The organism is Gemmatimonas sp. (assembly GCF_044344655.1).
GTDB lineage: Bacteria > Gemmatimonadota > Gemmatimonadetes > Gemmatimonadales > Gemmatimonadaceae > Gemmatimonas.
Window position 1 is genome coordinate 1 of record NZ_JBIJCN010000018.1, and the last position, 53,553, is coordinate 53,553.

Genomic DNA, 53,553 nt, shown 5'->3' on the forward strand with positions numbered 1-53,553 from the left:
CCACGACCACACCCCCGACGCGCCAGCGCAGCGCCGCGCCCGACCCAAGCAGAGACTGCGACCGTAGGAAGACCCCGACCGTGGTTGCAGTACCCAAACTGTTGTGGCAGTGCCCAGACCGTGGTGGCAGTGCCCCGACCTCAGCTTCGACCCCGACCCCGACCCCTGCGTGCTAGTCCGCCAGCACGACGCGCGGCATGAGCACCGCCCACAGCACAGCATGCACCGGGGTCTCCACGCCGTACTGCGCGCCAAGCCGCACGACCGCTCCGGTCTGTGCCTCGAACTCGGTAGGACGCCGCGCCAGCAGGTCGCGCGCCATGCTCGTGCGTTCGTCCGGAGGCAGGCCGTCGTATCGCTGCCACACCACGTCTTTTGCACGTTCTGGCCACTCAACACCCACGGCTCGGCCCACCGCAATCACCTCATCGAGCGCGTGATCGATCAGCGCCCGGGTGGCCGGAACAGTGCGTACGGTACCGAACGACTCGCCGGTCGCCGCCCCGACCACCCCGATCGGTTCGATGAACAGAAACTTCTCCCAAAGCGCCACCGCCATGTTGGCGGGCAGCAGCGCCTGCAGGCCGGCGGCATTGAGGCACGCCGCAATGGCGGGGATCTGCGCGGCCACCGCCTGATGCGGCGGGTGCCCGGAGCGGAAGCCGAATTCCAGCAGCGGCACCACGGCCATGTGGCGGATGCGCCCCGGCGCTGCCTGTTCGGCAATCACCCGGCAGACCCCTTCGAGCACATGCCCGGGCCCGAGGGCGGCGGCGAGGTGCACGCTGGCCTCGACGCCGTTTTGCAGAGGAATCACCGCCGTGTGGGCCGCGAGCAGCGGCGCCAGTGAGGGTGCCACGGCGGCCACCTGCGTGGCCTTTACACCCACCAGGACCACGTCGACGGGGCCAATCGTGGCCGGATCGTCGGTAGCGTGGACCGGGCAGAGATGGAGGTCGCCGTGCACGCTCTCGAGCTGGAGCCCGTCGGTGCGCAGGACCTCGAGCGTGCGTCCTCGGGCGAGGAAATGCACCTCGTGGCCAGCGGCGGCGAGGCGGGCGCCGAACACGCCACCCACCGCGCCGGCGCCAACCACGGCGAAGCGCACTAGTTCTTGCTCATGGTGAAGCCGGCAATGTGCGCATCCGTGTTGTGCCCCATGCGGAAGCCCACCATGCCGTCAGTCGTCTTGAGCTTGCCCGCACCGGTCACATCGGCCTTGGTGTAGCTCGCCACTTCCTGGCCGTTGATGGTGCACGAGACCTTGTCACCCTTCACGCTCATCGCGATCTCCTGCGACACCGGCTTGCCCTTGGCTTCGGCCTTGTTGACCGCCGGGTGCGCGCCGCCACGCGGGCCGTTCATCTGGAACGGCGCGGGACCGAAGCCGCGCACAATGAAGTTCCCGTTCCCGTAGGCCGCGCAGTACAGGTAGCTCGCGTTGTCAGTGCCGAGCTCGTTGCCGGCGATCACGATGCCGTACGGGTGGGGGTGGTTGTTCAGCGCCGAGTACGCGCGCTCGGAGAAGGTCGCCTTCACCGTGTAGTCACCCGACGCCTTCATGCCGGGGTTCCAGTACGTGCTGGAGGGACCCGTCGTCGCGTGCATGCCCGGCCCCATGGTGACGAACTTGGCGCTGTCGATCGTCATGCCAGCCTTCGCTTCCTTCGCGTCGACGGCGCCCATCCAGCCCTTCACCTGGATGCCACCCTTCACCGAAATGGACTGGTCCTGCGCATGAACGAGCTGGGGCACGAGGGCGAGCGCGAGGGCCGCGGCGGCCCCGTGCATGAAACGCTTCATCGATGACTCCTGAGCTTCGGGAATGGCTTCGGTCGGACAAGCCGGTGGGAAGCGGAAAACTGCGTCGTTCCCGCCGGAGTGCAACTATACGGCGGGTGCGCGGGGTGACCCCCCCCCCGCGCCCCGCACCCACGAGCGCTTACTCGCCGCTCGGTAACTGCGGCACCCCGTTCACCGCACTGCTCTGCAACAGCCCCGTGCTCGAGTAGATCGCCAGCTTGTCGCGCGTGTCGATGATGTCGAGGTTGCGCATCGTAAGCTGCCCGATGCGATCGAGCGGGGAGAAGTACTCCTGCCCCTTCTCCATCGTGAGGCGTTCGGGCTTGTACGTGAGGTTGGGGCTCGACGTATCCATGATGCTATAGTCGTTGCCACGACGCAGTTCGATGGTCACCTCACCCGACACGGCGCGCGCCACCCAGCGCTGGGCGCTTTCGCGCAACATGAGCGACTGCGGGTCGAGCCAGCGCCCCTGATACAGCAACCGGCCGAGCTTGCGCCCGTTGATGCGGTACTGCTCGATCGTATCTTCGTTGTGAATGCCCGTCACGAGGCGCTCGTACGCGATGAACAGCAGCGCGAGCCCCGGCGCCTCGTAGATGCCGCGGCTCTTCGCCTCGATAATGCGATTCTCGATCTGATCGGTCATCCCGAGGCCGTGACGGCCACCAATCACGTTGGCTTCGGTGAACAGTTCGAGCGCGCTGCCGAACTCCTGACCGTTGATCGCCACCGGATAGCCTTCCTCGAAGCGGATCGTCACGGTTTCACGCGCGATCGTGACCTCGTCCTTCCAGAACGCCGCCCCCATGATGGGCTGCACGATGTGCATGCCCTTGTTCAGGAACTCGAGGTCCTTCGCCTCGTGCGTCGCACCGAGGATGTTCGAGTCGGTGGAGTACGCCTTCTCGACGGACATCTTGTACTCGAAGCCGCTCTTGATCAGGTACTCCGCCATCTCCGTGCGGCCGCCCAGCTCATCGATGAACTGCTGATCGAGCCACGGCTTGTACACGCGCAGGTTGGGGTTCGTGAGCAGGCCATAGCGGTAGAACCGCTCGATGTCGTTGCCCTTGAACGTGCTGCCGTCACCCCAGATGTTCACGTCATCTTCGCGCATCGCCGCCACGAGCATCGTGCCCGTCACCGCGCGCCCGAGCGGCGTGGTGTTGAAGTAGGTCTGCCCGGCGGTGCTGATGTGGAACGCGCCGCACTGCAGCGCCGCCAGCCCCTCCGCCACCAGCTGGGCGCGGCACTCGATCAACCGCGCCTTTTCGGCACCATAGGCCATCGCCTTGCGCGGAATTTCCTCGTAGTCCGTCTCGTCGGGTTGCCCGAGGTTGGCGGTATAGGCGTAGGGCACGGCGCCCTTTTCGCGCATCCAGTGAAGGGCTGCGCTGGTATCGAGACCGCCGGAGAAGGCAATGCCGACCTTCTCGCCGATGGGAAGACGCTGGAGGATGTTGGCCACGGGTGTCCTGGGTGTCCTAGAGGTGAGACAACCCCGTAAACTAATCAGGCGGGCCCGGCGGCCCTACCATCCGGTCAGTGCCGCCGAGATGCTGGCCGCTGGCCGCTCGCCCCCCACGGCCGACATGCTGGACGCGCGGGGTGGCTCCATGATTTCCAATGAATGAGGTGCAATGTGACGCGCGACGAACGTCCGTATTTCCCGATCATCTATGTCCGCGGCTACGCCATGACCGATGGTGAGGTGGAGCAAACCGTGGCTGACCCCTACATGGGGTTCAACATCGGCTCCACCAAACTCCGCCAGCAGTATCCCCGGTCCGTGGTGCGGCATGTCTTCGAATCGCCGCTCGTACGCCTCATGAAGGACGAAGGCTATCGCGACACCTTCGTCGACGGCGCAGAGCTGCCGAACGACCTCGAACCGTCGCCACGCTCGGTCTGGATCTACCGCTACTACGACGAGGCGTCGCGAGAGCTGGGCGCCGGGAGACGCCACGAGATCGAGCACTATGCGCAGGGGCTGCTCGATCTGGTGAACACAGTGCACGACCGGTATGTGCCCGGGGACCGCGCGCGCCACGGCAGCGCCACCGACGCGTTCCGTGTGTATCTCGTCGCGCATTCCATGGGCGGCCTCATCTGCCGGTCCATGCTGCAGCGGCTCTCGCCCAACGACCGGCGCATCGACAAGGTGTTCACCTACGCCACACCACACGGCGGGATCGATCTGCGCGGGATCGGCAACGTGCCGGGGTTCGGCCTGAAGCAGTCGGAGACCTTCAACGAGCAGCGTATGCGGGAATACCTCGCGCTGCCCACCAACGCGACCGTCAACTCGCTCAATGGCTGCTTTCCCGAAGAGCGTTTCTTCTGTCTCGTCGGCACCAATCACGATGATTACGGCCTGGCGAAATACGCGGTGGGCCCCATGAGCGACGGCCTAGTGCGGATCGTGAACGCCACCGTGGCCGACACCCCACGCGCCTTCGTGCACCGCTCGCACTCGGGGCACTATGGCATCGTCAATTCTGAAGACGGGTACCAGAACCTTCGGCGCTTCCTCTTCGGTACCATGCGAGTGGACGCCTTCCTCGACGTGGAGGAGATCATGCTGCCGTCGTCGGTGCAGGACGAGAAGGACGCGGGGCACGCCATTCGCGCCGACTATCTGGTAGACGTGATCGCGCGTGTGCGTGGCGCCCGATGGGATCTCCACCGGCGCACGGGCGACGAAGGCTCGGCGGTGCTCATCGAGTATGACCGTCATGTGCGCGCGCGGCAGCCGGTCCATCTCGCCAGTGTCTTCCTCTCCAACCGCGCGCGCGTGGATGCGTCGCGCCCCACGCTTGGCTTCAGCCTCGACGTGGGCGTGCAGGTGCCCGAGTACCAGATCGACGGCAAAGCGTTCTGGCAACGCGATCATTACGACGGTGGGTACCTCTTCCGCGACAAGGTGAACCTCGAGGCATATTTCGTGGAGGGTACGGGCTGGTCGTTGCGCTACGGGTGGGACACCGAAGCACCGAATGCGGTGAAACACACGGCGCACGCCCACCAACCCGTGCCCGACAACTGGGTCTTCGAGTTGCCCGCCCTGCAGAACACCCGTCCGGGACTGCGTGCGGTGCTACGCCTCGAGACCCGTCCGTGGAACGAAAGCTGACCGCGAGAAACGATCATGTCCCTCCTGTCGCGTCGTGATGCCCTGGCTCGCCTGAGCGCTATGCTGGCGCTGCCACTCGTTGAGTGGCCACAACTGGCCGACGATCCGCTGCACGGCACCATCGCGCAGTATCAGGCCGGGCGCCTGCGCGGCGAGTACACCGCCCTCGACATCACGCGGCGGGCCCTCGAGCGGTGCCGAACTGGTGGCGTCGCGACACGGGCGATCGACCTGCTCGCCGAGACGGCGCTCGCCGAAGCGCGTGCGTCGGACGCGCGCGTGCGGCAGCGGGCCCTGCGCGGGCCGCTCGATGGTGTTCCGCTCTTCGCCAAGTCGATCTACGATCTCGAAGGGACCGCCACGTCGGCGTCGAGTGCGGAATGGGCGCGGCTCTTTCCCACGCCGGTGAAGCGCGATGCGATCGAGGTGGAACGCCTGCGCGCCGCGGGTGCGGTCCTGCTGGGCAAGACGGCAGCCGACGACTTCGCCTATCGCGGCAATGGGACATCGAGCCATACCGGTCAGGTGCTGAACCCGTATGATCCGGCCGGCCGCAAGACGCCCGGTGGCTCGAGCGCCGGCAGTGCCGTGGCCGTGGCGTCCGGCCTTGCCTTTTGCGCCTTGGGCACCGACGACGGTGGGTCGAACCGGATTCCCGCGCAGTTCACGGGGGTGGTCGGGATGAAGCCCACCTTTGGGCGTGTTCCCCGCAGCGGCGTGATCCCCACGTGGCCCGTGCTGGACACCCACGGTCCCCTCGCCCGCACGGTGGCCGACGCCGCCCTCATGCTCGATGCAATCGCCGGGTACGACAGTGATGATGCGCTCTCGTTGCCCGGTGCATGGCAACGCGGACAACTCGGAGCACTCGATGCACACGCGCTGCGGGATGCGCGCCTGGGGTTCGTGGAAGTGCACGCGCCCCGCGCACAGATGACGACAGAATGCCTCGCCCTGCTCGATGCCGCGCTGGTGGATTGCACCAAGGCAGGGGCGATCGTCGAAGCCTTCACCCCGTCGGTGGATCGCACCAACTATCGCGAACAGTTCGCGGCGGCGGCCACGGCCCGCGGGGATGTGGCACCGAACGCAAACTCGCCGGCCAGCACCGCCAACGCTCTCAGACGCTACTTCGAGCGGCAGGGAGTGAACGCGAACGAGGCGATCCGGCATGGTCTCGCGGCGTATCGGGCCTTCTACGACGTGCTTCCGGCCGACTGGGACACCATGGAGCCGCTCACGCGCGTGGCCTACGAGCGGGACCCGGCGGCGGTGAGCTTCCTGCAATCGCGTGCGTCGGTCGTCGCCGCACTGGCGTCGAGCATGAAGACGCGCCGGATCGATGTCATGATTTATCCCACCATGCCCTTCGCGGCGCCCGACGCCACATCGCCATGGCCCGACGTGCGCACCCCTCTCGGCTACGGCAATTGGCTGGGGCTACCCGAGGTCTCGGTACCCGCCGGCTACGGCAGCGACGGCCTGCCGGCCTGCAATCTCAGTTTCGTGGGGCTCCCAGGCAGCGACGCGCGCGTGCTGGCGTATGCCCACGCGTACGAACAGGCAAGCCGCCGGTTCCGCATGCCCGCGGCGCGGTGACCAACAGACGCAATCAGAACACCGCGTGCTCACCGCGATCGTCCGCCAGTTCGCCGCGCAACAATTTCGCGTAGTGGTCCGCTAGGGTGTCCGATCCGAACGACGGCGTGGCCGCGGCATCGTACCGCTTCTCCACCGGATCCCACACCAGCATCGACTCGGTGGCATAGTAGCGACCAATGCGCGCAAACTCGGCCCTGTTTCGGAGCGGCGGGACCACCGTGCCGAGCACACCGAGCACCGCGATGATCACATCGAAGAAGCCCACCGGCACACTCGTGAACTTCGGCGGCGTCCCCGCGAGCGAGAACAGCAGTTCGCCCTGCTGCCTCAGCGTAAGCGCGGGCCCGGGACCACCGATCGGCAGGATACGATTAGCGCGTGCAGGATCGGTGAGGCATCCGGCAAGAAACTCGGCAAGATCATCGTCGCTGATGGGCTTGCAGGCGGTGAGACCACCGTCGCCAAAGAGCAAAAAGGGCTTGCCCTGCTGCACCCGCTTCACCTGTCCCGAGATGCTCTTGAAGAACGCCGTGGGGCGCACGATCGACCACGTAAGCCCCGAAGCCATGAGCGCCTGTTCGAAGGCGAGCTTGGCATGTTGAAACGCGAGCAGCGGCTTCTGCACGCAGATGGCCGACAGCAGCACGAAGTGCGACACGCCGGCCTCTCTGGCTCCCTGCAGCACGTTGAGGTGTGCGTGATGATCGATGGCCCACGCGTCGCGCCGACCGCCGGTACGCGAGGCCATGCAGCTCACCACGGCATCGAACTGTTCGCCCCTGAAGCCATCGCGCGCCACGCTGGCGGGATCGGTCACATTCCCGGTGCGCACGGTGGCGCCGCCGATCTTCGGCGCCGTGCCGTCTCTGGCGCGCACGAAACAGACGACGTCGTGCCCGTGGCGTACCAGCGCCCGCACGGTGGCACGGCCGATGGTGCCGGTCGCACCCACCATGAACACCCGCAGACGGTTTGGAGCAGCGCTGGTGGAAGAATCAGTCATCGACGTCGAGTGGTGAAGGCACGGCCCATCGCACATCCCACATGGTATCCCACGCCGTAAATTTGACGGAGCGCGCAAGCCCCGCGCGGCGTGTTGCACCGCATTGGCCATCCCCGCAGACCGACAGACGATGTCACTCGACCTCCCCACCCCGCTCGTGAGTACTACGTGGCTCGCCGCGCACCTGCACGATCCATCGCTCCGTCTGTTCGATGCGAGCTGGTATCTGCCGACGGCGGGACGCAGCGGTCACGCCGAGTACGAGGCCGCCCACATTCCCGGCGCAGTCTTCGCGGATCTGGATGCGCTGGCCGATGAGCGTGCACCGTACCCCCACACCATGCCCTCGCCGGAGCGGCTGGCCGAACGCCTCGGCGCCCTCGGCATCGGTAACGGGCATGTCGTTGTGGTCTACGACGGGTCTGGCCAGAATTTCAGCGCGCCGCGCCTGTGGTGGATGTTGCGCACCATGGGCGCCACGGTAGCGGTGCTCGATGGAGGCCTTCCACGCTGGCGTGCCGAGGGGCACGCCGTGACCACTGACGTCACAACGTATCCCGCGACGACGTTCTCACCCAACGTCGATCCCTCGCGCTGGCGCGATCTGGCTGACATGCGCCGCAACGCGTCCGACGGGGGCGAGCAGGTGGTGGATGCCCGCTCGCCCGGACGCTTCAGCGCCGAAGAGGCCGAACCGCGCGCCGGTGTGCGCGGTGGGCACATTCCGGGGGCCCGCAACGTGCACTACGCCACGCTGGTAGACGGCGACGGACTCCTGCTCCCGGCCGAGGCGCTGCAGGCACGCTTCGCCGCCGCCGGCATGCAGCTCGATGGCCCCATTACGGCGAGTTGCGGGACCGGCATCACGGCCTGTGCGGTGCTGCTGGCGCTGGACGTGGCTGGGGCGCGACAGACCGCGCTCTATGACGGCAGCTGGACCGAGTGGGGGAGCCAGGCCGATACACCGGTGGCCACGGGGCACTGACCGTTCGATTCCGGCGGCGATCCTCCCTCGAACTTGCGGGGCGCGCGAACACGCGTTGATTCGCTGGGATGATCCCATTCCTCACCCAGCGTCTCGCACGACCCACGGCGGTCGCCCTGTTCTCGTTCGGCCTCACCGCCGGCGTCATCGCTGCGCCGGCGCAGGCGCAGGCGCCGGCCCGCGCCAGCGCCAGCGCGCTCACCCTCTGGAAGCAGGGCGGCTCGGCGTTCGGCATCTTCGTACCGAGCGAGCGGGCACCGGGAGCCACGGATGCGAACGGCAAGCGTCTCCCACCGCTGTATACCGACGCTGGGGCGAAGGCGCTCGCTGCCAATCCACTGCTCGACTACCTGTTCCTCAATCTCGAGGGGCAGTACGACGCGGGCGCCGTGAAGGCCATGGTGGCGGGACTGGCGTCGCAGCCGGCGACGTCGCGCCCGACACTGCTGGTGCGCATCCCCACCATCGAGGCGGCGGGCGTGGACAGCACGCGTGCACGGGTAAAGGAGGTACTCGCATCCGGTGCCGACGGCGTGGTCATTCCGCACGTGCGCAGTGCCGCCGAGGCGCGCATTGCTGCGGGCTTCTTCAGGGACGCCAACGTGTGGTCGCGCACGAACCCCACAGGCACCGTGGTCGCCATGCTGATGATCGAGGACAAGGGCGCGGTGGATGAGATGTCCGACATCGCGGCCATTCCCGGCTACAGCCTGCTCTCGTGCGGTATCGGCAGCCTCACGCAGGCGCTCGGTGGGCGCGAGAAGGCCGGCGATGCCGAGGCAGCCTGCCAGCAAGTGCGCGACGTGAGCGAGAAGGCGGGCATGCCCAGCATGATGACCGCGAATGACAAGACGCTCGGTGATCGCATCACGCGCGGCTATCGCGGGCTGCTGCTCATGGGCAACAACACGCAGACCGATGACCTCATTCGCAGCGGGCGCGCGCTGGTGAAGCGCTGAGCGGGTCGCCGCGTACTACGGTTCGACCGTCGCCGACGTGATGTAGTCGAGCGCCGGAAACCACTTCTGCAGATAGCTGTTCCCCTGGCGCACGATGCGTGAGGGGTTGGGCTCCTCACCGTACTCCGCATTGAGGGCGCGCACCACGCGCATCCCCTCCACGACGGTGCCGAAGGGGGAGAAGAGCTTCTGGCCATCCAGCTTGCGCGCGTTGTTGGCCGTGCTGATGAACAGCTGGGCCGCGCGGGAGCCCGGGCCGTTGGCAGCGAATGCGATGGTGCCGTCGGCATTGCTCGAGCGAATGGGATCGTCGGCAATCGCCGCCGTATCCCACATGGCGTTCACTCTGGGATCACCGTGAATGCCGAACTGCACGATGAAGCCCGGGACCATGCGGAAGAACCGCACATCGGTGAAGTAGCCGATCGTGACCAGCTCGTGGAAGCGATCCGACCCGCGGGGCGCGAGTGCACGCTTCACCTGCACCACGAATGGTCCTTTGGAGGTCTCGAAACGCACGCGATAGCTGTCGGGGCTGCGGCGTGGCGTGGTCGACGGAGCGGGCACCACCGGAGCCGCCGCCACCGCACTGTCGGTTCGCACGGGGGGCGGTGTCTTGTCACTGTCGCATGCCATCAACAACAAACTGGCGGTGAACACCACACCCATTCGCGCACGATGCATGAGCATGATCAGCGTCCGCGCCGTTCCAACTCCTTCTTCACGGCCGTGAGGCGCGTGATGAAGGGGACCAGCACGATGCCGGGCATCACTAGGAGCGGCACAAACAGCACAGGATTGATCGTCGGCCTGAGCACCAGCACGAGCACGAAGGCGAGAATCACCACCGCATCGATGATCGCGATCGTGATGAACCAGCGCAGCAGCTTCGCCTTCATCGCCTCGAGCATGTCAACGGGCAACGCAGTGAGGTCACGCATGGAGTCTCCGGGCGGTTGCTCGTAAGCAACAGTAGAATTGGAATCTGCACAGATTAGCTCCCGCGTCGCCGTTGTTCACCCCCTCGTCCCTGACCCGCCCGCCCATGCCGCGCCTTCGCTCCGCCGCCCTGCTCGTTCTGGGGACCCTATTCGCGCTCCCCGCATCGGCACAGGCTCCCGATGCCATCCCGGCGAGATACCGTGAGGTGGCCAACCGCATCATCGCGGCGGCGCAGGCGGACTCCATGGGCGCGTGGCATCGTATCGCCGAACTGTCCGATCGCTTCGGTCACCGCCTGTCGGGGTCGGCGGCGCTGGAGGAGGCGATCGACTGGACGGCGGCGACCATGACGCGCGATGGCCTGAGCAACGTGCACAAGGAAAGGGTCATGGTCCCCCACTGGGTGCGCGGCGAGGAGTCGCTCGAACTGGTGGCCCCCCGGAGGCAGCGGCTTCCCATGCTGGGGCTGGGTGGGAGCATCGGCACCCCTGCTGAGGGGATCACCGCCGAGGTGATGGTGGTGGCGAGCTTCGACGAGCTCAAGGCGCGCGCATCCGAGGCGAAGGGCAAGATCGTGCTCTACGATGCAGAGTGGCGCGATTACGGCTACAACGGGGCATTTCGCCGTGTTGGGGCCATCGAGGCGGCAAAAGCCGGTGCGGTGGCCAGCCTGGCCCGCAGCGCCGGCCCGTACAGCATGCGCACGCCGCACACGGGCAGCATGAGCTACGACAGCACGGTCACGCGCATTCCGCACGCAAGTGTCACGGCAGAAGACGCCATGATGATGCGCCGCATGATCAATCGCGGCGACACGGTGCGGGTCACGCTGCGCATGGGCGCGACAACACGGCCCGATGCACAGAGCCACAACGTGATGGGGGAGCTGCGCGGCAGCGCGAAGCCCGACGAGGTCGTGGTCATGGGTGGGCACATCGACTCATGGGATGTCGGCCAAGGCGCCATGGACGATGCCGGCGGTGTGGTGGTGGCGTGGGAAGCCATCCGGCTGCTCAAGCGGCTGGGCCTCACCCCGCGCCGCACGATTCGTGTGGTGGGATGGACCAACGAGGAGAACGGCATGCGCGGCGGCAACGCCTACCGAGACGTGCATCGCAACGAAGTGCATCAGCTCGCGATTGAAAGCGACGGCGGCGTGTTCGCGCCGCTCGGCTTCGGTTTCACTGGCACCCCCGAGGCGCGAAAAGCCGTGGAGGCAATTGGCTCACTGCTGATGCCCATTGGCGCGGGCAAGATCGGCCCCAGCGGCGGCGGCGCTGACATCGGCCCGATCATGGCCACCGGGGTGCCGGGCATGGGGCTCGAAGTGGACGGCACGCGGTACTTCTGGTTCCACCACACCGATGCCGATACGCCCGACAAGCTGGATCCGAAGGAGGTGCAGCGGTGCGTGGCGGCGATGGCCGTGATGGCGTTCATTGCCGCCGATCTGGAGCAGTCGCTGCGATAAGCGGTCCAGCCGGTGTAGTTTGTGGGGATGAACATTCCTAGGCTCTACCGCCTCGTGGCGGCCGACGGCAGCACCGTCTCGAGCACCACACCGGGCACGCTCGGTGGGCACCGCAAACAGCGCATCTACGGGCGCCTCGACTGCAAACAGGCCCGGCGAGCGCTCGCCACGGGGCGGAGCTACGAGCAACAGCGCGTCTTCTTCGCCGACGAGGCCACCGCCATTGCAGCGGGTTATCGCCCGTGCGCGGTGTGCCTGCCGGAGGAGTACCAGGCGTGGAAGGCCAAGCAGTAGCCTGAACTCGGCGCCGCGGACTCCAGCATCCGACCGCGCCGCCGCGTACAGTCGGATATGACGCCTGCCATCCCGCCGTCCCGCCGTCTCGTTCTGCTGTACACGGCCCTGTCACTCAGCGCGTGCTCCCTTCTGGGTACGCCCACGGCAGCGCGGGCTCAGGACGGCTCCGGCACCGATCGCACCGCAGCGCCCGTGAATCCTGAAATGGTGCCGCGCCCGTCGTTCCGCGCCACGCGCACCGCCGCACCTATCGCGATCGACGGGAAACTCGATGAGGCGGCATGGGCGACGGCGCCGGTCCTCACGGACTTCGTGCAGCAGCTACCCAACACGGGATTCCCGTCGCGCTTCCGTACCGAAGTGCGTCTGCTCTACGACACGAAGCACCTCTATGTGTCGGCGCGAAACTTCGATCCCGAACCAGACAAGGCCATCACGGTGGGGCTCGAGCGCGACTTCGTGTCGAGCAACAGTGACATCTTCGGTCTGGTGCTCGACACCTTTCACGATCGGCGCAATTCGTTCCTGTTCCTCGTGAACCCCAAGGGGGCCGTGCGCGACGAACAGACCTTCAACGATTCCCGCACCATCGTGGACGCCTGGGACGGCATTCACACCGTGCGCACCACGCAGCAGGACAGCAGCTGGACCGTAGAGATGGTCATCCCGCTCAAGACGCTGCGCTTCGATGCATCCCGGGACCCGCAGGCGTGGGGGATCAACTTCATTCGTCGGGTGCGGCGTGTGAATGAGACGAGCTACTGGGCGCCACTCGAACGGCAGTATCGCCTCCATCGCATGTCGAAGGCGGGGACCATCGAGGGGATCTCAGGGCTGCAGCAGGGACGCAACCTGCAGATCAAACCGTATGCCCTCGCCGGCAATTCGCGCGGCGCGCAGGTGCCCTCCGCCTCGCTCGGCAGCAAGGCCGACGTCGGTGGCGACATCAAGTACGGAGTGACCCCGTCGCTCACGCTCGACCTCACCTACAACACCGACTTCTCGCAGGTCGAGGTCGATCAGCAGGTGGTCAACCTTACCCGCTTCGGCATTCTCTTCCCGGAACGCCGCGAGTTCTTCATCGAGAACAGCGGCTCGTTCACCTTTGGCGATGTGGCCGAGCGCAACTACCGCATGGGTGCAGAGCTCCGTGACTTCACGCTCTTCAACTCTCGGCAGATCGGTCTCACCGGCGATGGTCTCCCCATCCCCATTACCGGTGGCGGTCGCCTCACCGGTCGCGTAGCGGGATGGGAGGTGGGCATGCTCGACATGCAGACGCAGCGGGCCGGGGCGAGTGCCGCCGAAAACTTTGGCGTGGTGCGCCTCCGCCGAAACGTATGGGGCAATTCGGATATCGGCGTGCTAGCCGCCAACCGCCAGGCGACCGACGGCAGCGAGGCCTTCAATCGAAGCTACGGCGTCGACGCCAACATCCGGTTACTCGGCAATCTCATCATCAACACGTATCTGGCTGGCAGCCGCGCCGACACGGCCACCTCCAATGGCAGTGCCGGGCGCGTATCGGTCGCCTATCGCGGACGCCTCTGGAATAGCTCGGCGATGTACAAGCGCGTCACCGATCATTTCGATCCGGGGATCGGCTTCGTGAACCGCCGCGGCTTCGAGCAGTGGTACGCCACCACCGGCATTCATGCCCGCCCCAAGGTGCCGCTGCTGCAGGAGGTGAACCCCTACCTCGAGGCCGAACGCTTCGTGGGCATGGATGGCGCACTGCAGTCACGACGCGTGGTAGGGGGCCTGGATCTGAATTTCCAGCCCGACGGCGAACTCAAGCTCGAGGTGAACGACTGGTTCGATCGCCTCGATCAGCCGTTCACGCCATTCGCCGGGCGCACCATTCCCGTGGGGAGCTACGCGTTCCGCAACGCGAGGGCCACCTATACCTCGACGCAGCGCTATCCATTCTACGGGAACGCCAGTGTGCAGGTGGGTGAGTTCTACAATGGCACCAATCAGACGGTGAGCGGTGGGCTCACCTGGCGCCCCCGCTACGACGTCAGCCTCGAAGGCACGTACCAGCACAACGACGTGACGCTGCCCAGCGGCGCCTTCAACGCAGACCTCGCAGGCGTGCGGCTCAAGTACGCCCGCTCCACCACGCTCTTCGGCAGCGCCTTCGTACAATACAACACGCAATCACGCAGCTTCGTCACCAATGCCCGCATCGCGTGGCGCTACGCCCCACTGAGCGACGTATTCCTCGTGTATACCGAACGACAGAATACGCTGACCAACGTGCGCAACGAGCGCTCGGTCGCGCTCAAGGTCACCCGCATGGTGGCGTGGTGACCCGCTGACTGGCCTTTCGACCCGGCTTGGCGATGTACAGCGTGTGGAACGGACCACTGGTCGCGTGGGCGCGCACCTTCATGTCGGTCACCACGCACCCGGCCCGCTGCAAGGCGCCGGCAAAACCGGGGTCGTCACCCACCGACCAGTACGCGATCACACCACCCGGGCGGAGCGCCTCCATGGTGGCCACGATGCCGCCGGCCGAATAGAGACGCGAATTCTCGGCCATGATCATCCCTTCGGGGCCGTTATCGGTGTCGAGCATGATCGCGTCGAAGCCGTCAGGATTGGCGCGCAACACCTTCACCACATCCTCGTGCACGATGCGCACACGAGGATCCTGCATCGCCTCAGCCGACAGCGCGTACTCGGGGTTGGCGTTCCAGGCGATCACCTCCGCCATGAGCTCGGCCACCACCACTTCAGCGGTGGGCCCCACGTGGCGCAGCGCTTCGCGCAGCGTGAACCCCAGGCCCAACCCACCAATCAGGACCCGCGCGCCCTCTCGGTCGGCGAGGCCGGCGCACGCCACCTCAGCCAAGGTGTCTTCGCTGAGGTGGCGCCGTGTGGACATCAGTTCCACACCATCGGCGCGAATGAGGTACGCGCCGTCGTGACGATAGAACTGCAGGAGGGTGCCGTCAGGCGTGCGGGCTTCGCCCAGGCGTTCGAGTGGCTTCATGCCACCAAGCATAATGGATGGAGGTGTCCCGTGGTCAGTTCCACCCAACGACGATCGGGCAGAATCAGCGCCCTCCCGCCGCACGTTGCAGGAGGGCGCGCCATACCGTGAGTCGTTCGTTGGCAGCACGGACCGCGGAATCCGTCGGCACGCCGTCGGCATCCTGCAACGCCTCAATCACACTGCTGTGCGACGCTGCCGCGCGCTCGATCTCTGCGGCCAGAGCAGCATCGCCACGCTGGCGGGCCGCAACGGCGAGTGGCGCTCCGTCACGCATGGCATCGTAGAGTGCCACGGAGAGATCGTGCTGCTGCCGGAGTGCGACGAGTGGGGTCGTGACGCGGGGGTCCATGCGCACACGGAACGTTTGCGTAACGACGGCACCATCCACGGTGAGTCGCGCCGTGTACACGCCCGGCATGACCCATGGACCCTCGGGCTCGCACTTCGTGTTGAACGGCGTGGCCGAGATGGGCAGCGAGCACTCCGTGGTGGGGCGCGCGTAGTGCAGATCCCACACGAATCGCTGCAGCCCCGCCTTGCGCGATGGTGCCGCGGCCGGCCGGAACCAGTACCACGGCACATTGCCGGCGTCAGCTGGCGCCGGCGTGGGATCGTCGCTGCGGTACGTGCGGATCACACGCCCGCGCGTATCGACGATGTCAATCATCACCACCTGTGCGTCAGCGGGCAGGTAGTAGTCGATCATCGCGCCGTCGGGCGGATTCTCGGCGCGCGGCTCGTCGGGCGGGATGGGCGTATCGGTATACATCGAGTAGCGGACCCGCGTAGCCGTTGCCGGCTTGAAGAGCGTCGCCGCGCTGCGGGCGCTCGCGCCGTTCCATTGGCGCATCGAGGTGACATTGTCGAGGATCCAGAAGCCACGACCGTGGGTGCCCACCGCCACGTCATCGTCCTTGACGATGAGGTCCCGGATGGAGATGGGGGGCATGTTGAGCGTGAGCGGCTGCCACGTATCACCGTCGTTCATGGACACCCATACGTGTGTTTCCGTGCCGGCGTACAAGAGCCCGCGGCGCACTGGATCCTCACGAATCACATTGGTCGGGGCATCGTCGGCCATGCCGTTCACGATCTCCGTCCAGGTCTTGCCGCCATCCCGGGTGCGATAGAGATGCGGACGCAGGTCATCGAGGCGGAAGGTGTTGACGGCGGCGTAGGCAGTGTTGGCGTCAAAGTGGGAGGCGTCCATGATCGAGACCTTCCACCACGGGCCAAGTTGCGGCGGCGTCACATCAGTCCAGGTGCGGCCGCCGTTGCGCGTCACATGAATGAGTCCATCATCGGTGCCGGCCCAAATGGTGTTGGAGTCCACCGGGCTCGGCGCGATGGTGTAGACCACACCACGCCGCGTGGGTTTGGCCGCAGGAGTGGTAGCGTAGATGCCCACGCTCGGCGGCACTGCCCAGGTGGAGCGCGACAGATCGTCGCTCAACCGCTTCCAATCCTTGCCACCGTTCACAGTCTCCCATACCACATTGGTGCCGTAGTACAGCTTCCGTTTGTTGATGGGGGAGAAGAGGATCGGCATGGTGCGGATGCCACGGAAGTAATCCGGCCCGCTGCCCGCAGTGCCGCGTCCACGCCCGGCATTGGGGCTGACGTTCTGCACCTGTCCGGTGCGACGATCAAAGCGCGTGACCGTGCCGCCGTAGTAGATGTTGGGATCGAGTGGATCGGGAGCCACGTAGCTGTATTCACTCGCCCCCACCGGACGCCAATCGCGATAGGTAATGCTGCCGTCGTTGCCACGGCTCGACACGCACGCGGAGCCCGACTCCTGCTGACCGCCGCAGAGCATGTAGGGCCAGTTGTAGTCGGCAGTCACGTGGTAGAACTGCGCCGTGCCCTGGTTGTACCACGAGCCCCACGTCTCACCGCCGTTCACGGTGATCACTGCCCCCTGATCGGCGGCAAGCAGCATGACCTGCGGGTTGGTGGGGTTGATCCACAACCGCTGGTAGTCGTCGCCACCCGGTGCGCCGCGCAGACTTTTCCAGGTGTATCCGCCATCGGTGCTTTTCCACGCCACGATGTTCATCGTGTAGAGCGTGTTGGGATCCCGCGGATCGACGGTGATGGAGGCGAAGTCGTCACCACGCCCGTAGAAGCGGGAGTCATCCGTGGTACGCACCCACGTGGTACCCGCATCGTCGCTGCGATAGATGCCGCTCTTCGCCCCCGCCGTGGCCGTGATATAGAGGCGTTTCGGATCGCTCGGGCTGATCCCGATGCCAATGCGACCGAGGCCATCCGCGGTGGTGGGAAGACCGCCGGCGAGTTGTGTCCAGGTGGCGCCACCATCGGTGCTCTTGAACAGCCCGGAGTTCTTTCCGCTCCACGCCGCGTTCTCCCATGGCCCCTGACGAGCCTCCCAGAGGACGGCATATACGGTATTGGGATCGTTCGGCGAGAGGAGCACGTCGGCGCCGCCGGTGTTCTCGTCCTTGTACAGCACGCGCTCCACGGTTCGTCCGCCATCTACGGAGCGATAGATGCCGCGCTCGGTGTTGGGACCGTACGGATGACCGAGGACCGCCACGAAGATGCGGTCGGGGTTGGCCGGATCGATCGCAATACGAGGGATTTGCTGTCCATCTCGCAGGCCAAGATGCTGCCAGGTGCGCCCGGCATCATTGGAGCGATAGAGGCCGTTACCGGTGGACAGATCGGGGCGCTGCAGTCCTTCGCCGCTGCCCACGTAGATGATGTCGGGGTTTGACGGTGCCACCTCGATCGCCCCGATCGATCCGCTCGACATCGCGTCGAAGATCGGCTGCCAGGTACGACCGTAATCGTTCGACTTCCACACACCCCCGTTGGTGGGGCCGATGTAGAACACATTGGGCTGCTGTACCACGCCCACCGCACTCTTGGTACGCCCGGCGCGGAAAGGTCCAATGTGACGCCAGCGAAGGCCATGCATGGCCTCGCTGGCGAGCGCCCCCACCACGGCCTGGGCGGAGAGCGGTTCGACGGCGGCCGCGAGCGCCAGAAGCGCACCGGCGATGAGAGCAGGAGTGCGGAGCATTTGGGGAGGGCTGGAGAAGTCGTGCTTCCCGAATCTTCCGCCGCCTCGGCGAATGTCCAGCTATCGACCGGTTCCACCAAACGTTACTGTCCCACCGATGCTTACACGACGACGCTTCCTGACCCAGCTCACCCTCGCGCCGGTGGCGGCACGGCCGCTGGCATCGCTATCCGCGCTGACCGTGCTGTCCGGTGCGGAGGCGGCGGCCGACCTGGTGATCGTGGGTGGCGGCGCGGGTGGCTGTGCGGCAGCGCTCGCTGCCTGCCAGCGTGGCTTGCGCGTGATCATGACCGAGGAATCCCTGTGGATTGGTGGTCAGTTCACGGCGCAGGCGGTACCACCCGATGAGAACCGTTGGATCGAGTCGATTGGCGGGACGGCCAGCTACCGCGCGCTTCGCGAGACGGTGCGCGACCATTACCGGCGCGATCCGGCACTGCTCGAACGAGCCCGTCGCAATGCGCGACTCAATCCGGGAAACGGCTGGGTGTCACGCATATGCGCCGAACCACGGGTGTGGCTGGCGTCGATCGAGGCGATGCTCGCTCCACATGTGGCCGAGGGTCGCTTGCGTATCCTGCGCGGCACCCGACTCCATGGCGTCGATGTGCACCGCGACGTCATCCGCGCGGTGCGCGTGCGCGATGCGCGTGATGCTGAGCAAGTGCTACACGCGAGATACTTCGCGGACGCCACGGAACTTGGTGACCTGCTGGCGCTGAGCGGCGCCGAGCACGTGAGCGGCGCCGAGTCGCGGACCATGACAGGCGAGCCGCACGCGCCTGCAGAATATCAGCCCGACAACCAGCAGAGTTTCACCGTGGTGTTCGCCATGGAGCACCGCGCCGGCGAGCATCATGTGTCTGATCGTCCCGCCGAGTATGCGCACTGGCGGGCAGCGACGGTGGAAGTGAACGGCACGGCATGGCCCCTGCTGGGCTTCGAGGAACCGGCCAACAAGCGGATCGGCTTCGATCCCGTGGCACGCACCGGCTACTGGTCCTACCGGCGCATCATCGACCAGACGCTGTTTACCCCGGGCACGCATCCCGGCGACGTCACGCTCGTGAACTGGTGGCAGAATGACTACGCCGACGGTCCGCTGGTGGGCGTGCCAGCCAGTGATGCGGCGGCCCATGTGCGCGCGGCGGGGGCGCTGAGCCGCTGTCTGCTGTACTGGCTGCAGACCGAGGCGCCACGGCCCGATGGTGGCCTGGGATGGCCCGGGCTGCGGCTACGGGCCGACATCGTGGGCACCAGCGACGGACTGGCCATGATGCCGTACATCCGCGAAAGCCGTCGGCTACTCACGCAAACGATCGTGCGTGAGCAGGATGTGCTGCGCAGCCTGCAGCCCGCCGGCAAGGAAACGACCGCGTTTCCCGACAGCGTGGGCATCGGGCACTATGCCATGGACCTGCATCGCACCACGCGCGGCGACACCGGCGGCTACGGGGATACGATCCCCTTCCAGATCCCGCTCGGCGCACTCGTGCCAGTGCGTCTGGGCAACCTGCTGCCGGCGTGCAAGAACTTCGGCGTCACACATCTCACGAACGGCTGTTATCGCCTGCACCCCATCGAATGGAACGTGGGTGAAGCGGCGGGGCATCTGGTGGCACAGGCAATACGCACGCAGGTACCACCAACGGCCATTCACGCCAATGTCGAGCGCACGCGAGATCTGCAGCGCACGCTGACCAACGCCGGTGTACCGCTCGCGTGGCCCACACCCTTGCCGACCACATGACGACCGTGACCGACGCTGCCGTCTTTCACCTGTGCACGCGCGCCGCATTCGCGGCGGCGCGAGCGGCCGGTGCGTATCGCGCCGACAGTCTGCAGCATGAGGGCTTCATTCACCTCTCGCGGGCGCATCAGGTGCTGCCCACCGCGCGGGCGTACTTCGCGGGCGTGCCTGACCTCGTGCTGCTGGTCCTCGACGCCGCCTCGCTCGGCGAGGCGCTCGTGTTCGAGCCGCCGGCCCCGTTGCCCACGGCTACGCCCAAGCCGACCGACGCCGACGCCGACGCCGACGCGCTGTACCCGCACTGCTACAGCGCCATCGACCTGGCCTGTGTCGTGGACGTGATGGACCACTCGTCCTTCACCGGCGTGCCGGTGCATGCGGACACGATGGCGCTGCTCCGGCAGTATCGCTTTGATCGGCTCCCCGTTGAAGGCACACTGTATCGCGAAACGTGGCGATCGGAGCAGCGGCTCGATTCGGGCGCACCGACCGGCACGGCAATGGTGGGGCTGTATGCCGAGAGCCTCGGCAGCCTTTCGCGGTTTCACCGGCTCGCGCACGACGAAGTGTGGCACGCCTACGGCGGTGATCCGTTCGTGCTCCACCTGCTGCACACCGACGGCACCACGAGTGAGGTCACGATGGGGACCGATGCCGCCGCAGGACAGCAGGCGCAGGTGGTGATTCCCGCCAACACCTGGCAGGCCGGATGCCTGCTGCCCGGGGGTCGGCATGCCCTCTTCGGGTGCACGATGTCGCCGGGCTTCACGCCGTCGTGCTTCGAGGCGGGACACGTAGCGGAACTGACCGCCCGCTATCCGGCAGCGGCCGCAATCATCGCCCGACTCGGCGTGACCGACGATCCCCCGGTCTGCTAACGGGTCCTCCGTGGTGAGGCACCCGACGGCAGCATTCGTTCATGCTCTTCGCCCCCAACCTCTCATGACTTCGCCAGCGACTATGCGCGCCGTGCGCCTCGTACGCCCCGGCCATCCGGTCGAGCTGCACGAGATCGCCGTACCCACACCAGGACCGCACGACGTGCTGATTCGCGTGCGGGCCGCCGGGATCTGCCACTCGGACGTGCACTACCGTGCCGGTCGCTCTCGGGTGGAACCGCTACCGCTGACCCTTGGCCACGAAGTGGCAGGTGAGATCGCGGCGGTGGGCGCCGAGGTGCGCACGCGTGCCGTGGGTGATCGCGTGTGCCTCCATTACCTCGTGATTTGCGGCCAATGCGACCATTGCCTCGCTGGGCGTGAGCAGTTCTGCGGCACAGGGCTGATGCTGGGCCATTTTACGGACGGCGGTTGGGCCGAGTACCTCGTGGTGCCCGAGCGCAATGCCGTGCGCTTGCCCGACACCGTGAGCTTCGAACATGGAGCGGTGATGATGTGCTCATCGGCCACATCACTGCACGCCCTGCGGAAGGGGCGTGTTGCCGCAGGCGATACCGTGCTGGTGGTTGGTGCCGGCGGCCTTGGCTTGTCGGCCGTGCAGATCGCACGTGAGCTGGGAGCGTCCCGTGTGATTGCCGCCGATCGCAGTGCCGACAAGCTCACGCTCGCCGAACAGTGCGGTGCTGTGCCGCTCGACGTGTCGGGGATGTCGCCGGCCGACGCGGCACAGGCAGTGCGTGCGCTTGCAGGGGGAGAAGGCGTGAATGTGGCGCTCGAGCTGGTGGGTCACGCCGACACGGTGCAACTCGCGCTCAAGAGCGTGGCCCCGCTCGGGCGTGCGGTGATCGTGGGGCTCAACGATGTCCCGGTGCCAGTGGACACCTATCGTGATCTGATTGGCCGCGAGGGTGAGCTGATCGGCTCCAACGATCACCTGCTATCAGAGCTGGAGGAGCTCACGGCCATGGCCGCGCGTGGCGCGCTCGTGCTGGATCGCGTAGTGACGCAGCGCGTGCCCCTCGATGCCGCACCGATCAACGCCGTCCTCGACGCGCTGGAACAGCATCGTGCGCCGGCGCGCACGGTGGTGGTGCCCTAGTCGCTGCGGCGGCACACGACCCGATCCATGTGCCGCCCCGGCTCCACCACGGAGCTCCTCGAGCAGCACGCGTCCGAAAGGCGCATTGCCGAGCTCGCTCGCGCCGTTGGTGTGCCCCGAGGGCACCTGTGTTGTGGTGCGCGCCCGGCGGAGATACGTTCGCGAGGTTCGACCGCCATCCCCCACACGCGGAGACCGCATGCTCCCTGAGTTGCTAGTAGCCACGGAGTTCGACTTCAGCCGGCTGCGCGGTACCCGCCCGGTGGCCGCTGGGCAGTGGGACGATGTGTTGCGCGTGGACGCCGAGCGCGAAGGGGTCGTGGTAACGCTACGACTGTCGTTGCGCGACGGCACGACATTTACCGCCCACGACGACGCACCGGGGTGGGATGATCTGCTCGAGCATGCCGAATCAGCGCTTCCTGCCTTCCCCGGGGCGCGCGATTGGATGCCGCAGCTCAACGGCACCACTGGTGTGCTCACCATCTACGAGCGCCCATCGTAATCGGCGTTTCGTACCGGGATGCCCGTCGGGCGTGTCTCGTTCGTCACCTTTCTCCACGATGTCATGACCGTACGAATCGCGCCGTGCCGAGTGTTCCGCAGCACGCTCGTTGCCGCACTGCTTCTGGGGACGGGAGCTGCGCGCTCTACAGCTTCGGCACAGACTATCGAACTCGAGGCGGCCTCGATTCAGCAGCTCGCGCGCGCGATGGATGCGGGCACGGTAAGCAGCGAGAAGCTCGTGGCACTGAGCCTCGCCCGCATTGACGCCTACGATGACCGTGGACCGCGTGTCAATGCCGTGATGACGCGCAATGCGAAGGCCCTCGAGCAAGCACGCGCGCTCGATACCGAACGCAAGACCACGGGGCGTCGCTCGCTGCTGCACGGCATTCCCGTGGTGCTCAAAGACAACTACGACACCTACGACCTCCCCACCACCGGTGGCTCGGTCCTGCTCGAAGGGTCTATTCCACCCGATGACGCCTTTCTCGTGAAGAAGTTGCGCGAGGCCGGCGCGGTGATCATCGCCAAGGTGAACCTGTCGGAGTTCGCATCCGGGACGGCGTTCAGCTCCCTGGGCGGGCCGACGCGCAATCCACATGACCCGACACGCACCCCCTCCGGTTCATCGGGAGGCACCGGGGCGGCCATCGCTGCCGCCTTCGCCACCCTTGGCCTTGGCACCGACACGGGCGGATCGATTCGCGGACCAGCCACCGTGAATGGCATTGTTGGGCTCAAGCCCACCCTCGGACTGCTCAGCCGTGACGGCATCATTCCGCTGGCGCTCAGCTTCGATACGGGGGGACCGATGGCACGCCATGTGAGCGACATCGCCGTGGCGCTCGGTATCCTCGCCGGTGTTGATGCTGCCGATACGGTGACCAGGCGAAGCGAAGGCCGGACCGAGACCGACTACACACGGTACCTCGACGCAGCGGCGCTCAAGGGAGCCCGCATCGGTGTGGCGCGTGACTTCATGGGGTTCGACGGGGAAGTGGACTGGGTGATGGAGGCGTCGATCGCCACGATGCGCGCGGCAGGCGCCACCATCGTGGATGTGCGGTTGCCCAAGTGGTTGCTCGAGGCCAAGGGCGAGTTCTATGCGGCGGTGCGCTATCCCGAGTTCACGGCGCAGATCGAGCAGTATCTCGCCACACTGAAGCCCGGGTATCCGCGCACGCTCGCCGAGATGATCGCCCGCTCCGACTCGATCGTTGCGCCACGCGCCGACGGCGCAGGGCCGCATCCGGTGCGATGGAGCCTATTCCGTCGTGAGCTCGCCAGCGGGACTCTGACCGACCCGCGCTACGCGGCGGTACGCACCCATGCGCTGCCGCTCGTGGCCAGCCTGCTCGATGGGATCATCACGACCAACACCCTCGATGCGATCGTGTATCCCACGAACCCGAAGCGACCCGATCTGCTGACCGCACCACCCGAACCGCCTGGCGGCGGCGCGGCGAGCGGATCGAATCTCGCCAATCTTTCGGGGTTCCCCGACCTGATCGTACCGGCCGGGTTCACCACCGATCGCCTGCCGGTGGGCATCTCCTTCCTTGGGCGTGCGTTCAGCGAACCCAAACTCTTGGGGCTCGGCTACGCCTTTGAGCAGCGTACCAAGGCACGACGGCTGCCGGTGCACACACCGCCGTTGGCGGGTGAGAAGCTGCCCATCAAGTAGAGGCGCTCAGAAACTCCCGGTGAACTGATATCTCGAGGCCGGGTGCCACATGGCCGCCACGGACGCGACGCGGCCCATGGAGCGGGTATGCCGTCGCAGCACCAGACAGGGTTCATCCGCCGACATCGTGAGCATGGTCGCGATCGATACCGGCGGCTGCACCGCCTCGATCACGAACGAGACACCCTGCAAGGGCGCCACGCGCATGAGGTAGGCATTGGGCGTCTGCGACGTGAAGTCCTGCGCCAGATAGTCCGGCGCGACGTCGGGGTGCACATAACGGTCGTCGACCTGAATGGGCCGGCCATTCTCGAAGTGCACCACGACGGAATGAAAGAGCGTCGCCCCCGATCGCCCCCCGAATGCCCGAGCCAGTACCGCATCAGCGCGGCATCGTTCGAGCCGATGCAACTCGCTCCGATGCACGTGTCCACGCGCGGCGATCTCTTCGGCGATGTTGCGGATCTCCACCAGCGTGGCCTGGTACTTCTGCTGGGCCACGTAGGTGCCAGAGCCCTGCACTCGCTCCACGATCTGCTCTGCGCTGAGTTCGCGGATCGCGCGATTCACGGTCATGCGCGACACACCGAACTGCCGCGCCAACGCCTCCTCACCGGGAATGGCGTCGCCCTCCTGCCAGTGGCCGTTCTGGATATGTCGCAGCACATGGCGCTTCACGCGCTCGTAGGCCGGGAGGCGCGGGGTGGCGCTCATAACAGGGACATCGTGGAAGAGGGACCGGTTTGCCGACGCACAAAGTTGTATATACATTTTTCCGAGGCCACCCGCTAGCCGTCCCGCCCGCCCGAGACGTCCCATGACGACCAGTACCGATCCTCGGCTCGATCCGACCCGCGTCATCCGCGCGCCGCGCGGCAGCCAGCTCGCATGCAGAAACTGGATTGCCGAAGCGGCCTATCGCATGCTGCAGAACAACCTCGACCCCGAGGTCGCGGAGCATCCGCAGCATCTCGTGGTGTACGGGGGCATCGGGCGCGCTGCGCGCGACTGGGCGTGCTTCGACCAGATCCTCGCCTCGCTCAGAGCGCTCGGCGACGACGAATCGCTCCTCATTCAATCCGGGAAACCCGTCGGGGTGTTCAAGACGCACCCCGATGCGCCGCGGGTGTTGATCGCCAACAGCAACCTCGTGCCCAAATGGGCCACGTGGGAGCACTTCAATGAGCTCGATCGCCGCGGGCTGTTCATGTACGGACAGATGACGGCGGGCAGCTGGATCTACATCGGCACGCAGGGCATCGTGCAGGGCACCTTCGAGACGTTCGTCGAGGCCGGTCGCCAGCACTACGACAACGACCTCTCTGGCAAGTGGATTCTCACCGCCGGACTCGGGGGCATGGGGGGCGCCCAGCCGCTGGCCGCCACGCTCGCCGGTGCCTGCTCGCTCGTGGTCGAATGCCAGCAGAGCCGCATCGACTTCCGCCTGCGCACGCGCTACGTGGACATGCAGGCGCGTGACCTCGATCATGCCCTCGCGCTCATCCGGGAGCACACCGCGCGCCGGGAGGCGGTCTCCGTGGCACTCCTCGGCAATGCCGCGGACGTGCTTCCCGAGCTCGCGAAACGCGCACGGGCTGGCAGCATGCGCCCCCATATTGTCACCGACCAGACGTCGGCGCACGATCTCATCAACGGATATCTGCCGGCCGGGTGGACGCTCGAGCAGTGGAAGGCGGCCCAGCAGGATACCACACAGCACGACGCGCTCAGAACGGCGGCGGCGAGGAGTTGCGCCGTACACGTGCAGGCCATGCTTGAGTTCCATGCGATGGGCATTCCAACCGTGGACTACGGCAACAACATCCGGCAGGTCGCGTTCGATCAGGGCGTAACAAGGGCGTTCGACTTTCCCGGCTTCGTGCCGGCGTACATCCGCCCGCTCTTCTGCGAGGGCAAGGGACCGTTCCGCTGGGTGGCGTTGTCCGGTGACCCGGAAGACATCTATCGCACCGATGCGAAGATCAAGGAACTGTTCCCGAACAACGCACACACTCATCGTTGGCTCGACATGGCGCGTGAGCGTATCAGCTTCCAGGGCCTGCCCGCACGCATCTGCTGGCTTGGCCTCGGTGAGCGCCACGTGGCCGGATTGGCATTCAACGAGATGGTGCGCCGTGGAGAGCTCAAAGCGCCCGTGGTGATCGGGCGCGACCATCTCGACACTGGCTCGGTGGCGAGCCCCAATCGCGAAACCGAAGCGATGAAGGATGGCACCGATGCCGTGAGCGACTGGCCGCTGCTCAATGCGCTGCTCAACACGGCTGGTGGTGCAAGCTGGGTGAGCCTGCATCACGGCGGTGGTGTGGGCATGGGCTATTCGCAGCACTCCGGGATGGTCATTGTGGCTGACGGCACCGACGCGGCCGCGCAGCGACTCGCGCGCGTGCTCGTGAACGACTGCGCCTCGGGCGTCATGCGCCACGCAGACGCCGGCTACGACCTCGCCATCAAAACCGCCAAGCAGTACGGGCTGCAACTGCCCATGCTTCGCTAGCCTGCCACCGGGATCCCCTTGCTTATGAACCCCACGCGTACACTGACCCCAGGGCAGCTCACCCTCGCCGATCTGCGCGCCGTATGGCAGCAGCCCGTCACCGTCACCCTCGCCCGCGGCGCATACCAGGCCATCGAAGACGCCGCGGCGGCCATTCATGCCATCGTGGCCAAGGGTGAGGCGGCCTACGGTATCAACACGGGCTTCGGCAAACTCGCGAAGTCACGCATCCCCGATGCGCAGCTCGAACTGCTGCAGCGCAATCTCATCCTCTCGCACTCCGTGGGCACTGGCGAGCCGATGAGCGACGCCACGGTGCGCCTGCTGATGCTCATGAAGGCAGCGAGCCTCGCGCGTGGCTTTTCCGGCGTGCGTCCGGTGGTGGTCGATACCCTGCTCGCGCTGCTCAACGCGGGCATTGTTCCCGTCATTCCCGTGAAGGGGTCGGTGGGTGCTTCGGGCGATCTGGCGCCACTGTCGCATATGACGCTCGCGCTGATGGGGGAGGGTTCGGTGCGTGTGCGTGGTATCGTGCAGCCAGCGGTCGAAGCGCTCGCCGCGGCGGGGATCACACCGATCGCGTTGGCCGCTAAAGAAGGGCTCGCGCTCATCAACGGCACACAGGTCTCCACGGCGTTGGCACTGCACGGGCTGTTCATGGCCGAGCGACTGCTGGAGGCGGGGACCGTCATCGGGGCGCTGTGCGTAGACGCTGCCAAGGGAAGCGATACCCCATTCGATCCGCGCATTCACGCCGTGCGCGGGCAGCCCGGCCAGATGGCGCAGGCCGCCGTGACGCGCGCCATGCTCGCCGGCAGTGAGATCCGCCGTTCGCATCTCGTGAACGACGAACGGGTGCAGGACCCGTACAGCCTGCGCTGCCAGCCCCAGGTCATGGGCGCCTGTCGCGACATCATCGTGAACGCCAGCCGGACGCTGCTCATCGAAGCCAACGCCGTCACCGATAACCCGCTGGTGTTCACCGACACCAACGAGGTGCTCTCCGGCGGCAACTTCCACGCGGAGCCGGTGGCCTTTGCCGCCGACATGCTGGCACTCGCCATCAGCGAGATCGGCGCGATCTCCGAACGGCGCATTGCGCTGCTCATCGACAGTACCATTTCGGGACTTCCACCGTTTCTCGTGAACAACCCCGGGCTCAACAGCGGCTTCATGATCGCGCATGTGACCGCCGCGGCGCTGGCGTCGGAGAACAAGTCGCATGCCCACCCCGCGAGCGTGGACAGTCTCCCCACGAGCGCCAATCAGGAAGACCATGTCAGCATGGCCACCTTTGCGGGGCGGCGCCTCGCCGAGATGGCCGACAACACGGCCACCATCCTCGGGATCGAATGGCTCGCGGCGGCCCAAGGCGTGGACTTCCATCGCCCGCTCACGAGCAGCCCCCGTCTCGAGCAGGTGCATGCCGCGCTGCGGCACCGTGTGCCCGTCTATGCCGAGGATCGCCTCTTCGCTCCCGACATCGAAGCCGCGCGGGCACTGGTCATCGATGGCACCGCCGGGGCCGCGCAGCGCGACCTCCTCGACACGCTCTGGAGCTGACACGCGATGTCCGCCGCGGTCCTCTGGCATCACGCGCGTCTCGCCACGCTGGTCCCTGATGCGCAGGACGGATGGGGACTCATCGACGATGGTGCCATCCTCACGGCCGGTGACACCATCGTGTGGGTGGGTGCCTATCGCGATCGGCCGGAGTCGGCGCGCGATGCGCGCCACGTGGACCTGGGCGGATTGCTCGTCACCCCCGGGTTGATCGACTGTCACACCCATCTCGTGTACGGGGGGCATCGGGCGAACGAAGCGGAGATGCGGCTCGAAGGCGCGAGCTACGAAGCGATCGCCCGCGCGGGGGGAGGCATCCGCTCCTCGGTCACGGCCACTCGGAGCGCCACCGACGACGCGCTGCTCACGATGGCGTCACGGCGCGCGCAGGCACTCATGCGTGAGGGCGTCACCACCCTCGAGATCAAGTCGGGCTACGGTCTGTCACTCGAGGCCGAAGCCCGCTCGCTGCGAGTGGCGCGCACCATCGGGCGTACGCTCCCCGTGGATGTGCGCACCACCTTCCTGGGCGCCCACGCCGTACCCCCCGAGTACGCGGGCCGTGCGGATGACTACATCAGGGCGGTATGCGAATGGCTACCGGTGCTGCACCGTGAGGGGATGGTGGACGCCGTCGACGCCTTCTGCGAAACGATCGGCTTCACCCCGGCACAGACGCGTCGGGTGTTCGACGCAGCGCGAGCGCTGGGACTCCCCGTGAAGCTGCATGCAGAGCAGCTGTCGGATCAGCGCGGCGCCGTGCTGGCGGCGGAATTCGATGCCCTGTCGTGCGATCATCTCGAGTATCTCGGCAGCGACGGGATCGCGGCCATGGAGGCCGCGGGCACCGTGGCGGTGCTCCTCCCCGGCGCATTCTACATGCTGCGCGAGACACGCGTGCCGCCCATCGCTGCGCTGCGTGAGGCCGGGGTGCCGATGGCGGTGGCCACTGATCACAATCCCGGAACGTCGCCGGGGCTCTCCCTCCTGCTCAGTGCGCACATGAGCTGCATCTTCTTCCGCCTCACGCCGCTCGAGGCGATCCGCGGCATTACGCAGCACGCCGCGCAGGCACTTGGACTTCGCGATCGTGGGGTACTGGCCGCCGGACTGCGCGCCGACTTTGCCGCCTTCGACGTGGCGCACCCCAATGAACTCGCCTACTGGTTTGGGACCAACCCGTGCCGCCGTGTGGTCGCTGCCGGCGTGGAGCGCGTATGAGCGAACCGTTCGTGTGGCAGGGGCGGACCGATGCCGAGGAGATTGGCGATACGCGCCGGTGGCATCACGTGATGCGCGCCTTCACGCCGATGTCGCGTGATGGCGTGGCGCTGATCGGATTTGCCGTGGACGAGGGCGTGCGCCGTAACGGGGGCCGCGTGGGCGCGGCGCAGGGCCCGCATACGCTGCGTAGCGCGCTGGCCAACATGCCCCTGCTGGAGGAACCGGCGCTGTGGGACGCCGGTGACATCTCCTGCGACGGCTCGGCGCTGGAGCAGGCGCAGGAGGCGTTGGCCACACAGGTCGCCGATACGATCACGCAGGGATGCACCCCGATCGTGCTGGGCGGCGGGCACGAGATGGCGTGGGGTACCTTTCAGGGGATCGTCCGCGCGCATCTGGATCGACAGCGCCTGCTGGTGGTCAACATCGACGCGCACTTCGATCTGCGCATGGCTGCCCAGGCGAACTCCGGCACGCCGTTCCGGCAGATGGCCGAGTGGTGCGCGGTAACGTCACGCCCGTTCGAATACCACGTGTTGGGCATCAGCCGCTTCGGCAATACGCGCGCGCTGTTCGACCGGGCCGAGTCTCTCGGGGTGCGCTATTGCCTCGACGAGGCGCTGCAGTCTGCCGGGAAGGTTGCAGAGGCGCAGGCGTTGCTCGAGCGCGACCTCGCGCAGTGCGACGGGGTGTATCTCACGATCTGTCTCGATGTGCTGCCAGGCCATGTGGCACCGGGCGTATCAGCACCGGCGGCGCTTGGCGTACCGTTACCGACGGTGGAGTCCATCGTGCGGCAGGTGTGCGCAAGCGGGCGGCTGCTCGGCGCCGACATCGCCGAGCTCAACCCGGCCCACGACGAGGGGGGACGGACGGCACGGACGGCGGCGCGTTTGGTGGCGGGGATTGCCCGCGCCGTCGGCGCGATGGGCCCCGGAGTGCGCTAGCGAGACGGCGTGATGCGCGGCCGCTCGAACAGTTGCCGTTCCGGTGCCCGGGTGACGCTGGGCGGCTCCGGCGGCGGCTCCGCACCGCGCGCCGCCATCGGGGTGAGCCAGGAGGACAGCCACCAGCGGTAACGCTGATCCTGATGCATCGCCACGAACCGTGGACCGGCACCGGCCATCGCTGATGCGGTGAACGGCAGCATCGCGCTCTGCAGATACGTGCCGCGCTCGTCGTAGTAGTCGATGAGGCGCCCCTGCCGATCGTTCTCGACCCCCACGAGGACAACGAAGCCACCGTCCACGATCGAGGCATCCACGACGAATGGCTGGCGGTTGGCCTGCGTGGTCGTCGTATTGCTGATCGTATTGCTGATCGTATTGCTGATCGTGCGGCGCACGCTGTCACCGGGCAACTGCAACCGGTCCACACGCGGGGTGGCCCTACCGCTGCTGTCCTGGGCGGCACTCACGATCAGGACCTCCCGATCGGTAAGCAGCAGGCAACGGCGGGCATCACCACCACCGAAGCGCAGGCGCGCCGATGTGTCGGTCGTCACCAGGTGCCGGCCCAGCAGCGAATCCTCCGCGGCGATGGCCGTGAGCGTGAACGCCTCGAGTACACGCCGCGCACCGAGTCGCCGCACATGCAGCAACGTGGCGGGTGACACCGTGCACAGTCTGCCGCTCCCGCCGCGCAACATCGGCAGATCGCGGCGGAACACGAATCCGCCGATCGATTCACGCACGAGCGTACTCGTGGCGCTGTCAATCACGTCCACGTGCGCATCTTCGGTTGCACGTGACAGATCGGTGGGCGCCACGATGTCACGCGGCACCTCGGCGTTGAGCACTGGATCAACACGCGCCGGCCGCGTGGACAGGAGCATGCCTTTGCCATGCAGCTCGAACTGGGTGATGCGCACAGGCGAGGCCTGCAGCAGCGCCACCGTGGTGCGACTCGCGCGAAGCACGAGGGGCACCATGGTGCTATCGGTGTGCTGCGTGACGTCGGTGCGCCACTCCTCACGCTTGGCCGGATACACCGTGCGCGCGGCGAGCGCCGCCTGCAGCTCCTCCGGGGCCTCGTCGGTGGCGTCCATCGTACCGGCACAGCCGGCAACGCTCAACGCCAACAGACCAGCCCAAGCAGAGCGGGGCATTACTGCCCGCACACGTTCCAGCGCACCACGGTGTCGTCGTTGCAGCGATAGGTGCAGAACCCGCAGCTATTGCCGCCGATGTTGCTACACGCCCCGTAGCCGGGCACGCGGGCAAACTGGGGGCAGCGACGGCGCGCCTGCGTGTCGGAGGCGGTCGGCACGAGGAGCAGGAGGAACACGAGCGGACCGAGCAGGCGGCCGGTACGGCGCGCAGTGGCTGTCCGCGAGAGATCGTGACGATCGTCGGGCATGGCGTTGGGCTGGTGAATGCGTGTCACAGGGAACTACAGGTTCAACGCAGGATCGGCAAGGTGTTCGGGGGCCAAGGGCTCACGCCACCGTCGCACTGAGGTGCAGGCGAAGCCCGCGCGCGTGGTGTCGGGTATGTGCGCTGAGTAGGCGCAGCGCTTGCCTGGCCGGCAACGATCCGAAGTATGCGTGCACCACCGCAGATGCCGACGGCTGACACAGGGCTTCCGCGGCACGCCTCGCGGTATCTTCAAGGCGGGCAATGGCCCCCTCCGGCGACAGCAGCTCCGCCTCCGTGAGGTCGGGGAGCACCTCCGGTGGAGCGTCTGCACCTTGAGGGAACCGCTTGAATGCCAGAAGAACCGGAAGCATGAACCGCCCGGAGACCCACGCAGCGACTGGCGGCACGCGAAGCGCCATGCCCTTGGATCCACGAGCTGACGTTATCCCGAATTCGTAGGCGCGAATGACATGCAGCGTGAGCGCCGCAGGGCTCCAGCGTCCTGGTCCCATCGGCTGCTGCCAGTGAATTGATCGTATCCCACGCACCGCATCAATAAATTCGACGAGCGCCCCATCGTGCTCACGCAGCACGATCCCCAGCGCACTACCGCGCGGCATTCCGCACGCGCCAGAGATAGCTGAACTTCACGAAGGCCCCGTCGCTGGTGCGCTCCACATCGCCCGGACGCATCGTCTCCGACGCATCGAGCGCCGTGCCATACCCGAAGAACACCACCGTCCCTGGGCTCGGGAGATAGCTCACGAGCCAGTCAGCGCGTCCCAGCAGCGATCGGCGCGCTCCCTGCGCCGACAGCACACCTGCCGCAGAGCGACGGAATAGCGGCTGCTCCGTGCGCGGGTCACGCAACGCGCTGCGATCACGCGATTCCACCTGACCGATGAAGCGCAGGAACAGCGCTCGCGTGACCTGATACTCGAGCCGGAGGCGCGGCACGATCTGGGTGCTGAAGAGCGTGCCGTCGCGATCTCGCACGAACTGCTGATAGCGCAACAAGCCGCCGATACGCACCTGCGAGGTAGGGCGCAGATCCACCTGCGCCTCCACTTCACGACGGCGCACCGTCGAGGTTTCGAAGAACTCCGGTTCCGTGCCCACGGTGGCCGTCAGCGTGGCGCCGGCCTTTCGCCACTGCGGGGTGTTCACGCTCAGCGCCACCGTCGTCGTCGTTTGTGCGTCGCTGGGAGCGAACGCCAGCGTGTCTCGTCCGGACTTCGACAGCACCGCATACTGCGCATAGCGCCGTGGGTCGAATGCCACGCGCTGCAGCTCGGGCTGCACACTCGCGCGCCATCCACCGCGGATCACCATGGAGTTGTCGACGGAAGCACGGGCCTCGAGTGGCCCCTCGCGACTCCCGAAGCCCTCGTACGTCCAGAGCGAGCTGCCGCTGAAGAAGTGCTGCCGCTGGTCCCACCACCCACCTTTCGCACCGAAGATCGTATAGCGCTGGTTGATCTGCGCGCGCACGAAGTTCACGCGATTCACGAACCCCGTCTGCGTTTCGAACTGGGGCGTGAAGCCTTGCAGGTTGTAGCGGTAGCCATAGCCGCGGCCGGTGCGGCCGTGGCTCACCTCCCATAGGGATCCCGTTCGCGTGGTGGTGTCGCGCGTGATGCTTGCGGCATACCGCAGATCCACGCTGAACACCTTCGCGAACTGCAGGCGTGAATCCACGCCGGCGACGCGGTTGAACCGCGCGCCCTCGGTGCGATCGGTAAAGACAATCCCCGCGGTGCTCTGTTCGCCGAGATCACGGCGCAGCCGGATGATGTTGAACACCGGGCTCGTTTTGCCGTCGCGCCCGCTGGTGGGGGCATCGATCGCCGACATCACGCCCACGTCGGTCCGCGGGATCTTGCCAGTGAGCTTGAGCGCCGCCAGCGGCTGCACGATCGAGCGGGTATTCACGAGACGGTTGGGCGCGTCGAACTGCTCGCTCCCCTCCACGAAGAACGGACGCAGCTCCGGAAAGAAGAGCGCAAAGCGCACATCGCCGGGGATCTGCCCCACGTCGGTCTCGACCTGACTGAAGTCGGGATTGGCCGTGGCATTCACGGTGAAATTGGAGGTGATCCCCCACCGCACGTCGCCGCCGAACTCACCACGCGCGCCGTATTTCCACCCGTCGGTCGCCGGCCGGCCGGTCGTGGAGCTCACCGAGGTCGGCGTAACGTCGAGCACGAGCCCGCGCTTCATCCCTGTCATGCCGCGCAGGTAGCCGGACTGCGGCGTGAACGCTTGCAGGGCGCGCGACGTGGGCGCCCAGGTGTCCTGATACCCGGTCCGCTGGATCTGGCGAACGATCTGCACGCCCCAGTCCTGCGTGCCAGCTGCCTGATAGCGGATCGACTTGAAGGGAATACGCAGTTCGACGGCGTAGCCATCGTCCAGCAGTCGTCCCTTGGATTGCCACACATAGTCCTGTGACAGATCCACCGCCTGCAGCGACGCGCGCGACACGCCGGGCCCCGCGGACACGTCGCTGCGCATGCCGTCCGCCTGCACCCCGAACGGGTTCACCGCAAACACGAACGAGCGACGGCGATCGAGGAACGTATCGAGGTGGATCGCCATCCAGTCGTCGTTCGCGATGCGATCACGCTCGGCCAGCGTAGCGCGCACCGTCCCCGCAGGGGCGTAGGCGCGGATGCCCACATAGAGCGCATCCTCGGCGTACCAGAGGCGAACCTCGGTGTTGTCCGGCGCCGGGCGGCCGTCCACCGGGCTGTAGGTGGTGAACTCCGTCAACACCGACGCCTGCTGCCACACCGGCTCGGAGAGCGCGCCATCGATGGTCACCGAGTCGCGCAGGCGGGGCGCACTGGCCGAGAGCTGGCGCGCCCGCCCCGAAAACACGGTGGCCACCGCCGGCGTGGGCGCGGGCAGGGCCTCCGGCGCGAGTGGCGGGGGACCGTTGACCTGCTGCAGCAGCGCCATCAGGACAGAAATCATGGCCGGAGTCTAGCGTGACCAGCCCCGATCCGTCAGGCGAGGTCTGGGCAGCTGACCATATCGTGGGGAGGACGGGGGATTAGGCCGCCCCGGCGCGTCCCCCCCACATGTCGCGCGAAGTTGTCGAACCCGATCCTTCCGCAACCGCATCGTCAGCAGGGTCCCGATCATGCGGATTGGCGGGCGCTTCGTGCGGCGACTAGGATAGGCGCACCGGGGTGTCGTCGCCACACCCTCCACCCCGTCTCTCGCCCAGGCGTTCATGCCCGCTCTGTCCGTGCTGTTGCAGGTGGTGGCCATCACGCACGTCACGGTGGTCGACCCCGACCGAGCGCGCCCGCGCCGGGACCAGACCATCGTCGTGCGCGGCACGCACATTGACGCCGTTGGGCCCAGCGCCTCCACGCCGGTGCCGCGAGATGCCCGCGTTGTAAACGCCGCGGGAAAGTTCGTGATCCCTAGGCTGTGGGATATGCATGTACACACCGACGTCCCTGGAGGACGTGCGCTGCTGCCGCTGTATATCGCGCATGGCGTGACCGGGGTGCGCGACATGAATGGACGGTTGGAAGTCGTACGCGGCTTCCAGCGCGAGGTGGCGGCGGGGACGCTGGCAGGGCCCCGATTGGTGGTATCCGGGCCGTTTCTCGTGGGACGCCCGCTCCCGCCAGCGCTGGGGATCCCGCATTACGTGGTGCGTGACTCCGCGAGTGCGGTGACGGCCGTGACGGCGGTCGCCACGTCGGGGGCGGACTTCATCAAGGTGCACAACGGGATCTCCGCCGAGGCGTACCGGGTAATCGCGGCGGAGGCGCGGCGCCGGAACATGGTGTTCGCGGGACATGTCGCGCCCCCCACCACGGTGGAGGAGGCCGCGGCAGCGGGGCAGCGTTCACAGGAGCATCTGTACGCCTTCATGAACCGCTGCGCCCGTGCCGATTCCGCGGTCGTGGCCGCGGCGCTCCCGATTCAGCAGTTCGTAATGGGCACCTGTACCTCGGCGTCTCGGACAGGCGTGTATGCGGCGCTCGCGAAGCACCGCACGTGGGTGACCCCCACGCTCATCGTGCAGGAACTCGTGGCCACCATGCGCCCGACTATCGTGGCCGGCGACCGCACGGCGCAGTTCTACACTGATTCGCTGATGCAGCGGGTGGCAATGGAGATGGAACTGCCCGCCGCGGTACCACCGTCGGCGCTCGCGGCGGGCGCGGTGCTCTTCCGGAAGCGCCTCGAGGTCGTGCGCGGACTGCACCTGGCCGGCGTCCCACTGCTGGGGGGGACCGACTCGCCGCTTGCCGCAGGGGGACCGGGGATGTCGCTGGTGGGAGAGCTGCGTCACCTCGTGGCGGCCGGCCTCTCGCCGCGCGAGGCGTTGCGTACGGTAACGACGGAGCCAGCGCGCTACCTGGCCGCCGACTCACTCGGGGCCGTGGCGCCGCGAGCCGTTGCTGATCTGGTGGTGCTGGACGCCGACCCAGTGGTGGACATTGGCAACGTGGCCCGCGTGCACCTGGTGGTGGCGAATGGACGCGTGTATGACCGCTCAGCGCGAGCCGCGCTCAAGGCCGCGGCGCGGAAGGCGGCGTCGCCGGCCCCTCCGAACGCCGGTCGGAGGGGTAAGGGGCAGTAAGCGGAAGCTTGCCGTCGGCAGAGCGGGCAGGGATAACCGGTGGGTAGGCGGGCCACCGCGTGATCGGGGTCGCCTACTTCGCCGCGCGAATCAGCCGTTCCTGCACGGCACGCAGTGGCAGCGTGGGGCCACCGCTGATGTTCCACGCATTGAAGACCACCACCATCTCCTGATCAGGAAACGCCATCGGGAACTGCCCGCCGAATCCGGATCCGGCCCAGATGAACGCGCCCGCTTGTACCGGATTGTTGTACAACCACCACTTGTACCCGTACTGCGGCGCGCCAGCACGCGTGCTGGTCGGGATGTGTGGGGTCACCGATTCGCGCACCCAGCGTTCCGACACGACGGTCGTGCCCTGCCACCGACCGCCCTGCAGCCAGAGCTGCCAGATCCGCGCCAGGTCGGTGGCTTCGAGATACAAGCCCCCTTCGGTATCGATGGCGCCCGACGTCGTGCGCTTCCAATGCCAGTTGGTGATGCCGAGTGGCGCGAAGAGATGCCGCGCCGCGTACTCCTCGATGTCGACGCCGGTGGCACGAAAGAAGATGTGTGCGAGCAGCGCGCTTTCGCCGCTGCTGTAGTTGAACTGGGTGCCCGGCTCGCGCATCATCGGCCGGTCGATGGTGAACTTGACCCAGTCGGGGCTCGCCTCGAGCGCACCCGCCGTGTTGCGCGGATCGCTATATGGAACACTTTCGTTCCAATCGAATCCACCCGTCATCGTGAGCAAGTGGCGGATGGTGATGCGCCGCTTCCGATCATCGCGGTTCGCCACGGTGCTGGTGTCCCAGAACGTGAGAATCGGCGTGTCGAGTGCGGGGAATTCACCTCTGGTGACCGCCACCCCGATAACCGCCGAGGCCACCGTCTTGGACACGGACTGCAGCGTGTGCAGCGTGCCTCGCCGATACGTCGGGTGCCACCACGGGTTGAAGTAGTTGAAGGGCCCCGTCGGGTCGTGCGAGTTGTTCAGCGATGAGGCGGCGCGCGACGAGTCACCGTAGATCTTGTCGTAGTCGCGCGGATACCGCTTGTCGATCACGAGCCGACCCCGACGAATGACCAGCATGCGGTCAATGTTGCCGTACCTTCCCGCCGTGATTTCGGCGTCGAGGCTATCGAGCACGGCGGGATTGAGACCGACCGTCGACGGCGTCGCGGTTGGCCACGTAAATGCTGTTGGCTGGGCGCCGAGCGACGAGGCGGCGAGCAACGCGAGGGCGAGAGCGGAGCAGGAGAGTCGGCAGGTCATGGTCATATCCTACGCCGCCTACATAGACGGCGGAATAGCTGTGGTCGGCCTGGGACACCTGCCGGCAAAGAACGAGAGCTCACCGCCAATCAGCAACGGCGTGGTGATGGCGCCCACCCGGCCGATCGAGACGCGCCTACCCCATTGCTCTGCTCGTGGGGGACCTTACGAGGCGAAGTCTGCGCCAGCACCGGGTGTGGCGGTCTCTGCCAACCGCATGCGCCGAACGAACTCGCGTCCACAGGCGAGCTTGCCCGCCAACTCGCTGTCCGGGTCGACGGCCCGCCAGAACGGAGTGACGGAGGCCGCACCCGCCTGCCGGCGCAGATACGCTCGCTCCGACACCACCCGCAGCGCGATCCCGGTCGTTACGGGACACGTGTGTTCAGCCCCGTGCGACGCGGCCAAGGTCTGGCGAAGTGTCGTCGCCGCGACGACCGCCCCGAACGGGATCTCAGCCACCGCTGCATCGACAACCGACGGGGTGACGACCAGCATTCGGGCGCCTGCGGGGATGCCGGCAAAAGCCTTCTCCAGCACTTTCACTTCGGGCTCCCGATGGCAGGCGAATCGCGCCTCCCAGTCGGTTCCAGCCTTTCTGTCTCGTGGCGGCTTTTTCACGGAGAGCACTCGTTCGGCGAACGTTGAATTCGGCGGCAACGCTTCGTTAAGCCACGCCGGCGCGGGTAGACGCCGGCGGACCGTAGAACTGCAGAACGTTCGCGCCCGGGTCGCGCACATGGAACTCCCGCGTGCCCCACGGCGTGTCCTTGGGTACGGCGAACGGCCCGGCTGTTTGCTCAGCGAGGGCGCCGGCCGCGAGTACCTCGGCGTGAAGCGCGTCCACATCAGGCGTCGGAAACCGGTACGCCGGCCGGTCGCCCGCATGCGCCCACTGCCCCGGATCCGCCCACTGCAGGTGCAGCTCTACCGGCCCGCGGCGCACCACGGCATAGCGCGGCGCCTCCGCGGCGTCCCGGAACACTTCCGGAAAGCCGAGCCGGGCGTAGAACGCCAGGGAGACGCTAACATCACGTGCCATGAGCACCGGGTGGACAGCCGTGATGTCGGTTGGCATGCAAGACCTCGGAGATCAGGAATGGGGCCAAACGAGACCGGGTGCTGCTGCAAAGCGGCCGCCGGTGAGCCATCCGTGGTACGTGCGCGATACGCTACACGCCAACGACCGGAGCGTGATCAGTCAGCGTCCGTGATTGGGCCGCCGCCGGTGCATGGATTGCGAGAACCGCCAGTGCCAGGACACCAAGATTCACTGCACACTCCAGAACGTGATCTGTTGATCAATCGCGGGCAATCAGCGCCTTCCGGATCCCCTCCAGCTGCGCCTCGATTGCCTGGACCCGTGCCTCGAGCCCATTCAAGACCGCAGCCTCAGCCATCGGCCGCTCCACCGGAAGCCCCCCGCCCCGTCGCCGCACGAAGCGCAGGTACCCAATCCCCAGCGTGACGACCAACGCCAGCGTGATCGCTATGAATCGCGCCATCGAGGTGCCCGTCGCCAGAATCAGTCCCACCCCATAGAGCATGGTGAAGACGCCACCCAGCAGCAGGCCATTGCTGAGCGTCGACAGCTGATCCGCCCGGAGTACCGCAACTGCCATCGCCAGCGTGGCAAAGGCGATCAGGATCAGGCTCGTGCTTCGCGCCCACCCTTCGCTCACCTGCTCGGCTCGGCGACTCAGGACCTCGACGGAATCACGGATGCTCCGCATCTGCGCCTGCTCGTCGGCTGAAAGGGCCGCCGCGGGGCGCCCGCCTTCGAGCTGCCGTTCCTCGCTCCCCAGCGCCCGCATCTGTCTTTCCAGGGGCTCGGCGGGTGATGGGTGGAAGGTATTGACGCCAACGCCAATGAACGCCGTCAGGAGAAGACCAAGGAAGAAGGCGAAGATGATCGAGAATGGACCACCTTCTCTGAGCTTTGTCATGGCAGCATCGGATCGAAGGGATGGGATGACCCCGCCTAAAGACAACGCGGGACCGCGCGCTCGCAGAAGCGCCTCGATGAATGAAACGTCTACCGCCCGTCGACGCTCAAGACCACTCGGACACTGGCATCTACCGCAGACTTTTCGATGTAGCCGATCGCATTCGGGTTGGTCGCGACGAACCTTTTGACGTCAGCAGCCGTGCCCAACTCCTTTGGCGGAAGTCCTTTGCCTGAGAAAACCAACCTCGACCAAATCGCCTTGACTTGGCTCGCCGTTTTGCCGGTCACCTTCAAATAGAACTGGTCACGCTCGGGGGCAGATGCAGGCAAGTCGACGGGCTGCGCCACTCCGCCACCGGGTAAGGCTCGTGTTTTGCCGAGGAAGATCGCGCTGACCTGATCCGCCGTCATCTGTGCTGTGGTGCTCTTCGGATTGACGATGACCGCCACTTGCGCACCCGCAACGTTGGTCATGAAAAGACCGGAAACGAGCAAGATGCTACAAATGACTGATTGACGGATGCGCATGATTTTCGGTTGTTGTCGTTCGTTGGTGTTTCGTGATCGAATTTTCCTGCCACGACAGGAGCATGGGAACTCCAAACGCCCTCCACAAGCCCGACTGGCTCGGCCTCGCCCTTCGCGAGTGGCTTCGCCTCGTTGATTTGTGCGTCGGCAGATCAATCCGCGGCTTGAGATTGTCGGCCGGCGCCTGCAGGCAGCGTTGCAGAACGCCTACCTGCTATTTCCTGTCGGACTTCCTGTTCGGAGACAGAGGGCCACCGCCCGAGCGTTTTCCCTGAATTTCGACATGGTATTGCTGCAGGCGAATAAAGCGTTCTGCACTGGTTGGATGCGAACTGGCGAACTTGATCGATCCGGGTGATTCGGCAGCGATGCGTCGCCAGAAAAGCGACATCCTCTCTGTGGGCTGATTCGCTCGTGCCAAGATGTAAGCGCCGACGTAGTCGGCTTCCCGCTCGAAATCCTGACTGAACGCCATCGCGGCAATCTCGGAGAACCATTCCGTCAATGCGCCTTGGGAGTTGATCCCCTGAGACGCCAATGCTAGATCGGCAATGATCCCCAGAAGAGCGCCCCAACCGGCGTTCGTCATCTTCGATTCAATATGGCGCTCCGAATTGTGCGCGATCTCGTGCGCAAGCACGGTCTGCAGTTCTCCGTCGCTTGCGAAACGAAGCATTCCCGTCGTCGCGTACACCAATTCCCCGTCAGCATACGCGTTGATTTCATCTTCCCTGATAATCTCGGCGATGCCGCTGCACAGGAGGTCCGGGGTGAACACCCCCGAGTCGACCCGAACCGGTCCGCCCACCAAGCCGTTCCGCGGTGTGCTGGGACGCGCATACACCACCCTGAGAGCGGAGGGCGCGCGCGTCTGCAGGGTCCGGAAGGTCTTCTTGGCCTGATCTAGCCCCGTTGCCTTCTGCCCAACCGGCTTGTCGTTGAGCCTGAGAATCCGATCACCCGGCTGAAGCACATTGGCAATGGGTGAACCGGGACTCACGTGGGTAACGGTCACGGAATCGCTGATCCCGAGCGCCTCTGCTGCACTTCGAAAGTCACGCGTCCATGAGTCCCGAACGGCCAGCCTGGCTCCCAATTCGGGACGCGCCTTGGGGCCGCACAAGTCGACACTCGCCCGAGCGAGTGGATATAGAAGTCGGTCAACGCGGGCCTGATTTTCCCATTCGCTCTCGATGAAAAAACGGCTTTGCGTTTCGGCTTCAATCGCCAGATCCGAGGCCCCGACCGTGCCCATCTGCGACTGCGGGGCAACGCACGCCCCCATACTGATCGCGATCAACCCGAGGAGCGTGATCGTGCGTGATAGACGGGATGCCACGTGCCTGCTCTCCGTTTTCAGGTAGTTTCGGGCAGCAAAGGATGACCTTCGGTGCAATCAATGTACATCGAACCTGCGCGTGTCCACTGACGGTGCGCGGTGCTCTGCTTCACGATGACGGGAGATGAAGCAGCCGACGGCTTGGCATAGGTGATCTTCTTGCTGCCGCCTTCGGAGCTCGCGATGTGACCGGACGTCATGACCGCGAGGGCGAGCACGCGTGCGTACATCATCATGATGATGGGGGAGTGAGGGACCAATCACACAATGCGACCAGGACGCACAGCGAAAAGGCGCACTCCACAGCAGCCCTGTCAAGAGTAACGCTTGATGAGACACCTTCTGGGCGAAAGCTACGGCACGTCAGCCAGCTCAGTCAGGAAAACGAGTCGGTTTACCGAGGCCCTGATCGTAGCGGTGCTGCACGAGTGGGACGCGGGGGCGAAGACGGCGGACTGCAGATCTCGGAAGCGTATGGTGCTCGAGCGCGTCCCTAATCCGGCCATCAGCGGGGCCAACCAGCGGTGGAGCATGGATTTCGTCAGCGATGCTTTGGCGGGATGACGCGCTCCTGGCCGTCGAACGAGGGCGAGAGCAGCGCCGGGAGCCACCAAAGGCAAGGGATTCAACTATTCTGTACTCGTACAGGGCACGTCTCCGTCCAACCTCTCTCTCGCATTCATGAACAGATGGACCGTATCAAGGAGTTTGGCACGGCCCTCGACGTGGGGCAGCAGGTGATGGTCACCAAGGTGGTGATCAAGGGGGACTCGCACATCGATTTCCAGCTGGGCGGCGGTGGCTTCGGCACCCTCTTCGATGACGCCGGGACGCAGCGCGTGTCCTCGGGCACCGCTGGGGAGTCGGCGCGCGAACGGGCGCTGCGCGACTCGATCAAGACGGCCCCCACCCCCGCCGACACCGCCACCGAGGAGCGGCAAGGTACGCTCACCGTCCTCACGCGCAGCTATTCGGCTGGCGGGATGAAAGTCACCACCAGCTTCGTCAAGGACGTGCTGATCGACTTCGCCATCAGCCCCAGGTAGACGCGGAGCGAATGCTGCCGCGAGGTTTGGCTCGATCTCGAGCGCAAACGAAAGAACCAGTACGTCAGATCGGCCCTCGGTGGCCTGGTGCGCCCACTCACCCCGCCGCTCGGCATCCTATGGTCCACCCGTTTCGGAGGCAGCGCATGCATCGATGGACGCTGGGAATACTGTCAGGTACTGCGCTGGCCATGACGATGGTCGCGAGTGCGCGTGCGCAGACGCTCGACCGTTCGGCACGGTCGAACACGAGCGGGTTGTCGGTCGGGATGCATCTCAATACAGCGGCCATTCGATCGCCCGAGAGCGTGACCGACAAGGGCGGCGGCGTTGGGCTCCGACTCTCCTACGGTCTGAACCAGACGGTCGCGTTCTTTCTCGCCTACGATGTGGCCACACTCAGCGCGAGGCTGATGGACTACGGCGTGATTCACACCGACGTCGGCCTGCGCTTGTCGTTGGCCAACGGCACATCCGCGACCGTACCCTACGTGGAAGGTGCCTTCTCAGGACGCGCCTGGAACCAGGCGGCGTACACGAACGAGCGAGCATTTATCGGCAACGCCGCCACGTTCGGCGGCGGCGTGCAGCACTTCGTCAATCGAAGCATGGCGCTCGACGCCGGCCTGCTCTTCTCGCACGGCACCTTCACTGACGCCACGGTGAACGGCGTGTCCGTCCCGGACTACCGTGGCGACGCCGTGTGGTCGTCGCGATTCAATCTTGGTGGCCGGATGTATTTCCGGTGAGTACCAGATGATGCGTTTCGTGACGCATGTCGCCGCTGCATTGGTGCGGACGGCCTCCTGAAGGGCGAGATGCCGGCCATCGTTCCTCTGGCCCGTATGCGTACGCACACGCGGCTCGAACGTATCGGCTACCAGTAGCACGAGGCGACCATCACGGAGAGCGCGCCGGGATGAAGGTGGGGCAACGTGATATTCAGCAGGGTGAGCGGCCGAGTGGTCGACACCGCATCGGGTGGCCTGTACGATCTCAGCGTCGATCTGTACTCGTACAGGACACGTCTCCGTCCAACCTCTCTCTCGCATTCATGAACAGCCGATTCCTTCTGCCCTTCGTCGTGTTGTCCGCCGTGTTGTCACAGCCGGCGACGGCACAGGACAAAAAGATCGCGGTATCCGGATACGAAGGGATGATCGTTACGGGGTACGTTGACCACGGTGCTTTTTTGAACTTTGCCGGCCCCAATATTTCGTACAAGTCGGGCTCGACCAGAGTGATGTTCGGGATGTTGCCGTCGTTACGCTACAAAGAAGATCAATCAGCCATCAAGAACGCATCCGTTTTGCCTGTATTGGGAGTCGGAGTGAGTTACGCGTTCAAGCACATGGTTGTGCAATTGCCGCTGTATTACAACGCGAAGACCGCCACAAAAGACGGTTCCTGGAAGCCGGGCCTTGGGATCGGGTACCGTTTTTCCCAGTAGAAGCAATCCGCCTCTCATCGCGGACCGCACCCGCGAGCCGAGGGGCGTCGACTGTCCCGGATTGAAACGCCGAGTGCTTACGGCTCTTTTTTCTTGCTCTGCACCAAGTCGATGAAGAGACTGACGCTCGTCATGGACGACGGGGTGGTGAGTCGCTGCCAGTTCGCACCCTTCTCGATGGGATCGTGCTCGCGTGAAAGTCGCGTCGCCGTGAACGTGATCGTTCGGGCGGCGGCGTTGTACGTCGGGTGGTCAATTTCAATGACCATCGACCCCGGGGCTCTGCCGCTGCGGGCATAGGTGAGCACGGCATTGGGCGGGTTACCGCCGAACCACGATTTCCACCGGCTGGTGAGCACCTGGGGGCTGATCAGGCTGGCGTCTCGGAACGGTCGGTTCGCGAACATCGTCACCGGGTCGATGTCAACGAGAGTGAGCCGGAACGTTTCGTCTACAGGGCCGGTGGATTTCAGTGGGGTGGTGGTGCCTCGCGCGGCCTGCACCGTGAAGAGATACTCCTCGATCGCAGCCGACTGGGTTGCCGAGCCGGCAGTGGCCGATGCGGCTGACGTCGCGAGCGTGACTGCGGCAACCGCGACGACCACGGCGACAGACATCTTGATCATGAACGTGCGCATAGGGTGTGGAGAAACGAGTTCGGTGGCCGCTCGCGCTGGCGTCGAACAGCCGATGAGCAGGTGACGGACGGTCGCCATCGCGACGTCTCCCCATTCGTCGTTGACCTTCGTGTCGGCAACGACGTGGACGGCCATACTCCCGTCGCGGTGGCCGAGCAGCACCTGCACCGGGCGGATTCGGTTACGCGCGCTCCTCGGGATCCGCCAAGAACCACTCGACTCCGCCGCAGTGCGGGCAGCGCACGGGTCGGCCAGCGACTTCGAACCGGTCGCCAGTGGGGCCGCTGCGCATCGCCTTGGCGCCGGCAGAAAGCGCACTCCATAACTTCTTCATGTGCGGTGCTCCAAGAGGTTCGGATGGTGCTGGCGTTCGGCTGCCGTTTCCGGGCTCACGGGGTAACCGAGGCATCGGTCGGCGTTGCGCGCAGCAAGCGGGCCGCGGCACAACCGATCGCCACACTCAGTCGTGACTCGTACCCGGTCGCCGCTGCGCGACGTGCCACAACACGCCCGCTGGATCGACAAGATATGCGATGCGCAGCCCCCAGGGCTGCCCCGTGGGGGGCGTCGGTGGCGCGACGCCGAACTGTCCGGGTAGATCCAACGCAACGCCCTGCGGTCAATGCGAAATATGGCACGGCATGGCTGCGTTCATACAGCGCGGTACTGCGCCGCCAGCGCAACGGCAACCTTCGCGATGAGGTCAAGCGGCAGCGTCTCGGCATGCGGAAACGACAAGTTGCCCTTCGGTCCTCTGTACGGTGTACTTGCTTCTCGCACGGACGCGTCTGCAGTGACCGGTGGATAGATGCCGATGTGCTTCTTGAATGCGGCAAAGTAGAAGAACGTTCTGCCGATCGTAAACGCCGGCATGTTGTAGCTGACCGTTCTCTTTGCCTCAGGGACTTGGGCCTCTACCACACGCTGGATCTGCTCCAGCCGCTCCCTCAGCAAGGCTGGCTGTACAGCGAGGTATTCGTCATGTGAGAGGAACGGCATGCTTGGGGCTATTGAAGCGGCTGCGGGCGGAAACGGCGTCGTTTGTGCGGCCTACCGCTCGTATCGTTAGGCCGTGGCGGCGCCGAGTGTGCTTCGGCCCCCGTGCAGTATGACGCGCAGGCGGCTCCGCGTGTACCGTTGCAGCAAGATTGGGTAGACGTTCACCAGGACGTTTCCCACACTCAGATACGTGGCCCAGCCGTGCCATCCGATACGCCAGGCGTAGACCGCTGACACGATGCCCAGAGCCAGGAGCACGAGGTGACCGCGCTCACTCTGCTCCGTGCGTAGGACGAAGTCGGCCGCAGCACGACGACCGCCAATCACGCGGAAGTCCGGATTCGCTCGCCGCTCCCACTGGTTTGCAAAATCCCCATTGGGCGCGAACCGGCGAAAGACGAGGACGCCCAGCGCCCGATAAATCCGGCCGGTGCGCTCAAACTCGCGGATCTCGAAGTACGCGCGCGGGAGGACCCACCACAGTGCGATGCAGGCGAAGACGACGACCACAAACCACGCGCCTGGAAGCAGATCACCACTGGGGTACGTGTACGGCCGCAGTGGCCCCCACAGATAGAGCCAGAACATCAGGAGGGGACCCAACCACCCTCCGGCCATACTCGCGAACGGAACGATGTTGAGCCCATCCGTCGGAGGGTCGTGGCGCCGTGGTTTGCTCATGGAGGACTCCGGAGATTACGCGTGCTCAACCGTCTCGCCAGCGGCAAGGATCTGGCTGAATTCCACTTGAATCTTGGCAGCGTCGATCTTCGAAGCATTGCCAATCATCCCGCCTAGAAGTCCCATGATCGCTCCGTGATGTGCTTGTCGCCGTGAGAGTGGATGCAGTGTGTCCTGTGCTGCCTAACGTCAGTTTCTGCTGCGGGGCGACCGGCGGGCGCCGAGCCCCATTTCAGTGTTGTGGTCACCCCTTCAGTAGCAACCGTCGTTAGACCGACCCGCCGGGCGACCCGGGAGATGACCGACCGCCTTTGGCGGCGAGCGGCCCCATGACGAAGAGGGTGTTCCCGCACGGGTCGAGTAGATCAAAGGTGCGCGCGCCCCAAGGCTCATCCACCGGTGCCCGGAGCACGCCGACGCGTCCGCTCCACTCGGCATAGTACTGGTCGACGTCCTCGACTTCCAGCGAAACGCAGACCCCCCGCCCGTGCCCCGACATCGGCGCATCGATGGTAAGCGCGATGCCACCACGTTCCAGCCCCAGAATGCCTGCAATCCCGTCTTGGGAGGACTCGAACCGGATCGAGAAGCCCAACCCGTCCACGTAGAACGCTTTCGCGACGCGTAGATCATCGGCAGGCAAAAGGGGAATCGCACGTGCCATGGTCACCTCCTCTGGAGTGGCGTCTGTCGGAATCTCGGAACAGGGCGGTCTAACGCCCTTGTTCTGCTGCAAGGCGCAGTCATAAACGAATGCGCGTAGCGCGTTTGCTCAATAGCCGCCGTGTCATAGCAACTACTCGTTCGGCGGCTGGCTTTGAGGTGCGCGGGAACGCGCAGTGCCAACTGCCGAAGGCGGATTCACGCGAGTCCAAGGTGTGCGATGTGCTGGTCACACTCGTGAACACCCGGAAGTACGCCGACCGCCAGGTACAACGATCTGGCCTCTCGCCATGATGCCGCGGCCGCTGGTGACTGCCCAAGCGACTCGTGGGCGAGCGCCAGCACACGCAACGCATTCGCCAAGTCGAGCGATGCGTCGCCGTCATGCTGCCGATAGACGGCTACCGCCTCGGACGCTGCAGCCTCGGCCGCGCGATTCTGGCCGAGCTCACGGTGCAGGTCCCCCACATGCCGTTGCGCGTGGGCAAGTTGCCCCATGTCGTTTGCGACGCGAGCAAGGGCGGCTGCACGTTCATAACCCATGAGAGCGTCGCGTAGTCGCCCCTCCATCCGATCCTGCCTGGCCTGCTCGACGAGCAGCTCGGAATCCTCAGGCATGCGTTCCTCCGTGGCCGCCGAACGCCCGGCTTCTGTTGCGAGCGGACCGCCCTGTGAATAGGATGGCGCGATTGGTCGGTCCGCTCGGCAAGAGCAAGCATCGTCAGGCCCGCGGCCCCTACAAGCCCGGACGCCCGAAGGCAACCGCGACTTGAAGAACGCCCAGATCGGCTCGGCGAACTCAATGTCACGGTTCAGGATGCCGGTCACCGGGCTCGGAGGCAACAGGACAGTACGGCTGGGGGACTTACATTGCGTTGCCGACGCCGTCTCACAATCAGGCCTCGCGACCGTGGTGGCCCGGGTGAAACGACGCCTCCCATTTCCCGAATCAACGTGCAAAGGGGCGACACCGTGAGGAAATCTCGAATGCCGAGTCCGTGTTGCACGACCTGGCGGACGTTGGTTGTTTCGCTTCTGGTGGCGGCCGGCGCCTGCGCACGTCGTGACGCGAACGATGCGCCCGGCATCACGGCTCCCCCACAAGTCACACGGCCACCATCCGTCGAGCGGCAGATCAATGCCACCACGACCGATGCGGCCATCGCGGCCGTTCCGACCGGCGCCGAAGCACCGCATGTCGTCATCAATCCGTCGCCGGCCATCACCCCGCAGGGGAAACTGCTGGTGTTCCTGCCGGGGACACTGGGGCGCCCTTCGCAGTACAGCTACATCCTACGTGCGGCCGCCGCGCGCGGGTACCATGCCATCGGCGTCAACTATGTGAATCAGGTTGCCATGGGGACGCTCTGTCAGTTTAGCGCGGACCCGAACTGCTACTGGCAAGCCCGGAGTGTGGTCGTCTTCGGTGGCGGCACGCCAGTCGCCGGCCAGAGTGCTGTCACGCCGGCGAATTCCATCGTCAATCGGGTCACCCGCCTCCTGCTGTCGCTCCGCACTACCGCTCCCTCAGAGGGCTGGGGGCAGTTCCTGCGTGCTGACAACACCGTCGATTGGAGCAGCATCGTGTTGGCCGGTCATTCGCAGGGGGGCGGCCATGTTGGGGTGCTCGCCAAGTCGGTGCTGCTGGCGCGTGCCGTCTATTTCTCCTCACCGGAAGACTGGAACGAACTCACCGACCGGCCCGCACCGTGGACGAGCGCGCGAGCCAACGTGACACCGGCGAGCCGGCAGTTCGGCTTTGGTTCTGACTTCGACACGCTCGTCCCCAATGCGCATGCCTCGGCACACTGGACCGCGATGGGGCTGAGCGCGCCAGCCTCCGGACCGGTGCTTGTAGATGGAGCGGCGAGTCCGTACGGGGGGTTCCAGCAGCTGCGCACGCTGCTTTCCTTCAACCCAGCCAGCACGGCGCTCACGGCGGCCCTCAAGAATCACGGCGTGACGGTCGTGGATACCTCCACCCCGGTGGACGGTACCGGTGCGCCGCTCTTCAACGGCAACGGAGTGTGGGCCTATCTCTGCTTTCCGTAGGCTGATCGCTACGGGTTGCCCCACGCAGTAACCGGCGCTCGGCGGCGGCGCTATCGACCTCATCTGCCTCGCTGCCGTCGTGTGGCGACTCCAATCGCCTTCGTCTGGCTGATGGCCGCGCGGTTGTCCGCTCAGCCGCGAGCCACCACCACCTCACCGAGCGCCCGCCAGCCAACCAGATACCCGAGTGGCGGTGTCGTCATCGGCCCTAACGCGCGACGCGCCGTCCACCCCGTGCCGTGCCACGATGCGGGGATCCCGTCTGAGTGAGAATCAGGTTCCCCTCGACACGGTACTGACGCCGAACGCTGCGTTCTGCTGAAAAGGCTCTAAAGAATTCGCTGTGAACGGAGCAGCGCGAAACGCTGCGCAGTTACACAGCGCACATTATTGCCTTCGACTGCAGCAACGCTCGTTAGGCTCCACCCTATTCCGGTATGAAGGTGCCCACGACTGCCAAAATCACGATGAGACTTCCAATCACGATTGTCACGATGTTGGTCTTGCTGTACGTGTGATTCTCCGGCCTTTCTCCTTCCGCGACATATAGTCTGTTGATCCGTTGCGCAGTTTGTTGTACTGGTACCAGTGCGAGCAACGCAGCAAAGCTTAGCCACCACCACGGATCTGGTAGTCGCCAAAGCAGGCTCAGAACGAGATAGAGTGCACCAAGAACACCAGCACTCCACGAGACCGCCACATTCTCTGAGACGGCCATGTCTCGAATGCTTCCAAAGAGTCTGAAATTCCAGAGTGGTGCGAAGAAAGTTCGCCAGAATGGACTTATGTCCTTTGTCGATTTCGACTGCAACCTGACCCAATTCTGATAGCACCAGTAGAGCTCATAGAAGCCAAACGTGCAGATGGAGAGCACGATGAACTTCTGTGTCGACACGCTAAACAGTGGATATTCCGTTGCAGTTCTTGTCGCGGAGGCTCGCTGGGGAATTGGCTGGGGCTCGGGCGTCGGCACTGGCGACATCGGTGACGCGGGTTCAGCCGTTGAACGGGCGATTGGTCGCCCGCAGTGAATGCACGCGGCAGCCGCGTCGGACACACTCCGGCCGCAATCTGGACAAACGATCAAGGACATCGGTTACACTCCGTTTCGAGTTCGTGAGTCATTGCGTATGCCGAACGCCAGCTTCTGCAACGGGCGCTCCAGCACGATGCGCGCGGAGCGCGCTTCCGAAGACGCCCGTCTGCAGCAAGCATCGTGAGGCCCGCGCCGAGTGGATGGTGCGTCGAAACGGCCCGTCGCGCAACGGAGGGGAGACAGGCGGCGCGGTCGGTGGGTGTACACTCGGCGCTCCCCGGTCCTGGAGCGAGGATGCCCGACGCGGCGCCGGCGGCGCGTGGCGTCTACCCCCCCCCCCGGCGCCCTCAGGCGGTGCCGCTCTTTCGGTCGGTGTCGGACCATCTGCATCGCCTGCAGACGGTCTCCGACGAGCGCTTCGCGCGCAAGGCGGAGGGCACGCCGCCGCCCGTCGGTCGTTACTGGCGCGGTCGGCTATCACTCCGTATACTCGGCCGACCCCAATTGAATCCCATATCCAGAAGCCAATCATGAAGCGCTCCCTCAAGCTCCTCAGCGTCGCGAGCCTCCTCGTGCTCGTCGCGGTCGCCAGCGCGTTCTCACACCCGCGTGCGGACGGTCCGCAGGACTTCACCCTCGTCAACCGGATCGGCACGACGATCGAAGAGGTCTACGTGTCGCCCAGCACCGAAGCCGATTGGGAAGACGACGTGCTCGGCACGGATGTGCTCATCAACGGCGATAGCGTGGAGATCATCTTCGAGGACCGCAAGAAGCAGAAGGAGTGGGATCTCAAGGTCGTCACGGCTGCCGGAAAGAGCTGGATCTGGGAGGAACTCGACCTCATGACGATTTCCGAAGTCACGATCTCGCTTCGCAACGGAAAGCCGTACGCCACCACCAAGTAGCGCTCGATTCTGATCGACATCTCCTGCGTGGGCCATGCTTTGGTTGGGTAGTCATCGCAGGTCAACGAGGCACGTTATCCTGCTGGCAAATTCAACGGGAGTTTACCATGACCAAATCCATCGCATTCATCCTAGCCGCATTCATCGGCGCATCCGCCTTCGCACAGGAGCCAGCGGCTGCGTTGTTCGCGGGCACCTCGTTGCTGCATGCCGCGCAAACCTTGCCAGAGGAACTGGTGCAGAGGGTTTCCGGCGAAGTGATCGAGTCAGTCAAGGCCGACAAGGCCATCTAGGCGGGTGATTTCAAGAAGATCATCGCCCTGGTGGACGAGAAGATCGCGCCGCACCTGAACTTCCAGCGCATGACCGCCTCGGCCGTGGGTCGCTCTTGGCGACAAGCCACACCCGAGCAACAGAAGCGCCTGCAGGAGGAGTTCAAGACCTTGCTGGTGCGTACCTCTGCGGGCGCCCTCACCCAGGTCCGTGACCACAACGTGGTGATGCGCCCCATGCGCTCCAAGCCTGAAGACACCGAGGTCGTGGTGCGCACCCAGCTCAAGGGGAGCGGCGAGCCGATCCAGCTTGACTATCGGCTCGAAAAGGTCGAGAGCAAGTGGCAGGTCTATGACGTCTATGTGCGGGGCGTCTGGCTGGTGGACAACTACCGGTCGAGCTTTGCTCAGGAAATCTCCGCCGGGGGCATTGACGGCTTGATTGCCAAGCTGGCCGAGCGCAACAAAACGGCCGCCAACGCCATGCCCTGACGCACAAGCCCTGGACCATGCTGCTGCCCTCCACCCTGACCGAAAACGAAGCGCGCGGACGAGAGGCAGGGCACGCCGCCTCCTCTCACGCGGTGCTGGCGAGGTCCGCGATCGCGCCGTACGTTCGACGAATGGTCGACACTTTGTGGCGAGAGGGATTGAACTGTTCAGTGCGTCCCTAACTCCAAACTCTCAACTCCCAACTCCCCATCCAAGAACATGGCTTTTGGGAGACAATCTCAAGCAACTCCCCGGGGTATCCCATCTTGCCGCCCTTTAACGCGTCGATGCTGATGGCAGCGAGCTGGGTACAGTCGAAAACAAGCCCGGTCAGATAGGCTCTCTGACTGTATACAACCACCTGGCTCAGTTCTACGGCGCCATTACGGCTGAGGCAGCAAGCAAGGGCCTTGAGCTCTATGCTGAGCACACAGAGGACGCGCGCCAGCATCCTGGCAACCATCCGAATATTGATCGGCCACTGAGAATTGTGCTTGCCGGAAACGTCGTGCACGTCAAACGTGTGCTTGCAGGGGCCGCCGGGTAGTGCGCGGCCGACTCTGAATGCCGCCCCCGGTCTCCGTCCGTAGCAGTAGTGCCAACCAAAGAGGGATCAATATGAAGATCACGCATATCGCCGTACTGGCCGTGGCCAGCTTAAGTGCTTCTGTGGCGTTTGCCCAAGCCAAACCGGAAGATCAGATCAAGTATCGTCAGTCCGCCATGACGATCAACGCGCGCAGCAACGGGGCGCTCAACGCCATGGCCAAGGGTGACGTGCCTTTTAACAAGGAGGTGGCTCAGCGCTATGCTACCGTGATTGCCGAATTGTCCGACTTGCCATTGCTGGCAGGTGCGTATGGCCCTGGCACTGACAGAGGTGCGCTGACCAAGGCTGATCCTAAAGTTTGGAGTGAGCCTGAGAAATTCAAAGCTGCATTCGATAGATTCACCGTGGCCGCCAAAGCCTTGCCCGCAGCTGCCGGCGATTTGGCAACGCTGAAAACGGCGTTGGCTGAGCTTGGCAAGACCTGCAAGGGCTGCCATGACAATTACCGGATGAACGATTACCGGATGTAGTAATCGTTATCTATCAGGGCGTAGAAAAGCCGACTTTTGGGTCGGCTTTTTTTTACGCCCACTGTGCGGATCAGAGTTGTGTGACGATGAACCATACCAGTGTGGCCGAAAGGCCCGTAGCCTCACGTGGTCCCGTGCACGTCAGCTGGGGGAGTTTGACCCGGCCACCGCTGGGGGAATTTGAGGTGGCCACCGGGGCACCCACGCGGGGTATGCCGCGTAGATGAAACCGAAGCGTCATCGCCGAAGACGACGATCAAGCTCAGCAAAGACCTCGGCAGCCGGAATGCTCTGTACCTGCCCCGCGTCGAGCTCGGCGCCGCGCCGTGCGATCTCGTCGTCCCACGCCGCCACCGTATCCGGCTCACTCGGCTCGAGGCTCGCAAGTGGCAAGGCCGCCAGCCGCGCGCGATCTGTGCTGGGCCACGTCAGCAGCTGTTCAGCGAGCGTTTCAGCGTTTCGGTCGACCATGGGCATTTCCTTGTAAAGGCGTCTCGCAGTTTACGTAAGGGTCGATCGTAACCGCCATTCCCAGAACGCCGCGCGGTGGCTTTTCATCGCAGCGCAGAGTTACCGCGACGAATGCACTGCCAGGCAACCGAACGCCGCCTGCTTCGGCATAACGCCCGGCTTCTGCAGCGGGCGATTCGACAAGATGCGAGCGCAGCGAGCTACCGCGCTGCCCGCCTGAAGCAAGCATCGTTAGCCAAG

At 65.5% G+C, this 53,553-nt stretch carries 53 protein-coding genes and 2 pseudogenes; 26 read left to right on the top strand and 29 right to left on the bottom strand.

Annotated features, from left to right (window positions below; all coding sequences use genetic code 11):
* Positions 1 to 172 precede the first annotated feature (172 nt).
* From ACIQ51_RS06800 to argG, 3 genes are all read right to left on the bottom strand, one after another.
* Positions 173 to 1,108, bottom strand: a complete 936-nt coding sequence (locus ACIQ51_RS06800) for a 2-dehydropantoate 2-reductase (RefSeq protein WP_396204271.1) — start codon at positions 1,106 to 1,108, stop codon at positions 173 to 175.
* On the bottom strand, positions 1,108 to 1,803 hold the full coding sequence (locus ACIQ51_RS06805; RefSeq protein ID WP_396204272.1) for a hypothetical protein: 696 nt from the start codon (positions 1,801 to 1,803) through the stop codon (positions 1,108 to 1,110). The genes ACIQ51_RS06800 and ACIQ51_RS06805 overlap by 1 nt, the downstream gene beginning before the upstream one ends.
* Positions 1,804 to 1,942: 139 nt before the next feature.
* Positions 1,943 to 3,274, bottom strand: a complete 1,332-nt coding sequence (gene argG / locus ACIQ51_RS06810) for an argininosuccinate synthase (RefSeq protein ID WP_396204273.1) — start codon at positions 3,272 to 3,274, stop codon at positions 1,943 to 1,945.
* Positions 3,275 to 3,448: 174 nt separating this feature from the next.
* Here argG and ACIQ51_RS06815 point away from each other — a divergent pair, with 174 nt between their 5' ends.
* A complete protein-coding gene (locus tag ACIQ51_RS06815) occupies positions 3,449 to 4,939 on the top strand; it encodes an esterase/lipase family protein (protein ID WP_396204274.1) in 1,491 nt (496 codons plus the stop codon).
* Positions 4,940 to 4,954: 15 nt separating this feature from the next.
* Positions 4,955 to 6,538: an amidase gene (locus ACIQ51_RS06820; protein WP_396204275.1), complete on the top strand. Its 1,584-nt coding sequence runs from the start codon at positions 4,955 to 4,957 to the stop codon at positions 6,536 to 6,538.
* 13 nt (positions 6,539 to 6,551) lie between these two features.
* On the opposite strand, the gene ACIQ51_RS06825 is transcribed toward ACIQ51_RS06820, so the two are convergent.
* Complete coding sequence (locus ACIQ51_RS06825; protein ID WP_396204322.1) at positions 6,552 to 7,496, bottom strand: NAD(P)H-binding protein; 945 nt, start codon at positions 7,494 to 7,496, stop codon at positions 6,552 to 6,554.
* A 178-nt stretch (positions 7,497 to 7,674) separates the two neighbouring features.
* Here ACIQ51_RS06825 and sseA point away from each other — a divergent pair, with 178 nt between their 5' ends.
* The gene (gene sseA / locus ACIQ51_RS06830) at positions 7,675 to 8,529 is read left to right on the top strand and encodes a 3-mercaptopyruvate sulfurtransferase (protein WP_396204276.1); all 855 of its coding nucleotides are present in this window, start codon (positions 7,675 to 7,677) and stop codon (positions 8,527 to 8,529) included.
* A 68-nt stretch (positions 8,530 to 8,597) separates the two neighbouring features.
* On the top strand, positions 8,598 to 9,488 hold the full coding sequence (locus ACIQ51_RS06835; RefSeq protein ID WP_396204277.1) for an aldolase/citrate lyase family protein: 891 nt from the start codon (positions 8,598 to 8,600) through the stop codon (positions 9,486 to 9,488).
* Between the two features lie 15 nt (positions 9,489 to 9,503).
* Here ACIQ51_RS06835 and ACIQ51_RS06840 read toward each other — a convergent pair whose 3' ends face one another.
* Entirely contained in the window at positions 9,504 to 10,178 is a 675-nt protein-coding gene (locus ACIQ51_RS06840) for a peptidylprolyl isomerase (RefSeq protein WP_396204278.1), read from the bottom strand.
* A 2-nt stretch (positions 10,179 to 10,180) separates the two neighbouring features.
* Positions 10,181 to 10,429, bottom strand: coding sequence for a hypothetical protein (locus ACIQ51_RS06845; RefSeq protein WP_396204279.1), 249 nt, complete (start codon positions 10,427 to 10,429; stop codon positions 10,181 to 10,183).
* A gap of 104 nt (positions 10,430 to 10,533) precedes the next feature.
* Here ACIQ51_RS06845 and ACIQ51_RS06850 point away from each other — a divergent pair, with 104 nt between their 5' ends.
* Genes ACIQ51_RS06850 through ACIQ51_RS06860 form a run of 3 tightly spaced genes read left to right on the top strand, consistent with a single transcriptional unit; the run spans position 10,534 to position 14,511 of the window.
* Entirely contained in the window at positions 10,534 to 11,901 is a 1,368-nt protein-coding gene (locus ACIQ51_RS06850) for a M28 family metallopeptidase (RefSeq protein ID WP_396204280.1), read from the top strand.
* Between the two features lie 27 nt (positions 11,902 to 11,928).
* Entirely contained in the window at positions 11,929 to 12,195 is a 267-nt protein-coding gene (locus ACIQ51_RS06855) for an Ada metal-binding domain-containing protein (RefSeq protein ID WP_396204281.1), read from the top strand.
* A gap of 57 nt (positions 12,196 to 12,252) precedes the next feature.
* Complete coding sequence (locus ACIQ51_RS06860) at positions 12,253 to 14,511, top strand: DUF5916 domain-containing protein (protein ID WP_396204282.1); 2,259 nt, start codon at positions 12,253 to 12,255, stop codon at positions 14,509 to 14,511.
* Here ACIQ51_RS06860 and ACIQ51_RS06865 read toward each other — a convergent pair.
* Together ACIQ51_RS06865 and ACIQ51_RS06870 are read right to left on the bottom strand one after the other, a co-directional pair.
* Entirely contained in the window at positions 14,489 to 15,196 is a 708-nt protein-coding gene (locus tag ACIQ51_RS06865) for a spermidine synthase (RefSeq protein ID WP_396204283.1), read from the bottom strand. The genes ACIQ51_RS06860 and ACIQ51_RS06865 overlap by 23 nt on opposite strands.
* Before the next feature lie 64 nt (positions 15,197 to 15,260).
* The gene (locus ACIQ51_RS06870) at positions 15,261 to 18,248 is read right to left on the bottom strand and encodes a glycoside hydrolase (protein WP_396204284.1); all 2,988 of its coding nucleotides are present in this window, start codon (positions 18,246 to 18,248) and stop codon (positions 15,261 to 15,263) included.
* Positions 18,249 to 18,345: 97 nt separating this feature from the next.
* On the opposite strand from ACIQ51_RS06870, the gene ACIQ51_RS06875 reads away from it, so the two are divergent.
* From ACIQ51_RS06875 to ACIQ51_RS06895, 5 genes are all read left to right on the top strand, one after another.
* Positions 18,346 to 19,998 (top strand): FAD-dependent oxidoreductase, encoded by a 1,653-nt coding sequence (locus tag ACIQ51_RS06875; protein WP_396204285.1) that lies wholly within the window; start codon positions 18,346 to 18,348, stop codon positions 19,996 to 19,998.
* Complete coding sequence (locus ACIQ51_RS06880) at positions 19,971 to 20,876, top strand: cupin domain-containing protein (RefSeq protein ID WP_396204286.1); 906 nt, start codon at positions 19,971 to 19,973, stop codon at positions 20,874 to 20,876. The genes ACIQ51_RS06875 and ACIQ51_RS06880 overlap by 28 nt, the downstream gene beginning before the upstream one ends.
* A gap of 64 nt (positions 20,877 to 20,940) precedes the next feature.
* Positions 20,941 to 21,996 (top strand): alcohol dehydrogenase catalytic domain-containing protein, encoded by a 1,056-nt coding sequence (locus tag ACIQ51_RS06885; protein WP_396204287.1) that lies wholly within the window; start codon positions 20,941 to 20,943, stop codon positions 21,994 to 21,996.
* A 199-nt stretch (positions 21,997 to 22,195) separates the two neighbouring features.
* Positions 22,196 to 22,501: a hypothetical protein gene (locus tag ACIQ51_RS06890; RefSeq protein WP_396204288.1), complete on the top strand. Its 306-nt coding sequence runs from the start codon at positions 22,196 to 22,198 to the stop codon at positions 22,499 to 22,501.
* Between the two features lie 63 nt (positions 22,502 to 22,564).
* Positions 22,565 to 24,187 carry an amidase family protein gene (locus ACIQ51_RS06895; protein WP_396204289.1) on the top strand — a complete coding sequence of 541 codons (1,623 nt, stop codon included), beginning with the start codon at positions 22,565 to 22,567 and terminating at the stop codon, positions 24,185 to 24,187.
* Positions 24,188 to 24,193: 6 nt separating this feature from the next.
* Here the strand turns inward: ACIQ51_RS06895 and hutC are convergent, their stop codons facing one another.
* Positions 24,194 to 24,901 carry a histidine utilization repressor gene (gene hutC, locus ACIQ51_RS06900; protein ID WP_396204290.1) on the bottom strand — a complete coding sequence of 236 codons (708 nt, stop codon included), beginning with the start codon at positions 24,899 to 24,901 and terminating at the stop codon, positions 24,194 to 24,196.
* A 103-nt stretch (positions 24,902 to 25,004) separates the two neighbouring features.
* On the opposite strand from hutC, the gene hutU reads away from it, so the two are divergent.
* Genes hutU through hutG form a run of 4 tightly spaced genes read left to right on the top strand, consistent with a single transcriptional unit; the run spans position 25,005 to position 30,436 of the window.
* A complete protein-coding gene (gene hutU / locus ACIQ51_RS06905; RefSeq protein WP_396204291.1) occupies positions 25,005 to 26,702 on the top strand; it encodes a urocanate hydratase in 1,698 nt (565 codons plus the stop codon).
* Between the two features lie 24 nt (positions 26,703 to 26,726).
* Entirely contained in the window at positions 26,727 to 28,265 is a 1,539-nt protein-coding gene (gene hutH / locus ACIQ51_RS06910) for a histidine ammonia-lyase (RefSeq protein ID WP_396204292.1), read from the top strand.
* A gap of 6 nt (positions 28,266 to 28,271) precedes the next feature.
* Complete coding sequence (gene hutI / locus ACIQ51_RS06915; protein WP_396204293.1) at positions 28,272 to 29,486, top strand: imidazolonepropionase; 1,215 nt, start codon at positions 28,272 to 28,274, stop codon at positions 29,484 to 29,486.
* Positions 29,483 to 30,436, top strand: a complete 954-nt coding sequence (gene hutG / locus ACIQ51_RS06920) for a formimidoylglutamase (protein WP_396204294.1) — start codon at positions 29,483 to 29,485, stop codon at positions 30,434 to 30,436. Before hutI ends, hutG begins: the two co-directional genes overlap by 4 nt.
* Here hutG and ACIQ51_RS06925 read toward each other — a convergent pair.
* From ACIQ51_RS06925 to ACIQ51_RS06940, 4 genes are read right to left on the bottom strand one after another with little or no spacing between them, the layout of a single operon-like run.
* Entirely contained in the window at positions 30,433 to 31,596 is a 1,164-nt protein-coding gene (locus ACIQ51_RS06925) for a hypothetical protein (protein WP_396204295.1), read from the bottom strand. The two genes, hutG and ACIQ51_RS06925, sit on opposite strands and share 4 nt — an antisense overlap.
* Positions 31,596 to 31,874: a hypothetical protein gene (locus ACIQ51_RS06930; protein WP_396204296.1), complete on the bottom strand. Its 279-nt coding sequence runs from the start codon at positions 31,872 to 31,874 to the stop codon at positions 31,596 to 31,598. Before ACIQ51_RS06930 ends, ACIQ51_RS06925 begins: the two co-directional genes overlap by 1 nt.
* Positions 31,875 to 31,926: 52 nt before the next feature.
* Positions 31,927 to 32,466, bottom strand: coding sequence for a DinB family protein (locus tag ACIQ51_RS06935; RefSeq protein ID WP_396204297.1), 540 nt, complete (start codon positions 32,464 to 32,466; stop codon positions 31,927 to 31,929).
* Positions 32,453 to 34,822: a DUF5916 domain-containing protein gene (locus tag ACIQ51_RS06940; RefSeq protein WP_396204298.1), complete on the bottom strand. Its 2,370-nt coding sequence runs from the start codon at positions 34,820 to 34,822 to the stop codon at positions 32,453 to 32,455. Before ACIQ51_RS06940 ends, ACIQ51_RS06935 begins: the two co-directional genes overlap by 14 nt.
* A gap of 262 nt (positions 34,823 to 35,084) precedes the next feature.
* Here ACIQ51_RS06940 and ACIQ51_RS06945 point away from each other — a divergent pair, with 262 nt between their 5' ends.
* Positions 35,085 to 36,455 (top strand): amidohydrolase family protein, encoded by a 1,371-nt coding sequence (locus ACIQ51_RS06945; protein ID WP_396204299.1) that lies wholly within the window; start codon positions 35,085 to 35,087, stop codon positions 36,453 to 36,455.
* A 73-nt stretch (positions 36,456 to 36,528) separates the two neighbouring features.
* Here ACIQ51_RS06945 and ACIQ51_RS06950 read toward each other — a convergent pair whose 3' ends face one another.
* The 7 genes from ACIQ51_RS06950 to ACIQ51_RS06980 all read right to left on the bottom strand — a co-directional run bounded on the left by ACIQ51_RS06950 (position 36,529) and on the right by ACIQ51_RS06980 (position 41,761).
* Entirely contained in the window at positions 36,529 to 37,710 is a 1,182-nt protein-coding gene (locus ACIQ51_RS06950) for a serine hydrolase domain-containing protein (RefSeq protein WP_396204300.1), read from the bottom strand.
* A 165-nt stretch (positions 37,711 to 37,875) separates the two neighbouring features.
* Positions 37,876 to 38,331 (bottom strand): hypothetical protein, encoded by a 456-nt coding sequence (locus ACIQ51_RS06955; protein ID WP_396204301.1) that lies wholly within the window; start codon positions 38,329 to 38,331, stop codon positions 37,876 to 37,878.
* Between the two features lie 46 nt (positions 38,332 to 38,377).
* Positions 38,378 to 38,788, bottom strand: a complete 411-nt coding sequence (locus ACIQ51_RS06960) for a bleomycin resistance protein (protein ID WP_396204302.1) — start codon at positions 38,786 to 38,788, stop codon at positions 38,378 to 38,380.
* Between the two features lie 223 nt (positions 38,789 to 39,011).
* A complete protein-coding gene (locus tag ACIQ51_RS06965; protein WP_396204303.1) occupies positions 39,012 to 39,656 on the bottom strand; it encodes a hypothetical protein in 645 nt (214 codons plus the stop codon).
* An 89-nt stretch (positions 39,657 to 39,745) separates the two neighbouring features.
* Positions 39,746 to 40,132, bottom strand: a complete 387-nt coding sequence (locus ACIQ51_RS06970) for a hypothetical protein (RefSeq protein ID WP_396204304.1) — start codon at positions 40,130 to 40,132, stop codon at positions 39,746 to 39,748.
* A 268-nt stretch (positions 40,133 to 40,400) separates the two neighbouring features.
* Positions 40,401 to 41,525 carry a M48 family metalloprotease gene (locus ACIQ51_RS06975; protein ID WP_396204305.1) on the bottom strand — a complete coding sequence of 375 codons (1,125 nt, stop codon included), beginning with the start codon at positions 41,523 to 41,525 and terminating at the stop codon, positions 40,401 to 40,403.
* Positions 41,526 to 41,542: 17 nt separating this feature from the next.
* Positions 41,543 to 41,761 carry a hypothetical protein gene (locus ACIQ51_RS06980; protein WP_396204306.1) on the bottom strand — a complete coding sequence of 73 codons (219 nt, stop codon included), beginning with the start codon at positions 41,759 to 41,761 and terminating at the stop codon, positions 41,543 to 41,545.
* 453 nt (positions 41,762 to 42,214) lie between these two features.
* On the opposite strand from ACIQ51_RS06980, the gene ACIQ51_RS06985 reads away from it, so the two are divergent.
* The 3 genes from ACIQ51_RS06985 to ACIQ51_RS06995 all read left to right on the top strand — a co-directional run bounded on the left by ACIQ51_RS06985 (position 42,215) and on the right by ACIQ51_RS06995 (position 44,021).
* Positions 42,215 to 42,571 carry a hypothetical protein gene (locus ACIQ51_RS06985; RefSeq protein WP_396204307.1) on the top strand — a complete coding sequence of 119 codons (357 nt, stop codon included), beginning with the start codon at positions 42,215 to 42,217 and terminating at the stop codon, positions 42,569 to 42,571.
* A gap of 191 nt (positions 42,572 to 42,762) precedes the next feature.
* Positions 42,763 to 43,320: a hypothetical protein gene (locus ACIQ51_RS06990; protein WP_396204308.1), complete on the top strand. Its 558-nt coding sequence runs from the start codon at positions 42,763 to 42,765 to the stop codon at positions 43,318 to 43,320.
* 305 nt (positions 43,321 to 43,625) lie between these two features.
* Positions 43,626 to 44,021 carry a hypothetical protein gene (locus ACIQ51_RS06995; protein WP_396204309.1) on the top strand — a complete coding sequence of 132 codons (396 nt, stop codon included), beginning with the start codon at positions 43,626 to 43,628 and terminating at the stop codon, positions 44,019 to 44,021.
* Between the two features lie 77 nt (positions 44,022 to 44,098).
* On the opposite strand, the gene ACIQ51_RS07000 is transcribed toward ACIQ51_RS06995, so the two are convergent.
* From ACIQ51_RS07000 to ACIQ51_RS07025, 6 genes are all read right to left on the bottom strand, one after another.
* Positions 44,099 to 44,827: a hypothetical protein gene (locus ACIQ51_RS07000; RefSeq protein WP_396204310.1), complete on the bottom strand. Its 729-nt coding sequence runs from the start codon at positions 44,825 to 44,827 to the stop codon at positions 44,099 to 44,101.
* A 13-nt stretch (positions 44,828 to 44,840) separates the two neighbouring features.
* Positions 44,841 to 44,993 (bottom strand): hypothetical protein, encoded by a 153-nt coding sequence (locus ACIQ51_RS07005; RefSeq protein ID WP_396204311.1) that lies wholly within the window; start codon positions 44,991 to 44,993, stop codon positions 44,841 to 44,843.
* A 317-nt stretch (positions 44,994 to 45,310) separates the two neighbouring features.
* Positions 45,311 to 45,658: an iron chaperone gene (locus tag ACIQ51_RS07010; RefSeq protein WP_396204312.1), complete on the bottom strand. Its 348-nt coding sequence runs from the start codon at positions 45,656 to 45,658 to the stop codon at positions 45,311 to 45,313.
* Between the two features lie 66 nt (positions 45,659 to 45,724).
* Positions 45,725 to 46,339 (bottom strand): hypothetical protein, encoded by a 615-nt coding sequence (locus ACIQ51_RS07015; protein ID WP_396204313.1) that lies wholly within the window; start codon positions 46,337 to 46,339, stop codon positions 45,725 to 45,727.
* Between the two features lie 268 nt (positions 46,340 to 46,607).
* Positions 46,608 to 47,009, bottom strand: a complete 402-nt coding sequence (locus tag ACIQ51_RS07020; protein WP_396204323.1) for a glyoxalase superfamily protein — start codon at positions 47,007 to 47,009, stop codon at positions 46,608 to 46,610.
* A 191-nt stretch (positions 47,010 to 47,200) separates the two neighbouring features.
* Positions 47,201 to 47,830: a hypothetical protein gene (locus ACIQ51_RS07025; protein ID WP_396204314.1), complete on the bottom strand. Its 630-nt coding sequence runs from the start codon at positions 47,828 to 47,830 to the stop codon at positions 47,201 to 47,203.
* Positions 47,831 to 48,022: 192 nt separating this feature from the next.
* On the opposite strand from ACIQ51_RS07025, the gene ACIQ51_RS07030 reads away from it, so the two are divergent.
* Complete coding sequence (locus tag ACIQ51_RS07030) at positions 48,023 to 49,054, top strand: BPSS1187 family protein (RefSeq protein WP_396204315.1); 1,032 nt, start codon at positions 48,023 to 48,025, stop codon at positions 49,052 to 49,054.
* A gap of 427 nt (positions 49,055 to 49,481) precedes the next feature.
* On the opposite strand, the gene ACIQ51_RS07035 is transcribed toward ACIQ51_RS07030, so the two are convergent.
* Positions 49,482 to 49,949, bottom strand: coding sequence for a hypothetical protein (locus ACIQ51_RS07035; RefSeq protein WP_396204316.1), 468 nt, complete (start codon positions 49,947 to 49,949; stop codon positions 49,482 to 49,484).
* A gap of 671 nt (positions 49,950 to 50,620) precedes the next feature.
* On the opposite strand from ACIQ51_RS07035, the gene ACIQ51_RS07040 reads away from it, so the two are divergent.
* From ACIQ51_RS07040 to ACIQ51_RS07060, 5 genes and pseudogenes are all read left to right on the top strand, one after another.
* A complete protein-coding gene (locus tag ACIQ51_RS07040) occupies positions 50,621 to 50,998 on the top strand; it encodes a hypothetical protein (protein WP_396204317.1) in 378 nt (125 codons plus the stop codon).
* 107 nt (positions 50,999 to 51,105) lie between these two features.
* Positions 51,106 to 51,291, top strand: coding sequence for a hypothetical protein (locus ACIQ51_RS07045; RefSeq protein ID WP_396204318.1), 186 nt, complete (start codon positions 51,106 to 51,108; stop codon positions 51,289 to 51,291).
* A 15-nt stretch (positions 51,292 to 51,306) separates the two neighbouring features.
* Positions 51,307 to 51,762 (top strand): annotated as a pseudogene (locus ACIQ51_RS07050) (phospholipid-binding protein MlaC); the annotation flags it as partial.
* Between the two features lie 226 nt (positions 51,763 to 51,988).
* Positions 51,989 to 52,309 (top strand): annotated as a pseudogene (locus tag ACIQ51_RS07055) (DUF2322 family protein).
* A gap of 71 nt (positions 52,310 to 52,380) precedes the next feature.
* Positions 52,381 to 52,842, top strand: a complete 462-nt coding sequence (locus ACIQ51_RS07060) for a c-type cytochrome (RefSeq protein WP_396204319.1) — start codon at positions 52,381 to 52,383, stop codon at positions 52,840 to 52,842.
* Positions 52,843 to 53,079: 237 nt separating this feature from the next.
* On the opposite strand, the gene ACIQ51_RS07065 is transcribed toward ACIQ51_RS07060, so the two are convergent.
* Together ACIQ51_RS07065 and ACIQ51_RS07070 are read right to left on the bottom strand one after the other, a co-directional pair.
* Entirely contained in the window at positions 53,080 to 53,313 is a 234-nt protein-coding gene (locus ACIQ51_RS07065) for an addiction module protein (RefSeq protein ID WP_396204320.1), read from the bottom strand.
* A partial coding sequence (locus ACIQ51_RS07070) for a hypothetical protein (protein WP_396204321.1) occupies positions 53,294 to 53,553 on the bottom strand: 260 nt, incomplete at its 5' end. The genes ACIQ51_RS07070 and ACIQ51_RS07065, both read right to left, overlap by 20 nt.

What these genes read in the sequence shown, in the direction of transcription:
- ACIQ51_RS06805 (WP_396204272.1), bottom strand. Translation starts at nt 1,803, where the DNA reads ATGAAGCGTTTCATGCACGGGGCCGCCGCGGCCCTCGCGCTCGCCCTC.
- ACIQ51_RS06820 (WP_396204275.1), top strand. Translation starts at nt 4,955, where the DNA reads ATGTCCCTCCTGTCGCGTCGTGATGCCCTGGCTCGCCTGAGCGCTATG.
- ACIQ51_RS06825 (WP_396204322.1), bottom strand. Translation starts at nt 7,496, where the DNA reads ATGGTGGGTGCGACCGGCACCATCGGCCGTGCCACCGTGCGGGCGCTG.
- sseA (WP_396204276.1), top strand. Translation starts at nt 7,675, where the DNA reads ATGTCACTCGACCTCCCCACCCCGCTCGTGAGTACTACGTGGCTCGCC.
- ACIQ51_RS06835 (WP_396204277.1), top strand. Translation starts at nt 8,598, where the DNA reads ATGATCCCATTCCTCACCCAGCGTCTCGCACGACCCACGGCGGTCGCC.
- ACIQ51_RS06840 (WP_396204278.1), bottom strand. Translation starts at nt 10,178, where the DNA reads ATGCTCATGCATCGTGCGCGAATGGGTGTGGTGTTCACCGCCAGTTTG.
- ACIQ51_RS06845 (WP_396204279.1), bottom strand. Translation starts at nt 10,429, where the DNA reads ATGCGTGACCTCACTGCGTTGCCCGTTGACATGCTCGAGGCGATGAAG.
- ACIQ51_RS06850 (WP_396204280.1), top strand. Translation starts at nt 10,534, where the DNA reads ATGCCGCGCCTTCGCTCCGCCGCCCTGCTCGTTCTGGGGACCCTATTC.
- ACIQ51_RS06855 (WP_396204281.1), top strand. Translation starts at nt 11,929, where the DNA reads ATGAACATTCCTAGGCTCTACCGCCTCGTGGCGGCCGACGGCAGCACC.
- ACIQ51_RS06860 (WP_396204282.1), top strand. Translation starts at nt 12,253, where the DNA reads ATGACGCCTGCCATCCCGCCGTCCCGCCGTCTCGTTCTGCTGTACACG.
- ACIQ51_RS06865 (WP_396204283.1), bottom strand. Translation starts at nt 15,196, where the DNA reads ATGAAGCCACTCGAACGCCTGGGCGAAGCCCGCACGCCTGACGGCACC.
- ACIQ51_RS06870 (WP_396204284.1), bottom strand. Translation starts at nt 18,248, where the DNA reads ATGCTCCGCACTCCTGCTCTCATCGCCGGTGCGCTTCTGGCGCTCGCG.
- ACIQ51_RS06875 (WP_396204285.1), top strand. Translation starts at nt 18,346, where the DNA reads ATGCTTACACGACGACGCTTCCTGACCCAGCTCACCCTCGCGCCGGTG.
- ACIQ51_RS06885 (WP_396204287.1), top strand. Translation starts at nt 20,941, where the DNA reads ATGACTTCGCCAGCGACTATGCGCGCCGTGCGCCTCGTACGCCCCGGC.
- ACIQ51_RS06890 (WP_396204288.1), top strand. Translation starts at nt 22,196, where the DNA reads ATGCTCCCTGAGTTGCTAGTAGCCACGGAGTTCGACTTCAGCCGGCTG.
- ACIQ51_RS06895 (WP_396204289.1), top strand. Translation starts at nt 22,565, where the DNA reads ATGACCGTACGAATCGCGCCGTGCCGAGTGTTCCGCAGCACGCTCGTT.
- hutC (WP_396204290.1), bottom strand. Translation starts at nt 24,901, where the DNA reads ATGAGCGCCACCCCGCGCCTCCCGGCCTACGAGCGCGTGAAGCGCCAT.
- hutU (WP_396204291.1), top strand. Translation starts at nt 25,005, where the DNA reads ATGACGACCAGTACCGATCCTCGGCTCGATCCGACCCGCGTCATCCGC.
- hutH (WP_396204292.1), top strand. Translation starts at nt 26,727, where the DNA reads ATGAACCCCACGCGTACACTGACCCCAGGGCAGCTCACCCTCGCCGAT.
- hutI (WP_396204293.1), top strand. Translation starts at nt 28,272, where the DNA reads ATGTCCGCCGCGGTCCTCTGGCATCACGCGCGTCTCGCCACGCTGGTC.
- hutG (WP_396204294.1), top strand. Translation starts at nt 29,483, where the DNA reads ATGAGCGAACCGTTCGTGTGGCAGGGGCGGACCGATGCCGAGGAGATT.
- ACIQ51_RS06925 (WP_396204295.1), bottom strand. Translation starts at nt 31,596, where the DNA reads ATGCCCCGCTCTGCTTGGGCTGGTCTGTTGGCGTTGAGCGTTGCCGGC.
- ACIQ51_RS06935 (WP_396204297.1), bottom strand. Translation starts at nt 32,466, where the DNA reads ATGCCGCGCGGTAGTGCGCTGGGGATCGTGCTGCGTGAGCACGATGGG.
- ACIQ51_RS06940 (WP_396204298.1), bottom strand. Translation starts at nt 34,822, where the DNA reads ATGATTTCTGTCCTGATGGCGCTGCTGCAGCAGGTCAACGGTCCCCCG.
- ACIQ51_RS06945 (WP_396204299.1), top strand. Translation starts at nt 35,085, where the DNA reads ATGCCCGCTCTGTCCGTGCTGTTGCAGGTGGTGGCCATCACGCACGTC.
- ACIQ51_RS06950 (WP_396204300.1), bottom strand. Translation starts at nt 37,710, where the DNA reads ATGACCTGCCGACTCTCCTGCTCCGCTCTCGCCCTCGCGTTGCTCGCC.
- ACIQ51_RS06960 (WP_396204302.1), bottom strand. Translation starts at nt 38,788, where the DNA reads ATGCCAACCGACATCACGGCTGTCCACCCGGTGCTCATGGCACGTGAT.
- ACIQ51_RS06965 (WP_396204303.1), bottom strand. Translation starts at nt 39,656, where the DNA reads ATGACAAAGCTCAGAGAAGGTGGTCCATTCTCGATCATCTTCGCCTTC.
- ACIQ51_RS06970 (WP_396204304.1), bottom strand. Translation starts at nt 40,132, where the DNA reads ATGACCAACGTTGCGGGTGCGCAAGTGGCGGTCATCGTCAATCCGAAG.
- ACIQ51_RS06980 (WP_396204306.1), bottom strand. Translation starts at nt 41,761, where the DNA reads ATGATGATGTACGCACGCGTGCTCGCCCTCGCGGTCATGACGTCCGGT.
- ACIQ51_RS06985 (WP_396204307.1), top strand. Translation starts at nt 42,215, where the DNA reads ATGGACCGTATCAAGGAGTTTGGCACGGCCCTCGACGTGGGGCAGCAG.
- ACIQ51_RS06990 (WP_396204308.1), top strand. Translation starts at nt 42,763, where the DNA reads ATGACGATGGTCGCGAGTGCGCGTGCGCAGACGCTCGACCGTTCGGCA.
- ACIQ51_RS06995 (WP_396204309.1), top strand. Translation starts at nt 43,626, where the DNA reads ATGAACAGCCGATTCCTTCTGCCCTTCGTCGTGTTGTCCGCCGTGTTG.
- ACIQ51_RS07005 (WP_396204311.1), bottom strand. Translation starts at nt 44,993, where the DNA reads ATGAAGAAGTTATGGAGTGCGCTTTCTGCCGGCGCCAAGGCGATGCGC.
- ACIQ51_RS07010 (WP_396204312.1), bottom strand. Translation starts at nt 45,658, where the DNA reads ATGCCGTTCCTCTCACATGACGAATACCTCGCTGTACAGCCAGCCTTG.
- ACIQ51_RS07015 (WP_396204313.1), bottom strand. Translation starts at nt 46,339, where the DNA reads ATGAGCAAACCACGGCGCCACGACCCTCCGACGGATGGGCTCAACATC.
- ACIQ51_RS07040 (WP_396204317.1), top strand. Translation starts at nt 50,621, where the DNA reads ATGAAGCGCTCCCTCAAGCTCCTCAGCGTCGCGAGCCTCCTCGTGCTC.
- ACIQ51_RS07045 (WP_396204318.1), top strand. Translation starts at nt 51,106, where the DNA reads ATGACCAAATCCATCGCATTCATCCTAGCCGCATTCATCGGCGCATCC.
- ACIQ51_RS07060 (WP_396204319.1), top strand. Translation starts at nt 52,381, where the DNA reads ATGAAGATCACGCATATCGCCGTACTGGCCGTGGCCAGCTTAAGTGCT.
- ACIQ51_RS07065 (WP_396204320.1), bottom strand. Translation starts at nt 53,313, where the DNA reads ATGGTCGACCGAAACGCTGAAACGCTCGCTGAACAGCTGCTGACGTGG.